The 56,320-nt window shown below is 62.6% G+C and carries 54 protein-coding genes and 1 pseudogene; 26 read left to right on the forward strand and 29 right to left on the reverse strand.

Features of this window, described 5'->3' with window-relative positions; translation table 11 throughout:
* On the reverse strand, positions 1 to 977 hold a 977-nt coding region (gene hppD / locus B3B04_RS07920), incomplete at its 3' end, for a 4-hydroxyphenylpyruvate dioxygenase (protein WP_292041702.1).
* Positions 978 to 1,037: 60 nt separating this feature from the next.
* Positions 1,038 to 1,883 carry a phenylalanine 4-monooxygenase gene (gene phhA / locus B3B04_RS07925; RefSeq protein WP_292041812.1) on the reverse strand — a complete coding sequence of 282 codons (846 nt, stop codon included), beginning with the start codon at positions 1,881 to 1,883 and terminating at the stop codon, positions 1,038 to 1,040.
* A gap of 179 nt (positions 1,884 to 2,062) precedes the next feature.
* Here phhA and B3B04_RS07930 point away from each other — a divergent pair, with 179 nt between their 5' ends.
* The 3 genes from B3B04_RS07930 (at position 2,063) to B3B04_RS07940 (ending at position 3,364) form a co-directional block, all read left to right on the forward strand.
* On the forward strand, positions 2,063 to 2,530 hold the full coding sequence (locus tag B3B04_RS07930; RefSeq protein WP_292041704.1) for an Lrp/AsnC family transcriptional regulator: 468 nt from the start codon (positions 2,063 to 2,065) through the stop codon (positions 2,528 to 2,530).
* Positions 2,531 to 2,721: 191 nt separating this feature from the next.
* A complete protein-coding gene (locus tag B3B04_RS07935; protein ID WP_292041706.1) occupies positions 2,722 to 3,150 on the forward strand; it encodes a DUF2178 domain-containing protein in 429 nt (142 codons plus the stop codon).
* Positions 3,143 to 3,364: a helix-turn-helix transcriptional regulator gene (locus tag B3B04_RS07940; protein ID WP_292041708.1), complete on the forward strand. Its 222-nt coding sequence runs from the start codon at positions 3,143 to 3,145 to the stop codon at positions 3,362 to 3,364. The genes B3B04_RS07935 and B3B04_RS07940 overlap by 8 nt, the downstream gene beginning before the upstream one ends.
* Here the strand turns inward: B3B04_RS07940 and B3B04_RS07945 are convergent.
* The 4 genes from B3B04_RS07945 to B3B04_RS07960 form a co-directional block, all read right to left on the reverse strand.
* A complete protein-coding gene (locus B3B04_RS07945) occupies positions 3,336 to 4,976 on the reverse strand; it encodes an FMN-binding glutamate synthase family protein (RefSeq protein WP_292041710.1) in 1,641 nt (546 codons plus the stop codon). The two genes, B3B04_RS07940 and B3B04_RS07945, sit on opposite strands and share 29 nt — an antisense overlap.
* A gap of 93 nt (positions 4,977 to 5,069) precedes the next feature.
* The gene (locus B3B04_RS07950; protein WP_292041712.1) at positions 5,070 to 6,089 is read right to left on the reverse strand and encodes an ABC transporter ATP-binding protein; all 1,020 of its coding nucleotides are present in this window, start codon (positions 6,087 to 6,089) and stop codon (positions 5,070 to 5,072) included.
* Complete coding sequence (locus B3B04_RS07955; protein ID WP_292041713.1) at positions 6,086 to 7,651, reverse strand: ABC transporter permease; 1,566 nt, start codon at positions 7,649 to 7,651, stop codon at positions 6,086 to 6,088. Before B3B04_RS07955 ends, B3B04_RS07950 begins: the two co-directional genes overlap by 4 nt.
* Positions 7,652 to 7,713: 62 nt before the next feature.
* Complete coding sequence (locus B3B04_RS07960; RefSeq protein ID WP_292041715.1) at positions 7,714 to 8,760, reverse strand: extracellular solute-binding protein; 1,047 nt, start codon at positions 8,758 to 8,760, stop codon at positions 7,714 to 7,716.
* A gap of 177 nt (positions 8,761 to 8,937) precedes the next feature.
* Between B3B04_RS07960 and B3B04_RS07965 the strand changes: the two genes are divergently transcribed.
* Positions 8,938 to 9,291 (forward strand): ArsC family reductase, encoded by a 354-nt coding sequence (locus B3B04_RS07965; RefSeq protein WP_292041718.1) that lies wholly within the window; start codon positions 8,938 to 8,940, stop codon positions 9,289 to 9,291.
* 3 nt (positions 9,292 to 9,294) lie between these two features.
* Here B3B04_RS07965 and B3B04_RS07970 read toward each other — a convergent pair whose 3' ends face one another.
* Complete coding sequence (locus B3B04_RS07970) at positions 9,295 to 9,642, reverse strand: DUF2188 domain-containing protein (RefSeq protein WP_313442599.1); 348 nt, start codon at positions 9,640 to 9,642, stop codon at positions 9,295 to 9,297.
* Positions 9,643 to 9,713: 71 nt separating this feature from the next.
* Here B3B04_RS07970 and B3B04_RS07975 point away from each other — a divergent pair, with 71 nt between their 5' ends.
* The 7 genes from B3B04_RS07975 to B3B04_RS08005 all read left to right on the forward strand — a co-directional run bounded on the left by B3B04_RS07975 (position 9,714) and on the right by B3B04_RS08005 (position 15,726).
* Positions 9,714 to 10,115 carry a DUF6249 domain-containing protein gene (locus tag B3B04_RS07975; RefSeq protein WP_292041720.1) on the forward strand — a complete coding sequence of 134 codons (402 nt, stop codon included), beginning with the start codon at positions 9,714 to 9,716 and terminating at the stop codon, positions 10,113 to 10,115.
* A gap of 20 nt (positions 10,116 to 10,135) precedes the next feature.
* On the forward strand, positions 10,136 to 10,708 hold the full coding sequence (locus B3B04_RS07980; RefSeq protein WP_292041721.1) for an RNA polymerase sigma factor: 573 nt from the start codon (positions 10,136 to 10,138) through the stop codon (positions 10,706 to 10,708).
* Positions 10,698 to 11,102 carry a hypothetical protein gene (locus B3B04_RS07985; protein WP_292041723.1) on the forward strand — a complete coding sequence of 135 codons (405 nt, stop codon included), beginning with the start codon at positions 10,698 to 10,700 and terminating at the stop codon, positions 11,100 to 11,102. The genes B3B04_RS07980 and B3B04_RS07985 overlap by 11 nt, the downstream gene beginning before the upstream one ends.
* Before the next feature lie 147 nt (positions 11,103 to 11,249).
* Positions 11,250 to 12,041 carry a tetratricopeptide repeat protein gene (locus B3B04_RS07990; RefSeq protein ID WP_292041725.1) on the forward strand — a complete coding sequence of 264 codons (792 nt, stop codon included), beginning with the start codon at positions 11,250 to 11,252 and terminating at the stop codon, positions 12,039 to 12,041.
* Positions 12,042 to 12,061: 20 nt separating this feature from the next.
* Entirely contained in the window at positions 12,062 to 13,483 is a 1,422-nt protein-coding gene (locus B3B04_RS07995) for a PQQ-like beta-propeller repeat protein (protein WP_292041727.1), read from the forward strand.
* Positions 13,484 to 13,514: 31 nt separating this feature from the next.
* A complete protein-coding gene (gene der / locus B3B04_RS08000) occupies positions 13,515 to 15,140 on the forward strand; it encodes a ribosome biogenesis GTPase Der (protein ID WP_292041730.1) in 1,626 nt (541 codons plus the stop codon).
* 127 nt (positions 15,141 to 15,267) lie between these two features.
* Positions 15,268 to 15,726: a lysozyme inhibitor LprI family protein gene (locus tag B3B04_RS08005; RefSeq protein ID WP_292041732.1), complete on the forward strand. Its 459-nt coding sequence runs from the start codon at positions 15,268 to 15,270 to the stop codon at positions 15,724 to 15,726.
* A gap of 43 nt (positions 15,727 to 15,769) precedes the next feature.
* Here B3B04_RS08005 and B3B04_RS08010 read toward each other — a convergent pair whose 3' ends face one another.
* The 4 genes from B3B04_RS08010 to radA all read right to left on the reverse strand — a co-directional run bounded on the left by B3B04_RS08010 (position 15,770) and on the right by radA (position 20,149).
* Complete coding sequence (locus tag B3B04_RS08010; RefSeq protein ID WP_292041734.1) at positions 15,770 to 16,519, reverse strand: SDR family NAD(P)-dependent oxidoreductase; 750 nt, start codon at positions 16,517 to 16,519, stop codon at positions 15,770 to 15,772.
* Between the two features lie 66 nt (positions 16,520 to 16,585).
* On the reverse strand, positions 16,586 to 18,097 hold the full coding sequence (gene purF, locus B3B04_RS08015; RefSeq protein WP_292041737.1) for an amidophosphoribosyltransferase: 1,512 nt from the start codon (positions 18,095 to 18,097) through the stop codon (positions 16,586 to 16,588).
* 64 nt (positions 18,098 to 18,161) lie between these two features.
* Positions 18,162 to 18,725, reverse strand: coding sequence for a CvpA family protein (locus tag B3B04_RS08020; RefSeq protein ID WP_292041738.1), 564 nt, complete (start codon positions 18,723 to 18,725; stop codon positions 18,162 to 18,164).
* A 56-nt stretch (positions 18,726 to 18,781) separates the two neighbouring features.
* The gene (gene radA, locus B3B04_RS08025) at positions 18,782 to 20,149 is read right to left on the reverse strand and encodes a DNA repair protein RadA (RefSeq protein WP_292041740.1); all 1,368 of its coding nucleotides are present in this window, start codon (positions 20,147 to 20,149) and stop codon (positions 18,782 to 18,784) included.
* Positions 20,150 to 20,311: 162 nt separating this feature from the next.
* Here radA and B3B04_RS08030 point away from each other — a divergent pair, with 162 nt between their 5' ends.
* Both B3B04_RS08030 and B3B04_RS08035 read left to right on the forward strand, forming a co-directional pair.
* The gene (locus B3B04_RS08030; protein ID WP_292041741.1) at positions 20,312 to 20,920 is read left to right on the forward strand and encodes a Yip1 family protein; all 609 of its coding nucleotides are present in this window, start codon (positions 20,312 to 20,314) and stop codon (positions 20,918 to 20,920) included.
* A gap of 117 nt (positions 20,921 to 21,037) precedes the next feature.
* Complete coding sequence (locus B3B04_RS08035; RefSeq protein ID WP_292041743.1) at positions 21,038 to 21,652, forward strand: Yip1 family protein; 615 nt, start codon at positions 21,038 to 21,040, stop codon at positions 21,650 to 21,652.
* 57 nt (positions 21,653 to 21,709) lie between these two features.
* On the opposite strand, the gene alr is transcribed toward B3B04_RS08035, so the two are convergent.
* The 7 genes from alr to rpsF all read right to left on the reverse strand — a co-directional run bounded on the left by alr (position 21,710) and on the right by rpsF (position 29,231).
* Positions 21,710 to 22,762 carry an alanine racemase gene (gene alr / locus B3B04_RS08040; RefSeq protein WP_292041744.1) on the reverse strand — a complete coding sequence of 351 codons (1,053 nt, stop codon included), beginning with the start codon at positions 22,760 to 22,762 and terminating at the stop codon, positions 21,710 to 21,712.
* Between the two features lie 61 nt (positions 22,763 to 22,823).
* Entirely contained in the window at positions 22,824 to 24,308 is a 1,485-nt protein-coding gene (locus B3B04_RS08045) for a replicative DNA helicase (RefSeq protein WP_292041745.1), read from the reverse strand.
* Between the two features lie 111 nt (positions 24,309 to 24,419).
* Entirely contained in the window at positions 24,420 to 24,815 is a 396-nt protein-coding gene (locus B3B04_RS08050) for a hypothetical protein (RefSeq protein WP_292041746.1), read from the reverse strand.
* 166 nt (positions 24,816 to 24,981) lie between these two features.
* Positions 24,982 to 27,423, reverse strand: a complete 2,442-nt coding sequence (locus B3B04_RS08055) for a TonB-dependent receptor plug domain-containing protein (protein WP_292041747.1) — start codon at positions 27,421 to 27,423, stop codon at positions 24,982 to 24,984.
* Between the two features lie 557 nt (positions 27,424 to 27,980).
* Entirely contained in the window at positions 27,981 to 28,565 is a 585-nt protein-coding gene (rplI, locus tag B3B04_RS08060; RefSeq protein ID WP_292041748.1) for a 50S ribosomal protein L9, read from the reverse strand.
* Between the two features lies 1 nt (position 28,566).
* On the reverse strand, positions 28,567 to 28,842 hold the full coding sequence (gene rpsR / locus B3B04_RS08065; RefSeq protein WP_003167100.1) for a 30S ribosomal protein S18: 276 nt from the start codon (positions 28,840 to 28,842) through the stop codon (positions 28,567 to 28,569).
* 11 nt (positions 28,843 to 28,853) lie between these two features.
* Positions 28,854 to 29,231, reverse strand: coding sequence for a 30S ribosomal protein S6 (rpsF, locus tag B3B04_RS08070; RefSeq protein WP_292041750.1), 378 nt, complete (start codon positions 29,229 to 29,231; stop codon positions 28,854 to 28,856).
* A gap of 316 nt (positions 29,232 to 29,547) precedes the next feature.
* Here rpsF and B3B04_RS08075 point away from each other — a divergent pair, with 316 nt between their 5' ends.
* The 3 genes and pseudogenes from B3B04_RS08075 to fabD all read left to right on the forward strand — a co-directional run bounded on the left by B3B04_RS08075 (position 29,548) and on the right by fabD (position 33,453).
* Entirely contained in the window at positions 29,548 to 30,864 is a 1,317-nt protein-coding gene (locus B3B04_RS08075) for an Nramp family divalent metal transporter (RefSeq protein ID WP_292041752.1), read from the forward strand.
* A gap of 119 nt (positions 30,865 to 30,983) precedes the next feature.
* Complete coding sequence (locus B3B04_RS08080; protein WP_292041754.1) at positions 30,984 to 32,414, forward strand: purple acid phosphatase family protein; 1,431 nt, start codon at positions 30,984 to 30,986, stop codon at positions 32,412 to 32,414.
* 84 nt (positions 32,415 to 32,498) lie between these two features.
* A pseudogene (gene fabD, locus B3B04_RS08085) lies at positions 32,499 to 33,453 on the forward strand (ACP S-malonyltransferase).
* Positions 33,454 to 33,510: 57 nt separating this feature from the next.
* Here the strand turns inward: fabD and B3B04_RS08090 are convergent.
* Positions 33,511 to 34,794 (reverse strand): serine hydrolase domain-containing protein, encoded by a 1,284-nt coding sequence (locus B3B04_RS08090; protein WP_292041755.1) that lies wholly within the window; start codon positions 34,792 to 34,794, stop codon positions 33,511 to 33,513.
* An 87-nt stretch (positions 34,795 to 34,881) separates the two neighbouring features.
* Between B3B04_RS08090 and fabG the strand changes: the two genes are divergently transcribed.
* The 6 genes from fabG to gmk all read left to right on the forward strand — a co-directional run bounded on the left by fabG (position 34,882) and on the right by gmk (position 40,371).
* Positions 34,882 to 35,622 (forward strand): 3-oxoacyl-[acyl-carrier-protein] reductase, encoded by a 741-nt coding sequence (gene fabG / locus B3B04_RS08095; protein WP_292041818.1) that lies wholly within the window; start codon positions 34,882 to 34,884, stop codon positions 35,620 to 35,622.
* Positions 35,623 to 35,815: 193 nt separating this feature from the next.
* On the forward strand, positions 35,816 to 36,055 hold the full coding sequence (locus tag B3B04_RS08100) for an acyl carrier protein (protein WP_292041756.1): 240 nt from the start codon (positions 35,816 to 35,818) through the stop codon (positions 36,053 to 36,055).
* Positions 36,056 to 36,248: 193 nt separating this feature from the next.
* Positions 36,249 to 37,529 carry a beta-ketoacyl-ACP synthase II gene (gene fabF / locus B3B04_RS08105; RefSeq protein ID WP_292041757.1) on the forward strand — a complete coding sequence of 427 codons (1,281 nt, stop codon included), beginning with the start codon at positions 36,249 to 36,251 and terminating at the stop codon, positions 37,527 to 37,529.
* 1 nt (position 37,530) lies between these two features.
* The gene (gene mltG, locus B3B04_RS08110; protein ID WP_409516040.1) at positions 37,531 to 38,721 is read left to right on the forward strand and encodes an endolytic transglycosylase MltG; all 1,191 of its coding nucleotides are present in this window, start codon (positions 37,531 to 37,533) and stop codon (positions 38,719 to 38,721) included.
* Positions 38,718 to 39,623: a YicC/YloC family endoribonuclease gene (locus B3B04_RS08115; protein WP_292041759.1), complete on the forward strand. Its 906-nt coding sequence runs from the start codon at positions 38,718 to 38,720 to the stop codon at positions 39,621 to 39,623. The genes mltG and B3B04_RS08115 overlap by 4 nt, the downstream gene beginning before the upstream one ends.
* A 106-nt stretch (positions 39,624 to 39,729) precedes the next feature.
* Positions 39,730 to 40,371, forward strand: a complete 642-nt coding sequence (gmk, locus tag B3B04_RS08120; RefSeq protein ID WP_292041760.1) for a guanylate kinase — start codon at positions 39,730 to 39,732, stop codon at positions 40,369 to 40,371.
* 12 nt (positions 40,372 to 40,383) lie between these two features.
* Here gmk and B3B04_RS08125 read toward each other — a convergent pair whose 3' ends face one another.
* From B3B04_RS08125 to B3B04_RS08160, 8 genes are all read right to left on the reverse strand, one after another.
* Entirely contained in the window at positions 40,384 to 42,066 is a 1,683-nt protein-coding gene (locus B3B04_RS08125) for an MHYT domain-containing protein (RefSeq protein ID WP_292041761.1), read from the reverse strand.
* Between the two features lie 45 nt (positions 42,067 to 42,111).
* Entirely contained in the window at positions 42,112 to 43,245 is a 1,134-nt protein-coding gene (locus tag B3B04_RS08130) for a pyridoxal phosphate-dependent aminotransferase (RefSeq protein ID WP_292041762.1), read from the reverse strand.
* Positions 43,245 to 44,054, reverse strand: coding sequence for a 16S rRNA (adenine(1518)-N(6)/adenine(1519)-N(6))-dimethyltransferase RsmA (rsmA, locus tag B3B04_RS08135; protein ID WP_292041764.1), 810 nt, complete (start codon positions 44,052 to 44,054; stop codon positions 43,245 to 43,247). The genes B3B04_RS08130 and rsmA overlap by 1 nt, the downstream gene beginning before the upstream one ends.
* A 10-nt stretch (positions 44,055 to 44,064) precedes the next feature.
* The gene (gene pdxA / locus B3B04_RS08140; protein ID WP_292041822.1) at positions 44,065 to 45,111 is read right to left on the reverse strand and encodes a 4-hydroxythreonine-4-phosphate dehydrogenase PdxA; all 1,047 of its coding nucleotides are present in this window, start codon (positions 45,109 to 45,111) and stop codon (positions 44,065 to 44,067) included.
* On the reverse strand, positions 45,111 to 46,466 hold the full coding sequence (locus B3B04_RS08145) for a peptidylprolyl isomerase (RefSeq protein WP_292041765.1): 1,356 nt from the start codon (positions 46,464 to 46,466) through the stop codon (positions 45,111 to 45,113). The genes pdxA and B3B04_RS08145 overlap by 1 nt, the downstream gene beginning before the upstream one ends.
* 95 nt (positions 46,467 to 46,561) lie before the next feature.
* On the reverse strand, positions 46,562 to 48,991 hold the full coding sequence (locus B3B04_RS08150) for an LPS-assembly protein LptD (RefSeq protein ID WP_292041766.1): 2,430 nt from the start codon (positions 48,989 to 48,991) through the stop codon (positions 46,562 to 46,564).
* Positions 48,992 to 49,049: 58 nt separating this feature from the next.
* Complete coding sequence (gene lptG / locus B3B04_RS08155) at positions 49,050 to 50,153, reverse strand: LPS export ABC transporter permease LptG (protein ID WP_292041767.1); 1,104 nt, start codon at positions 50,151 to 50,153, stop codon at positions 49,050 to 49,052.
* Positions 50,150 to 51,280, reverse strand: coding sequence for an LptF/LptG family permease (locus B3B04_RS08160; protein ID WP_292041770.1), 1,131 nt, complete (start codon positions 51,278 to 51,280; stop codon positions 50,150 to 50,152). Before B3B04_RS08160 ends, lptG begins: the two co-directional genes overlap by 4 nt.
* Before the next feature lie 157 nt (positions 51,281 to 51,437).
* Here B3B04_RS08160 and B3B04_RS08165 point away from each other — a divergent pair, with 157 nt between their 5' ends.
* The 4 genes from B3B04_RS08165 to B3B04_RS08180 are packed head-to-tail and all read left to right on the forward strand — an operon-like array spanning position 51,438 to position 54,061.
* A complete protein-coding gene (locus B3B04_RS08165) occupies positions 51,438 to 52,913 on the forward strand; it encodes a leucyl aminopeptidase (protein ID WP_292041771.1) in 1,476 nt (491 codons plus the stop codon).
* 28 nt (positions 52,914 to 52,941) lie between these two features.
* A complete protein-coding gene (locus B3B04_RS08170; RefSeq protein WP_292041773.1) occupies positions 52,942 to 53,403 on the forward strand; it encodes a DNA polymerase III subunit chi in 462 nt (153 codons plus the stop codon).
* Between the two features lie 8 nt (positions 53,404 to 53,411).
* A complete protein-coding gene (locus tag B3B04_RS08175; protein ID WP_292041774.1) occupies positions 53,412 to 53,738 on the forward strand; it encodes a hypothetical protein in 327 nt (108 codons plus the stop codon).
* Between the two features lie 26 nt (positions 53,739 to 53,764).
* Positions 53,765 to 54,061 (forward strand): I78 family peptidase inhibitor, encoded by a 297-nt coding sequence (locus tag B3B04_RS08180; RefSeq protein ID WP_292041775.1) that lies wholly within the window; start codon positions 53,765 to 53,767, stop codon positions 54,059 to 54,061.
* A 45-nt stretch (positions 54,062 to 54,106) separates the two neighbouring features.
* Here B3B04_RS08180 and B3B04_RS08185 read toward each other — a convergent pair whose 3' ends face one another.
* Positions 54,107 to 54,349, reverse strand: a complete 243-nt coding sequence (locus B3B04_RS08185; protein ID WP_292041778.1) for a DUF2164 domain-containing protein — start codon at positions 54,347 to 54,349, stop codon at positions 54,107 to 54,109.
* On the reverse strand, positions 54,349 to 56,244 hold the full coding sequence (locus B3B04_RS08190; protein WP_292041780.1) for an ABC-F family ATP-binding cassette domain-containing protein: 1,896 nt from the start codon (positions 56,242 to 56,244) through the stop codon (positions 54,349 to 54,351). Before B3B04_RS08190 ends, B3B04_RS08185 begins: the two co-directional genes overlap by 1 nt.
* Positions 56,245 to 56,320: the final 76 nt, after the last annotated feature.

Consider the following 56,320-nt stretch of genomic DNA (forward strand, 5'->3'; position numbering starts at 1 on the left):
CCCTTGCGCTGGATGATCTCGAAGAAGATCGGGCCGAACAGGTTTTCGGTGAAGATCTGCAGCAGCAGGCCCTCTTCGCCAACGTTGCCGTCGATCAGGATGCGGTTCTTCTTCAGGCGCTCGAGGTCCTCGCCGTGGCCGGGGACGCGCTTGTCCACCAGCTCATAGTAGGTCTCGATCGTGTCCTGCAGCTTCACGCCACGGGCGCGCAGCTTCTCGACGGTCTCGTAGATGTTGTCGGTGGTCATGGCGAGGTGCTGGATGCCTTCGCCGTTGTACTGACGGATGAACTCTTCGATCTGCGAGTTCTCGTCCTGCGACTCGTTCAGCGGGATGCGGATCGCCTTGTCCGGCGCGATCATCGCCTGCGAGAACAGGCCGGTCGCCTTGCCCTTGATGTCGAAATACTTCTGCTCTTCAAAGCCGAAGATCTGGTTGTAGAAGGTCGACCAGGTACGCATCTGGCCGCGCTTCACGTTGTGGGTCAGGTGGTCGAGGATATCGAGGCCGACCGAGTTTGCAGCTTCGGCTTCCTGCCAGCCTTCGATCTCGGTCCAGCTGTCATAGATGCTGCCTTTTTCGCCGTACTGGTCGATCAGGTACAGGTACGAACCGCCAATGCCTTGCAACACCTTGGCGTCGGCACCCAGAGCACCCACCGAAGCGTCAACGGCGTGTGCGCCACGCGAGATGGCGAGGTCGAAAGCCTGTTGGGCGTCTGCCACGCGGAAGGCCATGCCCGAGGCTGACGGGCCGTGCTCGGCGCGGAAGTCGGCGGCCTGACCGGTCGGCTCGTCGTTGACCAGCAGGTTGGTCTGGCCCTGCTTGTAGCGGGTGATCTTCTTGGTCGGGTGGGTGTGCGTCGGCACAAAGCCCAGTTGTTCGATCAGGGCCTTCATGGCGGCCGGATCGGGGCTGGTGAACTCTACGAACTCGAAGCCGTCGAGGCCGATGGGGTTTTCAGCGGTAATGGCCATGGGAATGGTCTCCGTTGCTGTGTCAGCTTCCGCATACAAGATACGGAAAAACTTGTGAAATCAGTTATCCGTGACGCGGTTGGCCCAGGCTTGGGTGCCTTGGGTATAGACGCGGTCTGTGGGCAAAATGTCGGCGGGTTCGTACTCGGCTTCGGTGGCCAGTTCGGCATAGATCGGCGCGAAGTCCGTCTCGACCGTCTGGGTCAACAGGTCCTCGAAACTGTCGATGACAAAATAGGTCTGTTGGAAGTCGTCGATGCGATAGCGGGTCTGCATCACGCGCTTCATGTCGAAACCGATGCGGTTGGGCGAGGCGTCATCCAACGCAAAGATCGATTCTGTACGGCTAGAAACAATACCCGCCCCATACAGCTTCATATCGTCGCCGTCTTTTATCAGGCCGAACTCGACCGTGTACCAGTACAGGCGCGACAGATTGTGGATGGCGTTGTGTTTCATCGCCTTCAGTCCGCCCTGACCGTAGGCCTGCATATAGTCAGCAAAGACAGGGTGGGCGAGCAGGGGAACGTGACCGAACACATCGTGGAACACATCTGGTTCCTGAAGATAATCAATCTGTTCCGGCGTTCTTATGAAGTTTCCTGCGACGAAGCGGCGATTGGCCAGATGATCGAAGAATACCTCGTCCGGCACCAGACCCGGCACCGCCACCACCTGCCAGCCCGTCAGCTTGTGCAGGCGTTCGGACAGGTCCTCAAAGTTCGGAATGCCGCTGTCGGACAACTTTAGAATGTCCAGCCCTTCCATGAAGGCGGGCGTGACACGCGACGGCAGAAGCTTGCACTGGCGCTCGAACAGCACGTCCCACAGGGCATGTTCTTCGGGCGTATAGGCCGACCAGTTCTGCGGGATCGTCCAGTCGGACGAGGCCCCTTCCGGCGGCATCTGATGCACATGGCTGGCCAAGGCGTGTCCTCCCGTAGGCTATGAGGCGGTCCTCTTGCCGAGGATCTTGCGCCTGAATCTGCATGACAACAGTTTGCCATCAGAACTTGCGCGTTGCCTTTCAAAACAGGCCATGAAATGACGGCTGATGACTAAAATCGTTCAGGATTGTCGAAATAATGAAACAGTACGATCTTGATGACGTGGATCGCCGCCTGCTGCGCTTGCTGCAGGCCGATGCCTCGCTCAGCCATGCCGCGCTGGCCGAACAGGCGGGCTCGTCTCCGGCCTCATGCTGGCGGCGGATCAAGGCCATGGAGGAGGCGGGCGTGCTGCGGGCCCAAGTGCGGCTGGTGGATGCCGAGAAAGTCGGGCGCGGCGTGAACGTCATGTGTCAGGTGCGGATGAAGTCGCACTCGCCGAATGAGCGGCAGGCGTTCGAGAACTTTCTCCACACCAAGCCCGAGGTGATGGAGGCCCATTCCATGTCCGGTGAGTGGGACTATCTGCTGCGCATCGTGGCCGAGGATGTGGCGGGCTATGAGCGGTTCCTCATGCGCGACCTGTTGAACCATGCCAACGTGGCCACCGCCGCCTCCCACTTCGCTCTCAGTCAGGTGAAATACACGACAGCGCTGCCGGTCTAGCGGGTAGTGGAGCACTATGCGTGGTTAGGCCGTCATGGCGGACTTGCCCGTGGGGAGTCGAGGAGGCGAGGCAAGGCGGTTGACTGCGTGCCACCTTGCCACATGTTAAGCAGGCTTGCCTCTATGTTAAATAAATTTGACATCATGTTCGATTTGGTATTCCTGTTATCTCAACAGGGAAGGAAACGATCATGGCTTTTCGCGAGAAACTGGCTTGGCTGACCCTGTTGGGGTCTGGTGTCGCATACGGGGTGTATTTTTTGGCAATCGGCCCGTCGGTGGATTTCGGGCGGGACAATATGGTCGCCATCATCGGGACATTCGGTCCGGTGGCGGTTTTCCACGCTTTGATTATGGCCGTAGGGGCGGGTGCGCTGGCCCTAGCGGCGCATCGTGACGCCAATCAAAAGGCCGACGAGCGGGACCGCGCCATAGACCGCAGAGCCTCTTCAGTGGCTTATCTGGCCATGATGTGCGGGATCATCCTGGTGGGTGTTGTCGCTCCGTTCAGCGCACCGGCCTACAAGATCGTCAACGCCGCGCTGGCGGTGATCGTGATCTGTGAAATCATCCGCCAAATCATGATCATCCTCGGCTATCGTCGTGGCTTCCATGGCTAAGTCGCTTCACAACACCATTCGTACCCTGCGTTTTCACGCGTCGGAAATGACGCAGGCTGAGCTGGGTGAGCGGGTGGGGGTCACCCGCCAGACCATCGCCGCTATCGAACAGGGTAAATATTCGCCCTCGCTGGAAACGGCTTTCCGCATCGCCGATGTGTTTGGCGTGCCGCTGGATCAGGTCTTCAGTTGGGCCGAAGCTCAAGATCGTTGAAGGCCGAATAGCCCTTTTCGGCGGTGAAGTTGTGCGCATCGGCCAGCTTCCATGACAGGCCATAGAAGGGGTGTTGCTCACCCTGTTCCAGAAGTTCGCCGGGCTTGAGGAAGGTATGGATCTGCGAATAGAGGCGGATTTCGTGTTGGCTGACACGGCGCACCAGATGCTGTGGGCCGAGGTCGGCGGGCTTTTCTATACCGGCAGCGGCCAACATTTCCGCAAGGGCGTGCATGGTGCTGTTGTGATAGGTGGCCACGCGTTCGGCCTTGTCCGGCACCACCAGCGCGCGTTGGCGTGACGGGTCCTGGGTGGCCACACCGACAGGGCATTTATTAGTGTTGCATGACAGGGACTGGATGCAGCCCAGCGCGAACATGAAGCCGCGACCGGCGTTGGTATAGTCCGCGCCCATAGCCAGCAGACTGGCGATGTCGAAGGCGCTGATGACCTTGCCCGCCGCGCCGATCTTGATGTGCTGGCGCAGGTTTGCCCCCACCAGCGTGTTGTGCACCAGCAGCAGACCTTCGCGCAGAGGCGTGCCGATGTGGTTGGTGAACTCCAGCGGGGCTGCTCCGGTACCGCCCTCGGCACCGTCTACCACGATGAAGTCGGGCAGAATGCCGGTCTCCAGCATGGCCTTGACGATGCCCATGAACTCCCACGGATGGCCAATGCACAGTTTAAAGCCGACAGGCTTGCCGCCGGACAGGTCGCGCAGTTGCGCAATGAACTGCATCATCTCGACGGGCGTGCTGAATGCGGAATGGGAAGGCGGCGAGATGCAGTCTACTCCGACGGCTACACCGCGAATCTCGGCAATCTCAGGCGTGACCTTGGGGCCAGGCAGAATGCCACCGTGGCCGGGCTTGGCCCCTTGGCTGATCTTGATCTCGATCATCTTCACTTGAGGCAGGGTGGCGTTCTGGACAAACCGCTCGGGATCGAACTGGCCGTCCAGCGTGCGACAGCCGAAATAGCCGCTGCCGATTTCCCAGACGATGTCGCCGTCACCCTCGCGGTGATAGGGGCTGAGGCCACCTTCGCCGGTGTCGTGATAGAAGCCGCCGGCTTTTGCCCCCTTGTTCAGGGCGCGGATGGCATTGGCGCTGAGCGAGCCAAAGCTCATGGCCGAAATGTTGAACAGGGAGGCCGAATAGGGCTGGGAGCACTGGGGCCCGCCGATGGTCACGCGCAGGGTGCTCAGGTCGGCCACTGGCGCGGGACGGATCGACGGGGCGATGAACTCATAGCGGTCGCCATAGACGTCTTGCAGGGTGCCGAACGGGCGCTCGCTGCTTTCGCCCTTGGCGCGGGCATAGACCAGCGAGCGCTGACTGCGGGAAAAGGGCGTGGCCTCGCTGTCGGATTCAAACAAATATTGGCGCAGTTCGGGCCGCAGGGCCTCGAACAGCCAGCGGAGATTGCCGATCACAGGATAGTTGCGGCGCACCGAGTGGCGCGTCTGCATCAGGTCATATAGGCCCAGCAGCGACAGGGCACCGAATACCAGTACCAGCGGCCACAGAGCAGGCTCCCACGCCAGTCCGACAAGGAAGGCAACTGTCGCCACAAGACAGATGGCCAGAACCGTAAATCGGCTGATGTGCATGGTGCGCCCCCGTTGAATGACCACAAAGATCATGTGGTAACGGAGGAGTTAGCCCTTAAGCTCCCCAAAAGGCGAGAGATCGCAGTTCGGAAATCAGGCCGCGTAGAGGCAAGTACTGGCGGGATCGAAACGCACAGCCGCCTTATCGCCCGCGCGCAGCATCGTCTGGGGTGCGCGCAGACGTAAGGACTGGCCGTCCTTTTCCAGCAGGATTTCGTAGAAGGTGCCGCCGAACGCCACAGCGCATACGGTGGCTCCGTCAATGGCAGGCTCGGCCTTCAGGCCTTCGGGCCGCGCCATCAGCCAGACCTCGCCATCGGCATGCTCGCAAGCCATGGTGCCGAAGACGGTGGTCGCGACGCCATTTTGCACGGTGGCCTTCAGCACCTCGGCCTCGCCCAACAGACGGGCGGCGGCGATGGAGGCGGGGCGCGTATAGCAGTCCTGCGGGGTGCCGGATTGCAGGATTTCGCCCTTGTCCATCAGCACCAGATCGTCGGCCATCATCAGCGCCTCTTCGGCGTCATGGGTGACGACGAGGACGGCGGTGCCGCTGGCGCGCAGGGTGTCGATCAGGCTGCGGCGGACTTCGCTTTTCAAGTGACGGTCCAAGCCGCTGAACGGTTCGTCCAGCAGGATGGCGCGCGGCTGGCGGGCGAGGGCGCGCACCAGGGCCACGCGCTGTTGCTCGCCGCCCGACAGCATGTGCGGCCAGCTGTCGGCGCGGTCGGCCAGTTTGACCTGCGCCAGCCAGTCCACTGCCTGTTGGCGACGGGCGCTCTTGGGGCCTTTCAGACCGAAAGCGACATTGTCCGCCACACTGAGGTGCGGGAACAGGGCGTAGTCCTGAAACACCAGACCGATGTCGCGGTGCTCGGGCGGGATCGCGGATTTGGCGTCTGCCAGCAGGGTGTCACCCATGTGCAGCGTGCCACCATCCAGTGGCTCCAGCCCCGCAATCATGCGCAGGATGGTGGACTTGCCGCTGCCGGACGGTCCGAGCAGGGCAGTGATCCGACCAGCGGACAGGCTGAGGGACGCCTCGCGGACAGCCACGCGCGTGCCGTACCGGCGGCTGGCTTGGGTCAGGCGAATGGTGGCGTCGGTCGTCAAAGTGATGTCTCGCGGGAGGTGCGGCGGCGGCCGGTGGCGGTCACTTGGCGGGTCAGCCAGATCACGCCCGGCAGGGCTAGTCCGATGATCAGCAGCGATGGCCAGCCTGCCTGTGACAGGCGTTCGTCCAGCGCATAGTTGGAGGCCAAGACCGCCAAGGTGTCAAAGTCGAACGGGCGCAGGATCAGGGTGGCGGGCAGTTCCTTCAGCACATCCACCATGACGATCAGGCCCGCCGTCAGCAGCGCGCCCTTGGCGATGGGCAGCTGCACGCGGCCCGCGCTGGACAGCTCGCTGTGGCCAAGGCTGCGCGCGGCATGGATCATGGAGGGCGTGACCTTGGACAGGCCCGCCTCGATCGGCTCGACCGCAGCGGCCATCAGGCGTGCGGCATAGGCATAGATCAAAAGGGCGACGCCCATCCCGATACCGCTGACGGTACCGGGGAACAGGGTCCAGATGACGGCGGCAGGGGCCAGCAAACCGATAGCCATCACGGCCCCCGGGGTGGCGTAGCCAAGGCTGGCAAGGCGGGCGACGACCGGCATGCGGCTGGCCCCCAGCGCTAGCAGGGTGGCCAGGCCAACGGTCACGACAGCTCCGGTCAGGCCCATGCCCAAGGTGCGCGCCGTGGCGGCCCACAGGCGCGGCCAGTCCGGCGTTACTTCCAGAGAGCGCCACAGCAGATAGCCCACCGGCAGCAATAGCCCCAGCGTCAGCAGCAGCAGGCAGAACAGGGTGGCTCCCCACGCCTTGAAACCACGCAGACGGGTGGCCTCCAGCGTGCGTTGCTGGCCGCGTGTCGTCTCATAGCGACGGCCCTGTCGGCCCCAGCGCTCCAGTGCCAGCAGGGCCGCTGCGGTCACTAACAAGGGCAGGGCAAAGCGCGCGGCAGAGGCGGGCGATCCATAGACGGACCATGCCCGCACCACGCCAGTGGTCAGGGTCTGCACGCTGAGAAACTGTACCGCGCCATAGTCGGCCAACGTCTCCATCACGGCCAAGGCCATGCCTGCGGCCAGTGCCGGACGGGCCAAGGGCAGGGCCGTGCGACGGAAGGCCTCGCCCACGGAACAGCCCAGCATCCGTGCAGCCTCTACCGGATGGACCGACTGGTTCACAAAGGCGGCCCGCATGGCGAGGAAGACGTAAGGATAAAACGCGCACGAAAGCACAAAGATGGCTCCGGGGATGGAGCGCATCTGGATCGGCACATCAAAGCCCAGCGTGGGCCTTAGCCACATGCGGAACAGGCCGCCGACGTCGAAAATCTGGGAATAGGAATAGGCTAGCGCAAAGGCCGGAACGGCAAGCGGCAGCGCCAGCGCCCATGCAAACACGCTGCGCAGTGGAAACCGGTGCATGGCCACCAGCCACGCGGCCAATGTGCCTACCACGCCCGTGACCACGGCCACGCCCAGAGCCACGACGCCCGATGTGGCGGCATAGCGGGCCACGTCCTTGAAGGCGATGTCGGCGCGGCCAGGCTGTAGGGCCGCAAACACCACGCCGATCAGCGGCAACAGGGCGATGATGGCCGCGGCCCAGCCCAAGACATGCAAAGGCGAAAGCCCGCCGCGTTTCCTGCGGCGGGCCTCACGGACCTGTGCTGTCGGCTGAAGGCTTATCGCCAGCCAGCCGCGCTGATGATCGACTGTGCCTTCGGCTGGTTGATGCCGTAGCGCGAGACGTTCATTGGGTGGGCGGTGAAGTCGGCATAGGGGGCAACCGCCGCCGACGGGGCTGCACCATTGGCTGCCGGATATTCATAGTTCAGGTCAGTGACGATCTGTTGGGCTTCCGGCGTAGCCAGAAACTCGAGGAATTTAATCGCATTGTCCTTGTTCGGTGCATTCAGCGCCACGCCGCCGCCCGAGATGTTGACGTGCGGGCCCTTGCCATCCAGCGACGGGAAGCCGAGGCGCAGCTTGGCCGCGATGTCGCGATCGGCGGCGTCTTCGCCATTGGCCATACGGATGAAGTAGTAGGAGTTGGTCAGGGCCACTTCACAGACACCGGCAGCCACGGCGCGGATCTGGTCACGGTCGCCACCTTCCGGCGGACGGGCAAAGTTGGACACCACGCCCTCGACCCACTGCTTGGTCTTCTCTTCGCCCCAAGCTTCGATCATCGCGCCGACCAGCGACAGGTTGTAGACGTTATCGCCCGAGCGAGCGCAGATCTTACCCTTGAAGCGCGGGGTAGCCAGCGCGGCATAGTCGGCGATCTCTGCCGGCTGAACCTTGGCCGGATCATAGGCCACGATGCGGGCACGGCGCGAGAAGCCATAGTATTGGCCGGACGGCTCGCGCAGGTTTTCCGGAATGGCGCTGTTAAGGGCGTCGGAGTTGACCGACTGCAGCAGGCCTTCGTTCTGTGCGCGCCACAGGGCACCGGCGTCGGCCGCCACAAACACGTCGGCAGGGCTGTTGGCACCCTCGGCCTTCATGCGGGCGATCAGCTCATCAGGGCGACCCTCGATGCGCTTCACCTCGATGCCGGTCTTTTCCTGAAACAGATCGTACAGCTTCTGGTCCGCGTCATAGTGACGGGCGGTGTAGAGGTTCAGCACATTGGACGCCGCGCCATCGGCGGTCTTTTCCTGCGACTGGCCGCACGCGGCGAGGGTCAGGGCAGCAGCGGTTGCAACAAGGGCAGTAAGACGACGCATGCATCAATCTCCGGATAGGGCTGTGATGAACACTGCCTAATGCGAACCGCTCGCAAAAGCGTTGAGGCATTCTGACGCACACTGGGTCGCGTTGAAAGCTCGCCCTGTTTGACCTGCCCGGTGTTCAATGCGACAGCCGCCTCCGATAAGAATTCGGTACCCGTTCAGGAGCGCACCATGTCCATCTCGATTTACGGCATCAAAGCCTGTGACACGATGAAGAAGGCCCGCGTCTGGCTGGATGACAACGGCGTGGCCTATGATTTTCACGACTATAAGGTGAAGGGCGCGCCCAAGGCAGAGCTGGAAAAATGGGTGGCCGAGCATGGATGGGAAAAGGTGCTGAACCGTGCAGGCACCACCTTCCGCAAGCTGCCGGATGAGGCCAAGGCCGATCTGGATGCAGAAAAGGCCATCGCCCTGATGATCGAGCAGCCGTCGATGATCAAACGTCCGGTGCTCGATCTGGGCAATGGCCAGACCCTGCTGGGGTTCAAGCCGGAGACCTATCAGGCGGCCCTGAAAGGCTGAGCCTTATTCCTCGACGGCGGTCGAGGGGCGGTCCTGCCCGTCGGCGCGCTCGGTAACCCACTCGCCGTGACTGTTTTGGTATTCAATACAGGCGTCCGCGTCTGGCACCTTTTGCTCGCCCGCGGCGCGGCGGGCGGCGGCGGTGGCGCTGTCGTGATCCGGATAGGTCTCGGAGTAGGTGCTGCCCAGCTGATAGGCCCAGCCGCCGTCGTGCTCCACGATGCGATAGGTGATTTGCGCCATGTCGAAGCCCTTGTCTGTGAGTGGTGACAGGGTAACGCGCGGGGTCGGGATAAGGCTTCGTCGCGACCTTACGAAGATTTCATCCGAAAAGACGCATCTATAGGCCATGCTGGTGGCCTCTCAAGGACATAACAGGCCATCGTCAGGCGGTGGCTATCCCTGAGACAAGGAATTGCGTCATGGAAGAAATGGTCGCCATTATCGCCATTGTAGCGGTGTTCGGCAGCTTTGCGGCTGTGTTCATCATGCCGAGCTATTTCACGCACCGCTCCCAGAAGGAGATGCAGAAAACGGTCCGCTCGGCGATTGCCGAAGGCCAGAACCTGCCAGCCGAACTGATTGATGTGCTGACGCGCGATGTGCGGAAAGGTTTGCCGTCGCGCAGCCGCGATATCCGTCGTGGCGTTCTGTGTGTGGCGGGTGCTATCGGCTTGGCTCTGTTGGGCCAGTTCACCACTCTGAGCTTTGGCTTCGGCGAAGGTCAACGCATCTCCAACGGCCTGCTGGGCGTGGCGTGTCTGCCGCTGATGTTCGGCATTGCCTATCTGGTGCTGGCACGGTTCAACAAGGACCGCGACTAGAGCACGGCGGGGAGGGCGATATGGCAGGCGCGCAGTCCCGTCCTTTGACGGACATGCATGACGTGGAACTGGCGGGGCTGGCAGCCCTGGGCGGGCGGCGCGAGTTCGGTGAACTGGTGCGCCGTCACTCATCCATGGTGCGTGGTCTGTTGCGCCGAATGGGGGCCCAGCCCGCACTGGCCGACGATCTGGCGCAGGACGCCTTTATGATCGCCTATGAAAAATGCGGGGCCTATCGCAACGAAGGGCATTTCGGAGCGTGGGTCGGGCGGATCGCGGCGCGGCTTTATTTGCGCCAGATGCGCAAAGAGGCCCGCTATGTGGAGGCCTTGCCCGACGATGTGCTGGAAACACTCGAGATCGACAGCATCGGGCGCGTCGATCTGGATACGGCGCTGAAAGCGCTGAGCGAGCCGGAGCGCCTGTGTGTGTCGCTGTGCCACGGGGCAGGGCTGACGCACGAGGAGATCGGTGTGTCGCTGGATCTTCCACTGGGGACTGTGAAATCACATGTCAAACGTGGTCTGGATAAACTTCGCGCGCGGCTGCTGCCGGCGCATGAGGACAGCCGGAGGGTTTGGAATGTCGGTTGATGATTTTGACCCCGCTATCGAGCGTGAATATCGCGTGCTGCCGTCGATGCCTGATTCGTCCTTGTTTCAGGCCGATATGGAAATGCGGATCCATAAACGTTCGCTGCGGCGTCGTCTTTTTATCGGTCTGGCGGGCCTTGTCGGCCTTTTCTTCTTTGTTCGCGAGATCATTGGCCTGCGCTTTATCTTCGCCCTTCAGGACAAGCCGGAGGCCGAGCTGGTGCGCCGTCAGGTGGGCGAGGCTATGAGAATGTTACGCCAGACGGCCACGAATCTGGGGCTGGACGACGTAGGTTTGGGGGCTCTGGACGGGCCGCAACTGTTGATTTTGATCAGTATAGCCCTGACGGCTCTATTGGCCGGAGCGGCAATCCGATTGTCGCAATCGCTGTAAGATCGCCGTTTTCCCGCCGCCTTCGACCATTATTCGATAAAAAACGATGGCTAAGGAATAACGCCTGCGTTGCGGGCGGCGACGGGACACTTTAGGGTCGCGTCGAATTTGCCACCCGTGTTTTCAACGGCTTTTGGGGCGACTGTCTTGGTTGATGTCTTCGAACAGGTCGAAGAGGAGCTTCGCTCCGAACGTTATAAGCGTCTGGCACGCACTTGGCTGCCGATCGGTGCCGGTGTGGGTGCGGTCGCGCTGATTGGTGCTCTGGGCTGGTGGGGCTATCAGTCCTGGCAGACCAATGAGGCCGACAAGGCTTCGGCGGCTTATGAGCGTGGGCTCGAGGCCTTGCAGGCTGGTAATGCCGAGGGCGCGAACACCGCCTTCGAGGAAGCCGCAGGTTCGGCTTCCAAGGGCTATAAGGTTCTGGCTCTGATGCAACAGGCTGGCATTGCGGTCGACCAGAACAAGATCAAAGAGGCTGTGGCCCTGTTTGACGAAGCGGCCAAGGCCAGCGGCGACCCCGTCCTGTCCGATCCGGCCGCTCTGAAGGCAGCCTATCTGCTGATCGACACCGCGCCGCTCGAAGAGGTCCAAAAGCGTCTTGAGCCGCTGACCGGTGACAAGCGCCCGTTCCGCGCTATGGCGCAGGAAGCCTTGGCCATGGCCATGCTGCAGCACGGCAAGTCTGCCGAAGCGCGTGAAGTCTTCGTGCAACTGCAACTGGGTCAGGATGCGCCGGAAGCGGTGCGCCAACGCGCCCAGCTGGCTGTGCAGACGATTGACGCCGGTACCTTTGGTGTGCTGCCGAAGATCGTGACTGAAGCGGCCAAATTGCCTGCTGTCGCCCCGCAGGCTGCACCGCAGGCTCAGGTGCCTCAAGCCGCTGCTCCGGGAGCCGCCGAGGCTGCTGCCCCGACCGCCCAGCCCCAAGCCCAGTGATTCTGACCGGAAGTTTGTCCATGAACCGAACGCTGAAAATCGCCCTGATGTGCGGTCTGGCCGCGACTGTCGCCTCGTGCGGCACCGTGAAAAAGGTCCTGCCTTTCGGTCTTGGCAACGACGAAGGCCCGACCGCTGTGGCCACCGAGGGCGAGCGTATCTCGATCCTCGAGTTCGAGCAGCAGCTGGCTCCGTCGCCAGCCCTGTCGGGTCGTGACTTCTTCATCCCCGGTCCCACCGCCGTTACCGCCTGGCAGCAGCCGGGTGGCAATGCCGAAAACGAAGTCGGTCACGTGATCGCGGCCCCTGACTTCACCATCGCCTGGCGTCGTGACATCGGCACCAAGTCGGACCGTATGAAGCAGGTCACCTCTCCGGTGGTGGCTGCCGATGGCCGCATCTATGCCATGGACGGGGAGGCGACCGTTTCGGCGGTGGATGCCAACACGGGCCAAGTGGTCTGGAAAGCAGATCTGAAGTCCTCCGAGAATGACAGCGGTCGCCGCGTTCTGGGCGTGTCGCTGGGCGGCGGCGGTTCGGGTGGTGGCTTCGGCGGCGGCGTGGCCGTGTCGGGTGGCAAGGTTTTCGTCGCCTCGGGCTATCGCCATGTGACGGCGCTGGATGCGGCGAACGGCAATGTGCTGTGGCAGCAGGAAACCGACCTGCCGGTGCACGGTGCGCCGACTGTGGCCGGTAACCGCGTCTATGTCGTGGACGTGGACAACCAGCTGCTGGCGCTGGACATGAACACCGGCTCGCAGCTGTGGTCATATCGCGGCATCACCGAACCGGCTCGCATTCTGCGTGCCTCCAGTCCGGCTGTATCGGGCGAGACGGTGATCGCGCCCTTCTCCTCGGGCCAGCTGGTGGCGCTGCAAGCGACCAACGGCCAGCCGGTGTGGGAAGAGGTGCTGTCGCGTACCAGCCGCACCAACGCCCTGTCGGAACTGCGCGACATCGCCGGTCGTCCGGTGATCAGCCGTGGCTTCGTCTATGCCGTCAGCCAGTCGGGCGTGCTCCAGTCGATGGATGTTCGTACCGGTGCGGCGCGCTGGGAACTGCCGATCGCGGGTGTGAACGCCCCGCTGGTGGTGGGTGATGTGGTCTATGTGGTGTCCAAATCGGGCGAGCTGACCGTCATCAACCGCGATTCCGGTCAGGTTTACTGGACCCGTGACCTGAACGAAGGTCGCGTGCGTCGCGAGGGCGGTTTCCTTGGTTTTGGCAAGCGTACCGTGCGTCCGGTGTGGTCTGGCCCTATTCTGGCCAGCAATCGTCTGGTATTGGTCAACTCCGATGGCGAGCTCATTGGTCTTGATCCCAAGACCGGTACGCAGACCGCCCAACTGAAACTGGGGGCTCCGGCCTATATTGCGCCTGCCGCTTATAACGGCGCGCTTTATGTACTGACCGACGACGCCCGCCTCATCAGCATCCGCTGACCTTGTACAAAAATTGCGTTAGAAGGCCGACATGGCTCTGAAGATCGCCATCGTCGGCCGCCCCAATGTGGGCAAGTCGACACTGTTCAACCGCCTCGTCGGCAAGCGCCTTGCGCTGGTCGATGATCGCCCCGGTGTGACCCGTGACCGTCGCTATGCCGACGGCAACATCGGCGACATGGACCTGACCCTGATCGACACGGCAGGTTATGAGGACGTCACCGACGAAAGCCTTGAAGCCCGCATGCGCGAGCAGACCGAGGCCGCCATCGACGACGCCGATGTCATCCTGTTCACCATGGATGCCCGCGAGGGCGTGACCCAGTTGGACCGCATCTTTGCGGACCGTCTGCGCGGTGTGCACAAGCCGGTCATCCTGCTGGCCAACAAGTCCGAAAGCCGCGAAAGCTCGGGTGGTGTGGGCGAAGCCTACAGCCTCGGCTTTGGAGAGCCGGTGGCCATCTCTGCCGAGCACGGCGAGGGTATGGCCGACCTGTATCAGGCGCTGGTGCGCGCGTCCGAGGACGTATTCATCGAAGAAGTGGACGAGCCTGAAAAGCCGATCCGCATCGCCGTGATCGGTCGCCCGAATGCCGGTAAATCGACCCTGATCAACCGTCTGATCGGCGATGATCGTCTGCTGACCGGCCCGGAGGCCGGCATCACGCGTGATTCGATCTCGGTGGACTGGCAGTATGAAGGCCAGAACATCCGTCTGATCGACACCGCCGGTATGCGCCGTAAGGCCCGCGTGCAGGAAAAGCTGGAAAAGCTGTCGGTCGCCGACACCATCCGCGCCATCACCTTTGCCGAGGTGGTCGTACTGGTGATGGACAAGGACGACGCCTTTGACACGCAGGACCTGCAGCTGGCCGATCTGGTCGAGCGGGAAGGGCGTGCGCTGGTTTACGTGGCCTCCAAGTGGGACCTCGAGGAAGAACCGCAGGCGCGTCTCACCAAGCTGAAACAGATGGCTGACGACAAGCTGCCGCAGCTGAAAGGCTCGGAGTTTGTCGCTCTGTCCTCGTTCAACGGCCGTGGTGTCGACCGCCTGATGCCGGCGATCCTCAAGGCCTATGAGACGTGGTCCGTGAAGGTCAAAACCAAGGACCTTAACGACTGGCTGGCGATGGCGACTCAACGCCACCCGCCGCCCGCCGTGGATGGCAAGCGTATCAAGCCGAAATACATCGCCCAGATCAAAGCCCGCCCGCCGACGTTTGTTCTGATGGCGACGCGCGCGGCCTCGATGCCAGATCACTACAAGCGTTATCTGGTGAATTCGATCCGCGAGTCCTTCGATCTGAAGGGCGTACCGATGCGGTTGAACGTCAAGTCCTCGGGGGCTAACCCCTATGCCGAGGGCGGCGCCAAGTCGGGTCCGGAACGCTTCAAGGGCGCGGCCAAGACCGCCCCGCGCAAGGTGCTGAAGGCTGAGAAGGAAGAGAAGCTCTCGAACCTGCCGGGCAAGGCGCTGGAGCAGAAGTCCAAGGCCGGTATCAAACCCAAGGTCAAACCGCTGGGCGGACTGAAAGCCTCTTCGTCCAAAAAGTCGGGCACCAATGTCTTTGTGGGCAAGGGTGCACGGGGCGGGGCCCGTCAGGTGTCGCGTTCGGGCCGTGTCCGTACCGGCCAAAAGGGCGGCGCAAAGCGTTAAGCTGCGGCCTGAATGGCAAGAAAGCAGGGCGATCCACTATCGGGTCGCCCTTTTTCATGCCTGTATCGTGATTGGCGTCCGCTCCGGTCAACTGCCAGCGTCTGGTGGAAGAGATACGGAGACAATCATGACGGTCATGGCGGCTTTGTTGAGCGCACTGGCTCTGGGGGCGACGCCCGCTCAGGACGCGGATGTTGTGGTCGATTGCGACACCGCCGGATCGACGATGGAGCTGAACATCTGCGCTGCCAGAGAGGTTGAGGCGCTGAAGGGGACCTTGGCAGTCTACACCGAGGCGGCCTATGCGCTGATCCGCGAGATGGACGACGGCGATCCCGAGGCCCTAGTCTCCGAGATCACAGACGATGAAAAGCTCTGGAGGGCCTATGTCGAGGCGGCCTGCGGCGCGGTCTATACCCAATGGTCGTCAGGCACGATCCGAAATGTGATGGCCGCCAGCTGCGAGATGGATTTGATCCGCGAGCGCACCCATCACATCTGGCGCGAATATCTGGTCACTATGGAGGGTCTGGCAAAACTGCCGGAGCCAGAACTGAGGGGTCACGCCTTCATATCCGAGGACTGACAGCAAAAAGGCCGCCTCTCGGAGAGAAGCGGCCCTTTGACATTTAGTGGGCCTGTGCGGCCTTCCAGTCCTTGAAGCGGGTGAACAGCGGCGGTTCCTTGTCGCCGCGGGCCAGTTCCACCATCAGGGGGGTGATCTCCTGCGGATGCGGCAGGATCAACGGGTCTTCGCCCGGGAAGGCCTGGGCGCGCAGGCCGGTGCGCATCCGGCCCGGATCGACGATGGCAATGCGGATCGGCATGGATTCGACCTCGTCGGCCCAGCAGCGCATCAGGTTCTCGGCACCGGCCTTGGTAGCCGCATAGGCCCCCCAGAAGGCGCGAGGCTCGGACGCGACGCTGGTGGTCAGATGGATCACGCGTGCCGCCGTCGAGGCCTTCAAAAGAGGCTCCAGCGAGCGGATCAGGCGATAGACGCCGGTGAAGTTGACCTTCTCGATCTTGGCAAAGCCGCGCGGGTCGGCGTGGCTGACCGGCGTCAGGCCCTCTGCGCCCATGGTGGCGGCGGCCTGAACCCAGATGTCCAGCTTGCCAAAACGCTCATACAGGGCACCGCCCAGACGGTCGATCGCTCCGCCGTCAATGATGTCGAACGGGATAAGGGTGGCGTGCTTGCCAGTGGCGGCAAAGATTTCGTCGTCCAGCTCTTCCAGCCCGCCTTGGGTGCGGGCGGCGGCGATGACGTGGGCCCCCGCCTTGGCCAGTGCCAGAGCGGTTTCGCGGCCAATGCCACGCGAAGCCCCGACAACCAGGGCAATACGATCTGCGAGAGGAAGGGTAGCGGTATCGGACATAGCCCGCTGATAGCGCGGTGCGGCCCTATAAGAAAGGGTCGCCGGATGATCCGGCGGCCCTTTTGATCAGGCATTCACGGTCAGAATGGAAACCTTCTTCCCGCCCAGTTCGCGACCGCCTTCTTCGGCTTCGCGATCCAGCAGGCGGGTGGGGTAGTCGCCAGTGAAATAGTGATCGGTGAACTGCGGGCAGTCGTTGTTGCGCGGACCGACGCCGGTGGCTTCATACAGGCCGTCGATCGACAGGAAGCCGAGCGAATCCACTTCCAGAATGGCGCGCATCTCTTCCATGGAGTGGGTGGCGGCCATCAGTTGCGAACGCTCCGGCATGTCGATGCCATAGAAGTCCGGATACAGGATTTGCGGGCTGGCCGAGCGCAGGTGGACCTCGGCGGCACCGGCGGCGCGCACGGCACGCACCAGTTTCAGCGAGGTGGTGCCGCGTACAATGGAATCATCGATCAGCACCACGCGCTTGCCAGCCAGAACGGCACGGTTGGGGCTGTGCTTCATACGCACGCCCTTCTGGCGCGAGGCCTGCGACGGCTGGATGAAGGTGCGGCCGAGATAGTGGCTGCGGATGATGCCCATTTCGAAGGGGATGCCCGCTTCCTGCGCATAGCCCAGAGCCGCAGGCACGCCCGAGTCGGGCACCGGCACCACGATGTCGGCGTCGATCTGGAATTCGCGTGCAAGGCGGCGGCCCATTTCCTTGCGGACTTCGTAGACCGAGCGGCCATTCACGATGGAATCCGGACGAGCGAAGTAGACGTATTCGAACAGGCAAGGACGGGCCGGACGATCAGCGAACGGCTTGATCGAGGTCAGGCCCTCGTCATCGATGACGACGACTTCGCCGTGTTCCACATCGCGGATGAAGGTCGCGCCCATGGTGTCGAGTGCGCAGGTCTCTGACGCCATCACCCAGGCTTCACCCAGCTTGCCCAGCACCAGCGGGCGGATGCCCAGCGGGTCACGCGCGCCGATCATCTTGAAGCGGGTCTGCGCCACCAGAGCATAGCCGCCTTCGATGCGGCCCAGCGCGTCGATGAAGCGGTCGATGATCTTGGCCTTACGGCTGCGGGCGATCAGGTGAAGGATGGCCTCGGAGTCCGAGGTGGACTGGAAGATTGCACCTTCCGCCACAAGTTGTGCGTGGATGTGCTTGAAATTGGTCAGGTTGCCGTTGTGGGCAATGGCGATGCCGCCCTGATCCAGATCGGCAAACATCGGCTGGATGTTACGGATGAAGCTGCCGCCTGCGGTCGAATAGCGGGTGTGGCCCACCGCCGCCGATCCCGGCAGGCGGCTGGTCAGATCCGCATTGCCAAAGGCCTCGCCGATCAGACCCATGTGGCGCTCGGTGAAAAAGCTCTGGGCTTCCAGCACGCTGGCGATACCGCAAGCTTCCTGACCGCGATGCTGAAGCGTATGCAGGCCCAGAGCCACGATAGAGGATGCCTCGTTGTCGGGAGCGCCCCACACCCCGCAGACGCCACATTCAAGGCGCAGCTGCTCATCGTCCGGTTCGCGCCAGTGTTCGCGGTGAACGACGGGATCGGAGATATGGTGGCGCATCGTGGAACTCCGATGACCGAGGGTAAGTAGGATGGCCCGCACCTAGTCCTGACGGCGGTCAAGTTCAAGGCTCAATGTTCGGTTTCGGCCCGGATTGGTCCGAAAAACCCTCGCGTACGGACTGATTTACCACGGGGGTCAGGGCATCGGCCCCCTTGCTGATGACGGGCAGGGCGATCTGGATGGTGCGCGCGGCGGTGATGCTGACGGGCAGGGTCTTGGCCTCGACGAACCAGCGCGGTGGATTGTCGGCCATGATCCCCATCAGAGTCAGATGCACCCCGCCGATGATGACAAGGGCGCGGATCAGACCGATGCCGACGCCGATCAACTGATCCAGCGTGCCCAGTACATGGCCGCGGCTGCCCCTGGAAATGGCATGGGTCATCAGGCGCAGGCCAAAATAGGTCAGCACAAACACCACGCCGACCGCGAGAATGGAGCCCGCCCAGTCCGGATCAACCAGCTGACGCCCGAAAGGGGCCGTCCATGGCAGGGTGATCAGGGCGACCAGAGCCGCAAAGGCGAGGCTGAATAGAGAGGTTAGCTCGCGCAGGCCTCCGCGAAACCATCCGGCAGCACAGGAAAACAACAGGGCGAGGATGACGAACACGTCGAAGCCGGTCATGCCGCCATCCTATCGCGCCCGTAAGCGGAAACCGTAGTGAAAAATCGTCCAGAATCTCAGAAGCGGTTTTGGGCGATGCGATCCACGGCCTCGGCCAGTTTGTCGACCACGGTGAGGGTGACGTCGCTCTTCTTGCCCTTGCCCAAGGCGGGCGCGATGGCACGTTCAAAGCCCAGTTTGGCGGCTTCTCTCAAGCGCGCCTCGGCGCGGCCTACGGCGCGGACCTCGCCCGAGAGGCCGATTTCGCCAAACACCACGCAGCCCTTGGGCAGCGGCTTGTCCAGTGCCGAGGAAATCAGCGCGGCGGCGGCCGCCAAGTCAGCAGCGGGCTCATTGATTCGCATGCCGCCCGCGACGTTCAGATAGACGTCCTTGTCGCCAAAGGTGATGCCACAGCGCGCCTCCAGCACGGCCAGAAGCATGGCAAGGCGGCCTGAATCCCAGCCCACGACCGCACGACGCGGCGTGCCATAGGCGGACGGGGCGACCAGCGCCTGAATCTCCACCAGCACGGGACGAGAGCCTTCGATACCGGCAAAGACGGCGGCCCCCGGCGCGCCCTCCTTGCCTTCGCCGAGGAAGAGGGCAGACGGATTGGCTACTTCGCGCAGGCCGCTGTCGCCCATTTCGAACACGCCGATCTCGTCGGTCGCGCCAAAGCGGTTCTTGCCCGCGCGCAGGATACGGAAGGGATAGCCGCGCTCGCCCTCGAAGCTGAGGACGGCGTCGACCATGTGTTCGACCACGCGGGGCCCTGCGATCTGGCCATCCTTGGTCACGTGGCCGACGAGGATGATGGCGGGGCCGTCATTCTTGGCCATGCGTACCAGCTCGGCGGCGCAGGCCCGAACCTGTGTGATCGAGCCGGGGCCCGCCTCGTGCGCATCCGACCACAGGGTCTGGATGGAATCGATGATGACGATGTCGAACTTGTCGCGTTTCAACGTCGTCAGAATGTCTCGCAGCGAGGTGGCCGAGGCCAACGCTACGGGCGCATCGGCCACGCCCATGCGCTTGGCCCGCGCGCGAATCTGCTCGATGGCTTCTTCGCCCGAGATATAGGCGACCTTGGCCCCGCCGCGCGCGGCCTTGGCGGTCACCTCCAGCAGCAGGGTGGATTTGCCCACGCCCGGATCACCGCCCAGCAGAATGGCCGAGGAGGGCACCACGCCGCCGCCGCACACGCGGTCGAACTCGGCCACGCCGGTGATGATGCGGGGCGGGTCGGGCGTGTCGGACGCCAGTGTCTCGAACGTCAGGCCGCGACCACGCGCCGTGGCGGTGGGCTTCATCGCACCGGGAGGGGCCGCTTTCGACTCCTCCACCAGCGTGTTCCATTCCCCGCAGCCGGAGCATTGCCCAGACCATTTGCCGTGCACGGCACCACAGGATTTGCAGACGAAGAGAGACGAGTCACGAGCCATGGCCGGACCTTAGCAGAGCCCGCGATTGACGACAGGGCTTAGCTGAGACGGTACGTCCGGATTTGACGCACAGCCGTTAGTCACAAAGTGGTGTTCTGAAAATGGCAGTTTTTGCTCTATGGGATGAAGTCAGCCCGACTTTCATCCCCAACGGAGCCCCCGATGACTGCTGATAATGCGCCTTTGCTAAAGCCCTCTCTGATCGAACGCGTCAAATCGATCCTGCTTCAACCCAAGGCCGAATGGCCGATCATCGGTGCGGAACCCGCCACCGTGAAGGGGCTCTTCACCGGCTATGCCATGATATTGGCCGCCATCGGGCCAATCGCCGGACTTATCGGCGGACTGGTTTTTGGTGGAGCCGGCGCAGTGGGCGCTTTGGCACTGATCGTGGGAGCTGTTGTCTCCTATGTGCTGACGTTGGTCGCAGCCTTTGTTCTGGGGTTCATCATCGATGTGCTGGCTCCCTCGTTCGGTGCGCAGCGCAATCTTGAGCAATCGATGAAGGTGTCCGTCTATGGATTCACCCCCGTGTGGATTCTGGGCATTCTCAACATCGTGCCGATGCTGAGCATTCTGGCCTTCATTGGCGTGCTTTATTCGTTCTATCTGATCTTCCTCGGCATCAAGACCGTGAAGACACCGCTGGAAGACAAGGCCGTCCTTTATGCTGTGGTGGCCATTATTGCGGCTCTGATTGCCAACCTTTTTGTCAGCATGATCGGCGGTCTGATCATCGCGCCTTTTGCCATCGCATCTGCAATGGTCTGATTTTTTGTCCGGTCGAAGAGAAGGGGGCGTCGTCCATCGGGCGGCGCTCTCTTTTTATCCGGTGGATGGAGGCGCAGGTCCCTTTGGCCTATGATGGTGCCAATATGGAGGGCCTTTATGACCGCTGAAAATACACCGGCGCTGGATCCGAATCTGGTGGACCGGGTGAAGGGAATCCTGCGCGCGCCTAAGCTGGAATGGCCGATTGTCGCCGCAGAACAGACCACGGTGAAGGCGCTATTTACGCGCTATGCCATGGTGTTGGCGGCTATTCCGGCTCTGTCGTCCCTTGCCAACGATCTGCTTTTTGGCGATCGCGGCGTGGGCAGCGCCTTGCTGGCCGCCATCGTGGGCTACGGTCTTGCGCTACTGGCCACCTATGTGGTGGGCATTGTGATTGACGGTCTGGCCCAGAATTTCGGGTCGGAAAAGAATGTCGTCCAGTCGATGAAGCTGGCCGTCTATTCCATGACGCCCGCTTGGATCGCAGGCGTTCTGAATATTATCGGTCTGGACTGGCTGGCTGGCCTGCTGGGGCTGTACGGCATCTATCTACTGTATCTGGGGCTGGCCCCGCTGAAGAAGACGCCCGCGGACAAACAGGTCCTGTACACAGTGGTGCTGGTGCTGGTGGCGATGTTGCTGAATATCGTGATCTTCAGCCTGATCGGGGCGGTTCTGGCCGCCTTTGCCATCGTGGGTTTCGGGGCGGCAACGTTTGCTATGGGTTGAGGCAAGCCGTCGCCGTTTAAGACAAAGGGCACCCGCGAGGTGCCCTTTTTTGTGTCCCTAGCCGACGTAGAGGCGCGGCACGCGCGGGGTAATCGAGGTCAGCAGTTCATAGCTGATGGTGCCCGCGGCAGTGGCGGCATCGTCGATCATCCGGTTGGCCCCGAAAAGTTCGACCGTGTCACCGGCCTTGACGTCCAGACCGGTGACATTGACGGCCAGTACGTCCATGGACACGCGGCCCACGATGGGGCGCATTTCGCCCGCAACCCAGACCTGACCCTTGGGCGAGTACGACCGCAGTACGCCATCGGCATAGCCCGCGCCGCAGGTGGCGATAGTGACCGGCTTTTCAGGGCGGAAACCTTGGGAATAGCCCACGGTCTCGCCCACCGGCACGTCACGCACCTGCATGATCTGGGCGTTCAGGGTCGCTACGGGGGCGATATTCTCGTGCGGCTTGCCCTCGGGGCCGCCGCCGTACAGGCAGATGCCCGGACGCACCACATCGAAGCCGAAATCCTCGCCCAGGAAGCAGCCGCCGGAATTCGCAAAGCTGCGGGTCGCGTTGGGATATTTGCGCGACACGGCGTCAAAGGCATCACGCTGTTGGCGGTTCAGCGGATTGGCAGGCTCATCGGCGCAGGCGAGGTGGGTCATCACCAGCGCCAAGCCTCCAAACGGCTCGGGCGCGTTTTCGACGCGATAGCCCAGGCGGTTCATCGCCGTGTCGATTTGCAGGCCGCAAGCCCCGCCGCCGGACGATAGCCAGTTCTGGACCTGAGCGGGCTGGTTCAGCACGGGGCGCAGATTGGCGGCGCGGATATTGGCGATGTTGTCGCCGTGGGCTCCGTCCAGCACATAGATGGTCGGCTCGGCACCCAGTCCTTCACGCAGGATCACGCCCTCGGCCGCGCGGGCCACGAAGAAGGTGCGCGCGCCCTCGGCCATCAGGCGTCTGGCCACCGCCACCGCGCCCAGCCCATAGCCATCCGCCTTGACGACCGGATTGACCGGACGGCCCGTCAGGGCACCCAGCGTGTGATAGTTACGGGCCAGTGCGCCGAGATCGACCGTAAGGCTGGCGGGCAGAGAAGCGGGCAGGGAGGACATGGGGCGAATGTTTACGCCCCGTTTTCCCATCGGGCCAGTCCATTAGGGGCAGGAAATGCCCTTATTCGTAGTCGTGGTTGTCATAGCGCCCGTCCTTGGCCAGATTGCCAAAGCGGGTGGTGTTGGCGTCGAACGCCAGCTTCACGATGCCGATGGGGCCGTGACGCTGCTTGCCGATCACGACCTCGGCCTGATGCTGCAGGCGGTCCATGTCTTCCTGCCACTTCAGGTGTTCCTCGGTGCCTTCGCGCGGTTCGGCGCGGCCGAGGTAGTAGCTCTCGCGGTACACGAACATCACGCAGTCGGCGTCCTGCTCGATCGAGCCCGATTCACGAAGGTCCGACAGCTGCGGGCGTTTATCGTCGCGCTGTTCCACCTGACGCGACAGCTGTGACAGGGCGATAATCGGAACGTTCAGTTCCTTGGCCAGCGCCTTCAGACCACCGGTGATTTCGGACACTTCCTGCACGCGGTTCTTGCCGCCGCTTTCGCCGACGGTAACCAGCTGAAGGTAGTCGACCACGATTAGGTCGAGACCGTGTTCCATACGCGCCAGACGGCGGGCACGGGCCCCCAGTTTGGAAATTGAAATACCGCCGGTGGCGTCGATATAGAGCGGGCTTTCCCCGATCTCGATGGCCGCATCGCGCAGTTTGGAGAAGTCGCTGGCGTCGATCTCGCCTTTACGCAGCTTGTCCGAGGACACGCCCGACGCATCGGCGAGGATACGCATGGCCAGCTGTTCGGCACTCATTTCCAGCGAGTAGAAGGCCACCACGCCGCCATCCACGGTCTTGCGGCTGCCGTCCGGCTGGATTTCGTATTTGTAGTTGCGGGCAACGTTGAAGGCGATGTTGGTCGCCAGCGCCGTCTTGCCCATCGACGGACGACCCGCGAGGATCAGCAAGTCGGAAGGGTGCAGGCCGCCCAGCTTCTGGTCGAGGTCGTCGAGACGGGTGGCAAGGCCCGCCAGCTTGCCTTCGCGCTGATAGGCTTCGCCCGCCATTTCCACAGCACCGGCCAGAGCGTGGGAAAAGGACACAAAGCCGGAGGACGGCTTGCCCGTCTCGGCCAGCGAATAGAGGGTTTGTTCGGCCTGTTCGATCTGGTCTTCGGCGGGGCGCTCGGGATCGGGCGCGTCCTTGGCGATCTGGCCGCCGATGCGGATCAGTTCACGGCGCAGGGCCAGATCATAGATGACGCGTGCATAGTCCGGCGCATTGGCCGCCGGCGGTGCACGGTCCACCAGATCGGCGAGATAGCGAAGGCCGCCGAACTCGGCGAAAGCCGGATCCTGTTTGAACCGCTCCATCAAAATGGTCGGCTCGGCCAGCAGGCCCTGGCGGATATGGTCTTCGATGGCCTTGAACAGGCGCTGGTGGAAAGGTTCGTAGAAATGGATGTCGCGCAGGCGGTCGCTGAGGCGCTCGAACACGGCATTGTCGAACATGAGCGCACCCAGCAGCGCCTGCTCCGCCTCGAGGTTGTGCGGCATGGCCGTCACGGTCACATCAGAGTCGAAAGGCATCGGGGTCAGGGCGTTCATGATCTTGATACAAACAGAACGGTCTCCATCACGCGAATGACGGAGACCTCAGAAAAGGGGTTGTCCCGTAAGCTGTTTTCCACAGCCTGTGAACTACGGGGAATGTCTAATTTAGCCGCGGCAGGGGTAGCGTTCGCTCATCCAGTCGCGCACGGCCTGGGTGACCGTGACGTTTCGGCGGCTGGCGGGCAGGCCCTCGAAGCGCGCCACCAGATTTTCAGGCGTGATACCTGTGCCCGAAGAAGGAATGCAGTGGTTCGGACGGCGACCGGCGCGCTGGGCCGTGGCCTGTTCGGCCTTCACCTGATTGACGGCACCGGTGACCACGCGGATCAGCTGGCGCGTATCGGAACGCATCATGGCGGCGGCACGGTTACGGGGGATATCCTCGCCCACTTCCAGAAACTGGGCCACGGTCATTTGCGACTGGGCAGCGGCGGGCGTGACAGCAAACAGGGTGGCAGCAGCCGACAGGCTGAGCGCCAAAACAGCGATGCGACGGGTCATAGGTTCGAGATGCTCCGATCACGCTCAGGATGCAAGCGCGATATAGTGTCAGTTGTCTGCCGTAAGGTCCACGGCCTGAATGCAAGCTGAACAATAGCGGGCATGGAAAAGGGCGGCCCGACTTGCGGACCGCCCTTATGTTACGCACTAGATCTCGGGCTGCGACTTACCAGCGTACGCTGAGGCGACCATACACATATCGGCCGTTGAAGCCGTACGGCGAGAAGTTCGACCACGGGAAGGCCCCCGAGGTGTTGTTGGCCGGCAGGCTTTGGCGCGGATACTGGTCGAACACATTGTCTGCACCCACCGCCAGGGTGACGCGGTCGGTGAAGCTGTAGCGGGCCTCGACATCCGCGATCAGCGCATCGCCCAGTTGCAGGTCGGTGGCCTCGGTCGCGCCAGCCGAAAGAACGTCGCCATATCCTGTCAGGCGGAAGGTGCCGCCCAGCTTTTGCGCGTCCCAGTCGGTCTGGAAGACGACCTTCCAGGGCGGGGTGCCTTCCTCGAAGCGATAGGTGGCCTGACGACCGAACAGGGTCTGCGGATTGGGCAGAATGCCCGAGCGGGTTGCCGGCGTCTTGGTGATCTCAAAGTCGTTGACGTTACCAGCCAGAGTGAAATCGAGGCGGTGCCCGTCGGCCACATCGGCACGATAGCGCGCGACGACGTCCAGACCTGTGGTTTCGGTATCGACGCCGTTGATGAAGAAGCGCGCGGCCGTTGCGCCATAGGGGACCAGTAGGTCGTAGATGGCCCGCTCATTGGTGCCCGGATCGGCCGTGGCGCTGCCCGTCAGGGTTTCGGACAGAATGATGCGGTCATTGATGTCGATGCGATAGGCGTCTGCGGTCAGTTCGAAAGGACCGTTACGCACCACAAAGCCCAGCGAGTAGTTGACCGACTCTTCCGCCTCCAGGGGCGTGCCGCCCAGAGCCAGGCCCGCCTCGCTGACCGACGGATAGGTGCCGGTCTCATACGGGACGTTCGAGATGTAGAGGATGGAGGTCTGGGTATAGTACTGCTGTTGCAGGCTCGGCGCGCGGAAGCCGGTCGAGACCGCGCCGCGGATGGCGAAGTTCGGCGTGAAGTCGTAGCGGGCAGCAATCTTGCCCGAGACGTTGTCGCCAAAGTCCGAATAGTTCTCGTATCGCACGGCACCCGACAGGGTCAGGCCTTCGACAACTTCGCCTTCCAGATCCACATAGACGCCGACATTGTTGCGGTCTTCGTCGACTTCGTTGTTGGGCGTAAAACCGGTGAAGCCGCGCGAGCCGAAGGTGAGGGTGCTGCCGCCTGCGGTCAGGACCGGACCACGGGCATAGGAGGCCTCTTCGCCGGCACCGATCTTATAGGTCTCGTTGCGGGCTTCCAGACCGACAGCAACGTTCAGCGGGCCGTGCCAGCCCAGATCGTATTCGCGACTGGCGTCGATACCCAGTACCAGCTGGCCGTATTCCAGGGAACCGGCGTAGAAGCTGGTTGGGCTATCAATGCCATAGGTCGGGTTCATGGTGTTCTCGGCACCGAACTCGATCTTGTTCGAGCCGTAGCCCAGATTGATGTCCACGCCCCATTCACCCAGATTGCCGCGCACGCCACCGGCGGCGGTCCAGTCCGTCGTATCGGTCAGGATGAAGGGCAGGTAGCCGTTCGGATATTTGCGACCCGAGCCGTAGTCGGGGTTTTGGGTGTCGTCGGTCGGGGTACGATAAAAGGCGGCTGCCGAGCCGTCGCGCTGTTGATAACCGGCCCAGCCATAGGCTTCCCAGCCGTTGGCCAGAGGCACACCAGCATTCAGATAGATGCTCAGGTCTTCGGTCTGGGCATCGCCTTGCGAGCCGGTAATGCGACCCAGCGTCGGATGGTAGTCCGAACGATTGGTGCGCTCGCGGTCGCGGTATTCCACCGAGGCGGTCAGGAAGCCTTCCTCGCCTAGCGCAAAGCCCTGCCAACCCGAAACGGTCAGGGTGTCACCATCGCGGATGTCCTCGCTGCGACCGTAATAACCGTCGAAAGAGGTGTTGTACTGGCCGAAGGTCACCGTGGCACCGCCGCCTTCGCGGGCTTCGCGCAGGCGCAGGTTCAGCACACCGGCAATAGCGTCCGAGCCGTATTGGGCGGCCGCGCCATCACGCAGGACCTCGATGCGTTCCACTGCCGAGGACGGGATGGCGTTCAGATCCACTGCCGACGAGCCACGGCCCACCGAGCCGTTCACGTTGACCAGAGCGGTCTGGTGGCGGCGCACGCCATTCACCAGCACCAGCGTCTGGTCCGGACCCTGACCGCGCAGGGTGGCCGGACGGATGGAGTCTGTACCATCGGTGGCCGACGGGCGCGGGAAATTCAGGGCCGGAACCGATGCCGCCAGCTGGGCGGCCAGTTCCGTCGAGCCCCGCTGTTCCAGAGTTTCTGCGGTGACCACGTCGACCGGAGCGACGGTGTCGAGCCGCGAACGGTTGGCCACGCGGGTGCCGGTGACGACGATGTCGTCGACGGCGGTGGTCTGGTCTTGCGTCTGCGCCTGAGCGGCACCGGCGATCAGCAAGACCGAGCCTGAGGCGGCGGCGAAGAGGGCGGTTCGGTAGGCGAGCGTTCGGATCATAGGAGGAGGACTTTCTCGATAGGGGCCCTCGCGCTGTTCAAAGCAGGCTGGGGGCCGGACGCACCTGCGGCCAGAAGCGCACAGGCGGGCAACACACGGATTTCGGAGACGGTGCGCTTAGACGCGTAGACACCCACAACAGCCCGGGCCCACAGGCGACAGGTCTGACGCTAGGTTCTGTTCAAGCATTTGTTCCCCACAAGCACGCGCCCCTTGGTCGGGCCATGCTTGATCGGGATGAAAAGCAGGCGTCCGGCCAGAAGGCTCATGGCGACACCCGCTTCGGGGGCCTCGCCACAGACTGAACCGCCACATTGCGGTGCTTTATTCTGAAGCGATATCGAGATTATCTGAACTAAGGTGAAGAAAAACTAAATTCCAAATATCGCCGGTTTGACCGGCGGCTGCGCAATAATCAGCCTTGCGTGCGTTAAACGCGGCATTGCTCGTTCCGATGCGCGTTTAGAGGGCATCTCGTCCGACAAACGGCGAGGCGCAAAGAAAAAGGGCACCTGCCAACGCAGATGCCCTTTTCCTTAAAAGTCCGAAGAGGAAGCTTAGGCTTCTTCGCCGAAACCTTCTTGCTGGCCAGCGCCGCCTTCGATGAGCTCTTGAGCGGCTTCTTCAGCTGCTGCACGCTCGTCGTCGAACTGCGAGCGAATGACGTCTTCGCCCTTGGCTTGGCGTTCAGCTTCATCAGCCGAACGAGCAATGTTGATCTTGACCGTAGCCGAGACTTCACCGTGCAGGCGAACCAGCACTTCGTGAACGCCCAAGGTCTTGATCGCGGTGTTGAGCACGACTTGCGAGCGCTCGACCTTGCCGCCTTCAGCACGGATGGCTTCAGCGACGTCGCGGCCTGCGACCGAACCGTACAGTTGGCCGGTTTCGCCAGCTTGACGGATCATGACGTAGGTCTGACCGTCGATCTTGTCGGCGATGACCTGAGCGTCAGCCTTGTTCTTCTCGTTGCGGGCTTCAATAGCAGCACGCTCGATTTCGAAGGCCTTCAGGTTGGCTTCCGTGGCGCGGCGAGCTTTGTCGCGCGGCAGAAGGAAGTTACGAGCGAAGCCGTCCTTAACAGTGACGACGTCGCCGATGGCGCCGAGGTTATCGACGCGTTCCAGCAGAACGACCTTCATCTTACTTCACCACGTACGGCAGCAGAGCCAGGTAGCGAGCGCGCTTGATGGCCTTGGCCAGTTCGCGTTGCTTCTTGGCGGAAACGGCGGTGATGCGCGAAGGCACGATCTTGCCGCGTTCGGAAACGTAACGCTGCAGCAGCTTCACGTCTTTGTAGTCGATCTTCGGCGCGTTGGCACCCGAGAACGGGCAAACCTTACGACGACGGTAGAACGGACGACGGGCCGGGCCGGAGCCAGCCGGAGCGCCCGGGATCGGAGCAGTGGTATCGGTCATCTATCCGTTCCTTATTCCGAAGCCGCAGCGTCTTCGTTGCGGTTGCTGCTGCGATCGCGTTCGCGTTCGCGGCGAGCCAGCAGCGGCGACAGTTCCAGGTCGAGCTCTTCGACGCGGATGGTCAGCCAACGCAGCACGTCTTCGTTGATCGACAGCTGACGCTCGACTTCTGCCATAGCAGCAGCCGGTGCATCGATGGCGAGCAGCGAGTAGTGAGCCTTGCGGTTCTTCTTCACGCGGTAGGTCAGGTTGCGCAGACCCCAGTACTCGATCTTGGCGACCGAGCCGCCGTTTTCTTCGATCAGAGCCTTGATGGTGTCGTTCAGCGCTTCGGCCTGTTGCGCCGAGATGTCTTGGCGCGTCATGACCGTGTGCTCATATAGAGCCATGCGGTGTTCTCCCTTGGCGGGCATCGGCGCACACGAACCGGGTAGTTCGCCTACGATGGCTCCTGCAGTGGCGGACGGGAGTTTCCCGACCCTTTGACACTCCACAACAGGACCGAAACCCTGGAAAGGTGGGGCCTATAGTGGAAAAGCGCCCAAAGGGCAAGGTTGATCGGCATTTCAGCCTAATTTGGCCCTGTCGGTGACCGCGGGTTTGTCCTCACAAAGGTGAGAACGGCTTCAGGTTAACATTGGCGGCAGCCACAAACCGTGTCAGCAAAAAGGCCAAAGTATAAGTACAGGGACGGAGCCCCCACGAATGTCCGATCTACAGCCAGACAAATCTGCCGTCATCGACGGCGGGGATGATCATATACCCAAGAATAAATGGTCCCTGATCGGGCCGGGGATTGTGGTTGCGGCCACGGGCGTGGGGGCAGGGGACCTTGTCGCCACTCTGATTGCGGGGTCCAAATTCGGCTATGCCCTGCTGTGGGCGGCCATTGTGGGCACCATTCTGAAGATTGCGCTGGCGGAGGCGACCGGTCGCTATACGCTGGCTGGCGAGAAGACGATCTTTGAGGGCTGGAGCTCGCTGGGCAAGGGCTTCTTCGGCTCGCGTATCAACTGGGCAGGCCTTTATTTCGGCATCTATGTCGTGATCTGGGGCTTTGTGTACGGTGCGGCGGCCATGACCTCGACCGCACTGCCCATGGCAGCCCTGTTTCCGGTTCTGGACCTGAAAACATGGGGCATGCTGGCCGGTATTGCGGGCCTGATCTTTGTCTGGTTCGGCGGCTACGGCCTGTTTGAAAAGGTGATGACCTTTGCGGTCGGGGTGATGTTTGTCACCGTGATCGGCCTGGCCATTATCGTGGCTCCGAACATTCCAAACCTGTTGACCGGCCTGTGGCCGACCCTGCCGCAAGGTTCGGTCTTCTATACGCTGGGCCTGATCGGTGGCGTCGGCGGCACGATTACGATGGCGGCCTACGGCTATTGGCTGAATGCCAAGGGCTGGCACGGTCCGTCGTGGATCAAGGTGATGCGTCTGGATAATCAGGTCGGCTATATCGTCACCGGCGTATTCGTGATTGCTATGCTGATCGTGGGCGCAGAGCTGCTGTATTCTGCTGGCATTGCGCTTCAGGGAGGTGATCGCGGTCTGCTGGACTTGTCGGGCGTCCTGCGTGATCGTTTCAGCCCGTTCGTGGCGACCATGTTCCTTGTCGGCTTCTGGGCCACCAGCTTCTCGTCCCTGCTGGGCGTGTGGAATGGCGTCAGCCTGATGTTCTCGGACTTCATCACCCACGTGCGCGGCAAGGAAAAGGTATCCATGGCCGTCACGCAAAAGACGTGGTCGTTCCGTTTCTTCGCGCTGTGGCTGACGTTTCCGCCGATGGCGCTGCTGTTCATGGACCGTCCGTTCGGCCTGATCGTGGCCTATGGCGTGCTGGGCAGCCTGTTCATGCCGTTCCTCGCGGGCACGCTGCTGTGGCTGCTGAACTCGGACCGCGTGCCGAAGGAATGGCGCAGTGGCTGGCTGTCGAACCTGATGCTGACCGCGGCGACCATCCTGTTCGCCTCGCTGGCCATCAATGAAATCAGCGCCCAGATCGGCAAGCTTTTTCAGTAGTCGGCCTATTTGTCATGCTGCTGTCCGCAAAGCGGGCAGGAGCTGTCGCAAAACTCACGTTCGGTCGTCGCAAACCTTCTCTAATCAGCACGGATTCCTTTCTCGTCAGGACACTGAAGATGAAATCCGCATTGGCTCTGGCAGCTATCGCAGCCTTGCTGGCCTCCACACCGGCCGCTTCGCAAATCGTGTCTCCGCCGGACCCCGATCCTCTGCCGCCGCCACTGCACGCCCCTAACGGCCGGTTTGCCGCCAAGGGATGGGCTGACCGTATTGTCCTGACGCCCGCCGCCGACGCGGCCCGCGGTGCCGCCGTCGCATGGCGCACCAACACCGAACAGACCACGGCCGAGGCCCAGATTGCCGAAGAAATTGACGGCCCTCTGCTGGACTTTGCCGCCGTTACTGTACAGGGCACCACCCACGCGATCGCGAACGAAAATGGTGCGGCCAACTATCATCAGGCCCGCTTCAATGATCTGAAGCCCGACACACGGTATGTCTATCGCGTGAAAGCCGCTGACAGCTGGAGCGAATGGATCCCGTTCCGCACGGCCAAGGAAGGCTTCGCGCCGTTCCGCTTTGTTTATCTGGGCGACACCCAGAACGACATTTTGGAGATTGGCTCGCGCGTGATCCGTTCGGCACTGAAAGAGGCCGGTCCCGCCGCCCTCGTGCTGCATGCCGGTGATCTGGTCGCCCAGCGCGAGGTCAAGGTCCATGACGACGAGTGGGGCGAGTGGACCGAGGCGGGTGGCCGCGCCTTTTCCATGACCCCGCAGATACCCGCTCCGGGTAACCACGAATACGTCGACCACATTCTGCCGGATGGCGAGGAATCCCGTCTTCTGGGCCCGCACTGGTCGCGCCAGTTCGCCCTGCCGGACAACGGTGCCGAAAAGGCCAAGGACACCACCTATTTCGTCGACTATCAGGGCGTGCGCTTTATCGTTCTGGATGGCACGGCGGCTATCGATCTGGGCGCATCTGAAAGCCAGACCGCGTGGCTGGACAACGCCTTGGCGACCAGTCCGGCCAAGTGGAACATCGCCGTGTTCCATCAGCCCATCTACACCTGTGCCCGTCCGGACGACACCGAAGTGCTGAAGGCGGCATGGAAGCCGATCTTCGACGCCCGCAATATCGATTTGGTGCTGCAAGGCCATGACCACTGCTATGGTCGCGTGTCCCATCCGGACGGTGCCGAGGCATCGCGCGCCAACAGCGACGCGGGTCTGCCGCAAGGACCCGTCTATGTGGTGTCGGTTACCGGCTCCAAAATGTACGGCCTCAATGACCGTGCAGACACCCAGCCGGTACGCGCAGCCGAAAACACCGAGCTGTACCAGTTGATCGATGTCGAGGAAGGCAAACTGGAGTTCCGCGCCTATACGGCGACGGGGCGTCTCTATGATGCCTTCACCCTGACTAAGGGCGATGACGGGCGCAATCGCTTGATAGAAAGCACGGAAAGTCTGCTGGCGCTGCGTCGTTGTGACGGCGAGCAGGGGCCTGATAACCGCCCCTGTACCGCCGAAATCAAAGACTGATCCGGCTCGTTTCTCTTGCCGCAGGGGAGGCTTTGGCCTACCCCTCGCGGCTTGAGTTCAACGAGATAAACGGACGAAACGCTGATGAGCCTCGCGCTTCTTTTCCCCGGACAGGGCAGCCAGTCGGTCGGCATGGGCGTGGCCCTGGCCGAAGCCTTTGCCAGCGCACGCGAAGTCTTTGCCGAAGTTGACGACGCCCTGAACCAGAAGCTGTCGGCCCTGATGAAGGATGGTCCGGAAGGCGACCTGACCCTGACCGAGAACGCCCAGCCCGCGCTGATGGCTGTGTCGGTCGCTACGGCCCGCGCCCTGAAGGCAGAGTTCGGCCTCGACGTGTCCAGCGCCGCCTTCGTGGCCGGCCACTCGCTGGGCGAATATTCGGCGCTGGCGGCTGCGGGTTCGATTTCGCTGGCCGATACGGCGCGCCTGCTGAAACTGCGCGGTCAGGCCATGCAGCGCGCCGTGCCGGTGGGTAAGGGCGCGATGGCTTCGCTGATTGGCCCCAAAACCGATCTGGCGCTGGCCGAAGAAGCCGCCAAGGCCGGCAGCGCAGCGGGCGTCTGTGTGGTCGCCAACGATAACAACAAGGGCAATGTCGTCATCTCGGGCGACAAGGCTGCGGTCGATCTGGCTATCGAAAAGGCCAAGGAATTGGGCGCGCGCGCCATTCCGCTGAACGTGTCCGCCCCGTTCCACTGCCCGCTGATGGCTCCGGCTGCCGAGGAAATGGCTGCTGCTCTGGCAGACGCCAAGATCNNCTAAGATCGTGGCACCTTCGGCCTCGGTGGTCGCCAACGTGACCGCCCGTCCGGAAACCGATCCTGAAACCATCCGCCGCCTGCTGGTCGAGCAGGTCACGGGCCGCGTCCGCTGGCGCGAGAGCATGGAGTGGATGGCGACCGAGGGCGGCGTGACCCGCTTCGTCGAAGTCGGCTCGGGCAAGGTTCTGACCGGCATGGCCAAGCGCATCGCCGCCGACGCCGAGGCTCTGGCCCTCAACACGCCGGAAGATTTGGAAGCTTTCGCCAAGTCGCTCTAAGCGATCGAGGCAAGACGATATGAAAGGGCGGGAGAGCTGATCTCCCGCCCTTTTATCTTAGCGGTTGATGCCCAGATCGGCATCGATGGCCGGACGAAGTTCGCTCAACACATTGACCGAGCGATAGGGCAGGGCCTGCATCATCAGGACGGCGGCGAAGTTGTGGGCGGGGTCGATCCACGCCTGCGTCGAGGCCGTGCCGCTCCAGCCGAACTCTCCGGCGCGCTTGTGGCCCTCGCGGGCGACCCAGCCGCCGAAACCGTGACCGCCGCTGGCGGCTTCGATCTCGCTGTCGAGAATATCCGAACGCATCAGCTGGGCCGTTTCCGGCGTCATGATGCGGCGACGGCCCAAAGCCCCGTCGTTCAGCAGCATGGCGAGGAAGTCCAGATAGTCCGCCGCCGTGGACAGCAGACCGGAACCGGCGAACGGCAGAGGCACTGGGCGCGAAAGAGCCTCCGCAGAGGCTGCGGCCACAGCCTGTCGGGGGCCACGGCCATTGGTGCCATAGTTGTAGATGGCGGCCAGACGCTCGGCATCGCCGTCGCGCAGGCGCCAGACGGTGTCGGACATATCCAGCGGGTTCAGGATGCGGCGCTGGACAAAGTCGGCATAGGCCATGCCGGACGCACGCTCGATCACCACAGCCAGCACGTCGATGGAGATGCCGTACTCATAGCGCGTGCCCGGCTCGAACATCAGCGGGATGTCGGCCAGACGCTTGATCAGTTCGTCATAGGTTTCCGGCTGGTCGCGACCGCTGGCGCTGGTGGCCATGAAGATGCCATTGCTGGCATAGGCGCGCTGGACCGCATTATTGCCGGTGTGGGCATAGGTGAAGCCCGCCGTATGCGTCAGCAGGTGGCGGATGGTCATGGTTTTTTGCGCCGGACGGGCATTCAGGTTGCGCGCCGGATTGCGGGCGACCTTCAGCTCGGCAAACTCGGGGATGATTTCGGCGACCGGCTGGTCGAGGCTGATCTTGCCTTCCTCGATCAAAATCGCGGCGGCAGCCCCCGTAATCAGCTTGGTCATCGAATAGATTCGGAAAATCGTGTCCCGATCCACCCTGGTGAAGCTGCCAAAATCGAGCGTTCCAGCCTGAACAAAGGCTTGCCCACCTTCGGGAAGTTGGACCCCGACGCACAAGCCGGGCAGGCGGCTTTGCGACACAAAACGGTTCAGAACGTCCTGCGTCATCGGCAGGCGGTCTATGCCGCGAACAGCAGAAAGTCCTGCATTTCCAGCGCTTTGGCACGCGCTCATGGAAAAGGGTAGCGTCAGCGCTCCAGCCCCCAACAGAAGGTGGCGGCGGTTGAAATTGGGATGTTCTGCGACCATTGAAACCTTCCGTTGCGGCACCTTCCTCTGGCGAAGCGAGCCAGGTTCAGATAGGACCAGCGCAAAGATTTGGCGGAGCAGACCGAGATGTTCAACCTCGAAGGCAAGACAGCACTGGTAACCGGCGCGACCGGCGGCATTGGCGGCGCGATTGCACGGGCCCTGCACGCACAAGGTGCAAATGTTGTGCTGTCGGGCACCCGCGAGGCCGTTCTGGCCGAACTGCAGGCCGAATTGGGCGAGCGCGCCTTCTATGCGGTGGCCAATCTGTCGTCGCCGGAATCGGTCGACGGTCTGGTGGCCGCTGCCGAGGAAGCCGCAGGCAACCCGCTGGACATTCTGGTGGCCAATGCGGGCATCACCAAGGATGGCCTGCTGATGCGTATGAAGGATGAAGACTTCCAGTCGGTCATCCAGATCAACCTTGAATCCTACTTCCGCCTGACCCGCGCGGCGGTCAAAGGCATGATGAAGCGCCGTTCGGGCCGCATCATCGGCGTGACCTCGGTGGTCGGCGTGACCGGCAACCCCGGCCAGACCAACTATTCGGCCTCCAAGGCCGGCATGATCGGCTTCTCCAAGTCGCTGGCGCAGGAAGTCGGCTCGCGCGGCATCACCGTGAACTGCATCGCGCCGGGCTTTATCGCCTCGCCGATGACCGATGTGCTGAACGACCAGCAGCGCGACGCCATTCTGGGCCGTATTCCGGCGGGCCGTCTGGGCACGGGCGATGAAATCGCCGCCGCTGCCGTCTATCTTTCGTCGAATGAAGCCGCCTACGTCACGGGTCAAACCCTGCACGTCAACGGCGGTATGGCGATGATCTAACCCCCTGCGGGCCCGATCACTTTCAGATCACGGCCCGCAACAAACTGTTTCCAAACCCTGAGGCTGTGCTAAAGGGCGGAAACGCTCGCGGTGTTGTGAGTCCTTCAGGACTTGCCTCACCAAGGCTGCCGTGACACGGCGATAACCCAACCCCGCCATCACGGCGACAACGAAACAGGCAAGAGAGACACTCATGTCCGATACCCTCGAACGCGTCCGCAAGATCGTCATCGAACAACTGGACGCCGACCCGGACAAGGTCACCGAAAAGGCTTCCTTCATCGACGACCTGGGCGCTGACTCGCTCGACACCGTCGAGCTGGTCATGGCCTTCGAAGAAGAATTCGACGTCGAAATCCCGGACGATGCTGCTGAGCACATCCAAACCGTCGGCGACGCCGTGAAGTTCATCAACGAGAAGCTGGGCGCCTAATCAGGCCCCTGCGTTTCGTCGCAGACTTCAAGCTCATGGCCGCCGTGACGGACCCCTAGCGGGACCGTCCGGCGGCCATTAGTGTTTCTGGAGCTGATTCAGCACTCAGGCTGATTCATTTGGGTCGGGCGCCGGTAGGGCGACTGACAGGCTTTTACAGCCGTTGCACTGTCTGAACTAAGGAGCGCGAACCATGCGCCGCGTCGTTATCACGGGCCTCGGCCTTGTCACTCCGCTGGGCACTGGCGTCGAGCACGTCTGGAAGAATCTGCTGGACGGTCAATCCGGCATCCGTCCGATCACCACCTTCGACACCGAAGGCTATGGCTGCACCATCGCGGGCGAAGTGCCTTCGGTCGATGGTCGTGGCGGCGGTGCGCCCGATCAGCCGGGCGTGTTCGATTTCGACAAGGTGCTGTCTCCCAAAGAGCGCAAGCGCGTCGATGACTTTATCGTCTTCGCTATGGCCGCAGCCGACGAAGCGCTGGCCGATGCCAACTGGAAGCCGGAAAGCGAAGAAGACAAGGAAGCCACCGGCGTCATGGTCGGGGCAGGCATCGGCGGCCTTGGCCCGATTGCCGACACCGCCATCATCCTGAAAGAGCAGGGCCCGCGCCGCGTCAGCCCGTTCTTTATCCCCTCGGCTCTGATCAATCTGGCGTCCGGCCAGATTTCGATCCGTCACGGTCTGAAAGGCCCGAACCACTCGGTGGTGACCGCCTGCGCCACCGGTGCCCACGCCATTGGCGATGCGGCCCGTATGATCGCGCTGGGCGATGCCGATGTGATGGTGGCCGGTGGTGCCGAAAGCTCCATCGTGCCGATCGGCATTGCAGGCTTCCTGGCCTGCAAGGCGCTTTGCACCGCCTATAACGACACGCCTGAAAAGGCTTCGCGTCCCTATGACCGTGGCCATGCCGGCTTCATCATGGGTGAGGGCGCGGGCATTATGGTTCTGGAAGAGTACGAGCACGCTGTCGCTCGCGGTGCCAAGATCTACGCCGAAGTCGTCGGCTATGGCATGAGCGGCGACGCCTACCACATTACCGCCCCGTCGGAAGACGGTGACGGTGGCCAGCGCGCCATGAAGGCGGCGCTGAAGCGTGCAGGGCTGGAGCCCTCGGACCTCGACTACGTCAATGCCCACGGCACCTCGACCATGGCTGACTGGATCGAACTGAAGGCCATCGAGCGTCTGGTCGGCGATCACGCCCAGAACCTCGCTGTGTCCTCGACCAAGTCGATGACGGGTCACCTGCTGGGCGCTGCGGGCGCTATCGAGGCGGTGTTCTCGGTTTTGGCCATTCGCGACCAGATGGTCCCGCCGACCATCAATCTGGATGATCCGGAGATGGAAACGCCGATTGATCTGGTCCCGCACAAGGGCAAGGCCAAGAAGGTGGATGTGGCCATGTCCAACTCCTTCGGCTTTGGCGGCACCAATGCCGCTGTGATCTTCAAGAAGGTCAACTAACTTGGTCAAGGCTCCGGCGCGCCGTCCGACGACGAAAAAGTCACCGCCTCGCGGCAAGGGCCCGAAAGGGTCCCGTTCGAGCCTTGGTATCGGCCTGCTGACGGCGGGCGGCACGTTGGGATTATTTCTAATGGCCGCCCTGATCGCCGTATGGGCCATCTATTGGGGGCCGGGGCCAAAGGCGCAGGGCGAGGCACAGTCCACCATCGTCACCCTGCCGTCCGGCGCGGGCGTACCCGCCATCGCTGCCAATCTGAAACAGGCGGGCGTAATCCGCTCGACTGATCTGTTCCGCGCGGCCATCAGCTTGACGGGGGCCGACCGCCGCATCCGTGCCGGCGAATACGAGGTGCCGTCCGGCGCTTCTCTGGCCACGGTGGTGAACCTGTTGGTCGAAGGGAAGGGCGTTCGCCACTATGTCACCATCCCCGAGGGCTGGTCCTCGGCGCAGGCGGTGGACATCCTGATGCGCCAGCCGGTGTTGACGGGCGAGATCGAAGGCATCCCCGAAGAGGGTAGCCTATGGCCCGACACCTACGAGGTGTCGCGCGGCGAAACCCGTCAGGCGGTGATCGACCGTATGCAGCGCGCCGCCAACACCAAGCTTGAGGCCCTGTGGGCGCAGCGTGGCCCGAACACTGTGGTTCGCACGCCCAAGGAGGCCGTCATTCTGGCTTCTATCGTCGAGAAGGAAACCGCCGTGGGGGCAGAGCGCCCGCAGGTGGCCGCTGTGTTCAGCAACCGCATCCGCATGGGCATGCGCCTCGATAGCGACCCGACCATTGTTTACGGCATCACCAAGGGCCGCCCGTTGGGTCGTGGTCTGCGCGTGTCGGAAATCCGCACGCCGACGCCGTGGAACACCTATACCTTCACGGGGCTGCCGCCGACCCCGATCGCCAACCCCGGTGAGGAGGCGATCAAGGCCGTGCTGAACCCGCCGCGTTCGGACTATCTGTTCTTTGTGGCTGACGGCACGGGCGGTCACGTCTTTGCCCGCACCTATCAGGAGCATCTTCTGAACGTCGCCCGCTGGCGCGATATCGAGCGCCGCCGCGCCGCTATTGCGCGTGGCGAGTCGGTCGAAGACATGCCCGAGTCGGTGATGAACGAGGGGCCGCGCGTGCTGACGCCGGACCAGATCCCCGCCGGTGCCCAGATCATCCGCGTGCCGGAGCAAGCGCCCCAATGAGCAAGACCGGACTAAACAAGGGCCCGCTGTCGGGCATGACCGGCTTTGGCCGTGCAGACGGTGCTCTGCATGGCTGGACGTGGTCGGTCGAGGCACGCTCGGTCAACGGGCGCTCGCTGGAGACCCGCTTTCGCGGCCCCAACGGCTTTGACTCGCTGGAGCGACTGGCCAAGGCCGCATCGCAGGCGCGGTTCCAGCGCGGTCAGGTGTCGGTTGGCGTGCAAGCCCGCAAGGAAACGGCGGGTGACGCTCTGGTCCGCATCAATCAGGAGGCGCTGGACCGCTATACGGCGCTGGCCCAACAGTTGATGGCACAAGGGGCTGCGGCCCCGACGGCAGACGGTCTGTTGGCGCTGCGCGGCGTGATCGAGGTCGCCGAGGAGGGCGAAGACACCGATCAGCGCGCCGAGGTCGAGACCGCCATGGCCGCCACCATTGAACAGGCTCTGGATGGTCTGTTAGAGGCGCGCCAGCACGAGGGCGCACAGCTGATGCCCGTCGTCAGTGAATTCGTCTCCCACATCGAAGGTCTGGTCGCCCGTGCCGAAGCCGAGGCGGGCGCACAGGTCGAAGTCATCCGCGACCGTTTTACCCGTCGCATGACCGAACTGGCCCCCGATGCGCCGGACCTGTCGGAGCGCATCTTCCTTGAAGCCGCTGCCTTGGCCGCCAAGGCCGATGTGCGTGAGGAACTGGACCGTCTGGCCGCCCACGTGGCCTCGGCGCGCGCGCTGCTGGCACAGCCGCCTGCGGGTCGCAAGCTGGATTTCCTGATGCAGGAGTTCATGCGCGAGGCGAACACCCTGTGTTCCAAATCGGCGACTACGGAACTGACCGCAGTCGGTCTGGAGCTGAAAGCTGTGATCGAACAGCTACGCGAACAGGTCCAAAACATCGAATAGGGCGGTTTAGGACTAAAGCCTGTAAGGTTTTAGGACCCGCCGCCTTGCAGGTGCTGTCCGTCAGTTTTATGCACCCTTGCTTCCACGAGTCGTTGAAAGCCAGTTCATGTCGAGCGCACGCAGCCCCCGCCGAGGCGTCCTTCTTATTGTCGCCAGCCCTTCGGGCGCAGGAAAGACCAGCTTGTGCCGCCGCCTGATGGCCGACCACAAGAATCTGGAGCTGTCGATTTCGATGACCACGCGCGGCATTCGCCCGGGCGAGGTCGATGGCCGCGACTATAATTTCGTCTCGCGTGAGGAGTTCCAGCGTCTGATCGACGCAGATGCCTTCCTTGAGTGGGCCGATGTGCACGGCAATCTGTACGGCACCCCGCGCGCGCCGGTGGAGCGTGCGCTGGCCGAGGGCCGTGACGTTCTGTTCGACATCGACTGGCAGGGCGCGCGTGACGTGGCCGAGAAATGCCCCGGCGATGCGGTTCGCGTCTTCATCCTGCCGCCGTCACTGGAAGAGCTGCGCCGTCGTCTGGTGACCCGCTCGCAGGACTCTGAAGAGGTGATCGAGCGCCGCGTGGGCAATGCCAAGGGCGAGATCGAGCACTGCGACGAGTTCGACTATGTGCTGGTGAACGAGGACTTTGACGGGTCCTATGCCGAACTGGCCCACATCTATCACGCCGAGCGTAGTTGCCGCCGACGCAATCTGTGGATCGCGAACTACAAGCAGGCGCTGCTGAACGAAGTGGTTTGAGCCAAAGTGCTATCAGGAACGAGGGGTCGGTTTTCCGGCCCCTTTTTTCGTGGTGGCCAGTGGCATGTCCTGGGTCGTGAAGTTCAAGGTAACGCGCAGTCCGGTGGGCAGGTAGTCGATCTGCGCCGTGCCGCCCAGCGGGCCTTCGATGCTTGACTGGATCAGGCGCGACCCGAAGCCCTTGCCTTTGGGGGCCTGAACCACAGGGCCGCCCGTTTCCAGCCATTCCAACCGCACCAACCCTTCCGGCGACGGATGGGTCCAGCGCACGTGGATACTGCCCTCTGATTGCTTGAGCGCGCCATGCTTGGCGGCATTGGTGGTCAGTTCGTGGGCGATCAGCCCCATAGACAGGGCGCGCTTGGGATCCAGTAGCAGCGTAGGGCCCTGAATGACGGCGCGCTCTGTATAGGGGTGCAGTTCCTGCTGGAAGATGGCGGCAATGTCGGCGCTCTCCCAACCGGTGTTGGTCAGCAGCGTTTGCGTGTTCGACAAAGCCAGCAGGCGCGACTGGAAGGTCTCGATAAAGGTCGGCAGATCGGGGCTACCGCGCGCGGTCAGGGCGGCGATGGACTGGATGCTGGCGAAATTGTTCTTCAGACGGTGGTTCAGCTCGTTCAGCAGCAGTTTTTGGCGCTGGTCGCTGACTTCGAGGGCGGTGCGGACCTTGTGACCCTCGGTGATGTCCAGCAGCACACCGGCCATTTTTATGTGGTGTTCGCGGCGGTGGTGGACCATGCGGCCGCGCACCGACAGCCAGCGCTGGCCGACCTGAATCTCGGTCTCGCGGCGCACAGTCGACTGTGGTTCGCGCAACGACTTCTTGGCCATGGCGATGGCGACTTCGGTCAGAGGGCGGGCTGCCTCGTCGATCTGGTCGTTATCGTCGATCTGCAACAGCTTTCGGGCATAGTCCGATAGCCAGACCTGACGACCAGGCAGTTGCACCTCCCAGTAGCCGATGTCGCCTGCGTTCAGAACGGACAGGAAGCGCAAGCGGCGATCCAGATGGGCCGTCGCCAATGTTGTACCGAGCAGCACCACCGCCACGACCGTGGTGGCGATGGCAAGAAACAGGGGCTGGTGAGGCGGGCTGTGCACCGCATCGACGGGAATAGAGACGGTCAGTCCCGCCATGCCGGTGTAGTGCATAGCCGTGACGGCTAATCCCAGCAGGATAGCGGCCATCAGTCTCTGCATGGGCTCCAACTGCTTGCGGACCAGCAGAAGGGCCACCAGCGAGGCCAGAATGGCCACCAATACAGATAGGGCCACATACACAGGATTATAGGTGAGGCGTGCCTCGGTCTGGACGGCAGCCATACCGACGTAGTGCATCAGGGCGATGGACGCCCCCATGGCGGCACCGGCGATCAGCAGGTTGCGACGCGACAGCTCGGAGTTGGCCGCTGCCCAGAAGGCACCGCACGTTCCTGCGGCAGCGAGCAAGAAGGACAGGATCGTCAGGGCCATGTCATAGGTGACCGCTACGCCGGGCTGAAACCCGAGCATGGCGACAAAATGCATGGTCCAGATGCCGCCGCCCATGCAGAGGCCGGTGGCTACCAGCCAAAACAGGCGACGGATTTGAAGGCTTTCGCGGACCCGCTCCAGCAGGCCCAGTGAGGTCCAGGATGCAAGGATTGCCACGCCCACCGACATTGCGATGAAAATGACGTCGTGGCTGTGATGCACGCCTTACCCCCGCGAACGAAAATCCTGAGAAACCTCCGTTTCAGATCAATCGCTTAAGCCATTGAAAAACGGTGTTATCCGAATTATAGCGTCTTCAACTTCTTTCGTCGACACAGCAAAACTGAAACGGATAAAGCGCTTTCCGTTGACCGGATCGAAGTCCACACCGGGAGCGGTGGCCACACCCGTGGCGCGCAGCAGACGTTCGCAGAAATCGATGCTGTTGTCGGTCAGATGGCTGATGTCGGCATAGATGTAGAAGGCACCATCCGGCGGCGCGATAGTGGCCAGCCCCAACTGCGGCAGGGCGTCCAGCATCAGCTTGCGATTTTGGCGATACACGTCGACATAGGATTCCAGCACGTCGATGCAGTCCATGGCCACCAGGGCGGCGCGCTGGCTGAGCGTCGCGGGCGTCAGGAACATATTGCCCATGCGGGCGCGGGCCTGTTCAACCATATGCGGCGGCAGGATCACCCAGCCCAGACGCCAGCCCGGCATAGACCAGTATTTGGAGAAGCTGTTCACCACAGTGGCTTGCGGCGCGTATTCCAGCATGGACGGGGCGCGACCTTCATAGATCAGGCCGTGGTAGATCTCGTCCGAGATGATCTGGATGTTTTTGCGGGCGCACACCTCGGCGATGGCCTTCAGCTCGGCCTCGGGGATCAGCGAACCGGTCGGATTGGCGGGGCTGGCCAGAATGACACCTTGCGGCGCGGGCTCGATGGCAGCCAGTGCCGCGCCGGTCATCTGGTAGCTGACCTCGGGACCGCAGCCGATCTCGATACACTCCATGTGCATGGCTTTGAGCGTATTGCGATAGGCGACATAGCCGGGGCGCGCCGTAACGATCCGGTCGCCCGGATTGAACATCACCGACAGGGCCACCACCAGAGCGGGGGAGGCCCCCGCCGTCAGGATCACGCAATCCGGATCGACCGTGACGCCATAGCGCTCGTCATAAAGGCGGGCGATACGCTCACGCAGTTTGGGGTCTTCCCAATAGCCGCCGGCCTCGGAATCCAGACGCGCATGGGCCTCGGCAATTGCCTTGGGAGGGGCACCCGTAGACGGTTGGCCGAACTCCATATGGATCACCGAACGGCCTTCAGCTTTCAGCTGATGGGCAATGCGGGAGATGTTGATGGCGCGGAAAGGATCAATCTGAACGGTCATTACAGGGCATCAGCCAAACGTAGGAAACCGGCAACGTCGATGGTCTCGGCGCGGGCTTCGGGAGAGATTCCGGCGGCTTCGCACAAGGTGGCACCGCCGAGTTGTTTCAGCGAGGAACGCAGCATCTTGCGACGCTGGCCAAAGGCCGCCGCCGTGACGCGTTCCAACTTCTTCAGCCGCTCTGGGCTTGGGCGCACTTCCAGCGGCACCAGATGCACCACAGCCGAAGCCACCTTGGGCGGCGGTGTAAAGGCGGCGGCGGGCAGGTGCATGACGATGCGCGCCTCGCAGACGGCCTGGGAAATGACGGCCAGACGGCCATAGGCATCGTCGTCCGGTTGGGCGACCACGCGCTCGGCAACTTCCTTCTGGAACATCAGCGTCAGAGCATGCGGCAGCCACGGGCCGGTCAGCCATTTGATCAGAAGCGGCGTGCCGACATTATAGGGCAGGTTCGACACCAGATGGGTCGGGCCTTCGGACAGTTCGGCTTCCTTGACCTTGAGGGCGTCGGCCTCATGGATGGTCAGACGGCCGGAGCCGTCGTCCAGTTCGGACAGCAGCGGGATGAAGCGCGGATCTTTCTCGACCAGAATGACCTTGCCCGCATCGCTTTCAATCAAGGCGCGGGTCAGGCCACCGGGGCCGGGTCCGACCTCGATGACATTGCGGCCTTCGAACGGGCCGGCATAGCGCACGATCTTGCGGGTAACATTCAGGTCCAGCAGGAAATGCTGGCCAAAGCTCTTCTTGGCCGAAAGGCCATGGGCGTCGAGCGTTTCGCGGAGGGAGGGCAGGTGGTCGGTCACGACGCAGGTGTTAGCGCGTCGCGCGCTTGGCCGCCATCTCGGAAGCCAGTTTTACTGCCGCAATAAAGCTGTCGGCGCGGGCGATGCCCTTTCCGGCGATATCGAACCCCGTGCCGTGATCGGGCGAGGTGCGCACAATCGGCAGGCCCAAGGTGGCATTTACGCCGCCCCAAAAGTCCAGCGTTTTCACAGGGATGAGCGCCTGATCATGGTACAGGCAGATATGCGCATCGTACCGTTTGCGGGCGTCCTCGTGAAACAGGGTGTCGGCAGGCAGCGGGTCGGTGATGTCGATACCTTCGCCGCGCAGCTGGGCCGCTGCGGGATACAGGATTTCGACCTCCTGCAGACCTATGGAGCCGCCTTCGCCCGCATGCGGGTTCAACCCCGCCAGCGCGAGGCGCGGTTTGGCAATGCCAAAGTCACGCTTCATCGCCTCATGCACCACACGGGTGATGCGGGTGACGCGCTCGAAGGTCACCAGCTCGGGCAGTTGGTCGATCGGCACGTGGATCGTCACCAGACAGGCACGCAGGTCTTGGGCCGTAAGCATCATGACCGGACCACGCGTACCGACGAACGGCATTTCGGCGGTCAGTTCGGCGATGAACTCGGTATGGCCCGGAAAGCGGAAGCCCGCCGCATACATGGGCGCCTTGGCGATAGGGGCCGTGACCACGCCCGAACCTTCGCCCGACATGCACATGTCCACAGCGCGCTCGATCCAGTCGGCGACGGCGGGGGCATTTCGAGGGTCGGGTTGTCCGGCCACCACGGGGGCGGGCGCGGGCAGGTCCATCACTGGAATGGCACGGTTGAAGACTGAAAAGGCGTCAGACGGCGCAATAACCGATTCCACCGGCAGGCCCTGACGCGCCAGAATGGTCGCATCGCCCAGAACCACGAAGGGCAGGGGGGCTGGCTTGAGCACCGATTGGCGCTCGGTACGCAGCACGTCCCAGCCCTTGGCGATCACTTCGGGGCCGACGCCTGCGGGGTCGCCCATCGTCACAATGAGGGGACCGCCTTTGCGCGCCCCCATCATTGGCTCGTCCATCATTGCTTGATTTCGATCAGGGCATCTTCGCGCAGGTCACGCAGATAGCGGCGACCCAGCATGGCGAAGTTCTGGCCTTGCAGGCGGTTTTCGATTTGCTGACGCGACGGGGCCTCTGGGCCGCCCAGACGACGGTCGCAGACGGCCAGCAGGTGCAGACCCAGCGGCGAGCGGACGGGATCGGACACAGTGCCGATCTGGGCCGAGCGCGCCACTTGCTGGAACTGCGGCAGCAGGTCCGACACGTCGGCTTCGCCCAGGTCGGCACCCAGCAGGCCGTCTTGGCCACGGGCAACGGTCAGAATGTTGTCGCAGGTCAGCTGGCTACGCACAGCGTTCAGGCGGGCGGAGGCGGCGCTGACCTCGGCTTCGGTGGCCGTTTCGGGCAGTTCGACCATGACCTGTTTCATCGAAACGAGGCTGGTGGCGGCACCGGCGCGCTTGTCACGCATGTAAATGATGTAGACGCCGCCCTCGACCGGAATCGGGCTCGACAACTGGCCGACTTCGAGAACGTCGAGCGCCGATTGCAGGGCCGGCTGTACCGTGCCTTGAACCACCCAGCCGGCATCGCCGTTACGGGCGGCTGACGGGGCCGAGGAGAACTGGCGGGCCACGGCCTGGAACGGTGCACCCTGAACCATTTGCTGCACCAGCTGGCGGGCACCGTTCATGGCTTCCTGCATGCCGCCGACGCGGGCTGCGTCCAGATAGATCTCGCCGATCAGATATTGCGGCTTGGTGGCCGACTCTGTCAGCTGACGCATGGCCTGATCGACCTGGCTGCGGCTGACGCGGGCGCGGTCACGGAAGCGGCCGACGGTCAGGTCCGACCAGCCCAGACGGGTGCGGATGCTTTCGCGGAAAGCCGGAATCTGGATGCCGCCCTGGGCGAGGAACTGCATATAGGCTTCGGGCGTGGCACCGACTTCGCGGGCCATGCTGGCGATTTCGCGGTCGACCTCCTCGTCCGAGATGCGCAGTTGCTCGAACTTGGCGATTTCCTGCGCCTGCAGGCGCTCGTCGATCAGGTCGTTCAGGGCCTGTTGTTGCAGAGCCGGAAAGGTTTCCGGCGTCGGCTGAACCTGCGTCATCGCGATGGTCATCAGGATGCGCTGGCGCAGGTCGAAACCGGTGATGATTCGGTCATTGACCGAAGCCACCACGCCATCGGCCATCTGGAACTGGGATTGTGGGGCCGCGCGCACCGGTGCGGCTTCCGCAGCCGGGTTCAGGGTCCCTGCGGCCTGTTCCGAGGAGGGCGGCGGTGCCGATTGTGCAATGGCTTGGCCCAGAGTGGCGGCTGCCAGCAGGGCAGCCACTGCTGCACCGGTAGTGAAACGCTTGAAACCCATCGTCAGTCCTGATTCCCTAGAACGGTCTGTACCCGGCCCTTACAGGGGCCCGATGCAGGCGGAAGCGGCGTATGATCAATGATCATGCGACCTCCTTACCGAAATTCGCTGCGATCATAGCCTGTCCCGCCAAAAGTGGCGAGGTTTAGGCGGAAGAAGATACCTTCGGACGGACCGGTGGGGCGAACACGCGTGTTATCGCGGCGCCAGCCGATCTCGAACCGGAAGCAGTCGTCGTCAAACAACACACCGACCTCGGAGCGCGTGATTTCATTACGCTCCAGATCGGCGATGCCGCGCACTGTCATGCCCCAGTTGCGATAGACGAACTGCTGGGCGGCCAGTTGGACAAATTCATAGTTGCGGTTGAACTCGCCCGGCACGGGGTTGGAGCGGTCCAGAATATAGCTCAGCGCACCCGAGTTGCGGCGGCCCCAATCACCACTGATAGTGGCCTCGGCACGACGGAAATTGCCGTCCTTGTCCGCGACGGCGTGGAACCAGCCGCGCATGCGGTCGGACGGATCGAAGGTGCCCTGAACCACCCAATCGGAAGCCCGGCCCGCCAAGCCCGACGGATCGTAGAGTTGGCTGACATCGTCTGGAACGGGGGTCAGGAAGTCGTCGTTGTCCGTGTCGCGTACGCTGCGACCCACGAACAGACTGGCCGAGCGGTTGCCGTCCCAGTTGTAGGTTACGCGGCCGCCCGCCGTGAAGCGAAGACCGCCTTCCATCAGGTCATAGCCCGGGAAACGGTCGGTGCGGAACAGGGTGATGTGGTCCAGTTCCAGCGTCTGGCTGTCTTCGTTGGGGATGAAGCGGCTGGTGCGGACCTGATTGGACACCGACAACTGGGCCATCGGTTCAAGGATCAGGCTCCCGTTGGTGCCAACCGGACGGAAAAGCGGATAGGACACATCGACCCCGGCCAATGCGCGACCCCGGGAGATAAAGTCATCCTCCGCACCGAGCAGGACATTGACGTCACTGACCGAGTAGAAGTCTGCGCGCAGGTCCACGAAAGGCTCATAACGGATGCCGATTGCCGAGGTCATAACCCGGCGCCACTCCAGCTGGCCGGTGATGCGGCGGCTGTCGACGCCCAGCAGTTCCTCGACGCCGACGGCTTCGGGGCGTTGTGCGGGGTTGCCGGAGTATTCTCCGCGCGTCAGGGCCACGGCGCTGCCCATCAGGCGGAGGCGTCCTCCCAGAACTGAACCTTCCGGCTCCCAGCGCGCATCGACGATCGGCGCGACCAGCGGCAGGCTGTTGTCGGATTCAAAGATGTTCAGCGCAGGCGTGATGTCGTTGAACTGAGCGACGCGCAGGCTCTGGATGCTGAAGGCGGCAACCGAAAGGTATGAACGCTCCGTTTGGCGTTCGGTGTACAGCTGGCTGATCAGGCGACGGCGATCGCCATAGTAGAGGCCGTTGTCCTGATAGGGGTCTTCGACATCGTATCGGTCAAACAGGGTCTTGTCCGACACCCGCTCGGCGGTAAAGCCCCAGCGCCATGGTCCGGGCAGGTCAAACTCGCCGTGGGCCAAGATATAGGATCTGTGGGTGCGATCCCCGAAGGCCACGTTTGATTCAGCCTTGCCGTCGCCGTCCTGGTCAAAGTCGCCGAAGTTGCGGGCATAGGTATAGCCACCGCGCGCCACCACCGTGCCGTCATTGAATCGACGACGCCATTGCAGGTTCAAAAACGGCGGGACTTTGGAGTTAAATCGCGGATTGAAGAGCCAGTCTTCCGATGGCGATACCACGTGCAGATAGGGCACTTCGGCTGAGATGCCGCGAGCGCGGTCATAGTCGACGCGCGGGATCAGGAAACCCGAGGCACGATCTACTGACGGGTCGGGGTGGGCTAGTACGGGCGTGTAGAACACCGGCACCCCGCCAAGACGGATCACCACATTGCGATAAAGGATGGCCCGCAGTTCCTCATCCTGCACGGCCTTCTCGGCTTGGAAGCTGAGGGCAGGCTTGCGGTCCGGATCGTCTTCACAGACGGGGCAGGGGATGAACAGTACGCGGTTCAGCTCGGACACGTTTTCCGAACGTCGCACGGCGGTGGCGGCCATCAGGGTGGCACCGTCCGGCGTGCGGGTAGCGAGATCGACCGCGATGCCGGTGCGCAGCTGGTTGTCCAGTTCCAGCTGGCTGGCGTTGACCACCACGCCATCGGGCGAGATCAGCTCGACCTGACCGGAGGCGGTAGCAATGCCCGTCTTCAGGTCATAGGTGAAGGCTTCGGCGCGCAGATTGTGCTGGCGGAAACGGGCAAAGACGCGGGAATCAGCCGCGCCCTGTGCGGTCACCAGATCGGCGTCGCGTTGAGCTGCATCGGCTTCCACATAGACGGCTTCAGGCGTCAGCCCGTCATCTTCCTGCACCGTGACGCGGGGCGCGTCCTGCGCAGAGGCCACGCCTGCCGACAAGATAAGGGGCAGACCCACCAGGGCAGCACCGGCCATCAGCTTCAGGCGCAGGGCTCCTGCTTTGGGGCTATGGCGGTCACGCATACAGTTTTCCCGTGTGGATCGGATCATTTTCGCCTCAACAAGAGGGTCAGTGTCCGGATTACCCGTCTTCGGTATAGATCAGCAAGGTGATGGCGGCGAGCGCGGTCAAAATCGCAGGCAACCACGCGGCCACAAACGGCGGAACCACCTCTGCCGATCCCATGGCGGCAGAAAATTGATTCACAAAATAAAAGGCAAAGCCCAAAACCACGGCTGAGACCGCCATACGGGCCATGTCTCCCAAACGCATCAGACGAAGCGAAAATGCTGCCGCCAGAATGGACATGGCTGCGAACATCAGTGGCGTGGCCAACAGTTGTTGCAGACGCAGGTCATAGGATGTCGAGGCAAAGCCCGCGCTGTTGATGCGGCTGATCTGCTGCGGCAGTTGCCAGATGGACAGCGACTGGGGGCGGGCGAACTGCTGGAAGGCCTCTTCATTGGCCAGGTTAGACGGCAGATCCATGGTCGCGTACTGCATCGCGCGCTGGCCGCTCTGCCCGCCGACCGCATTGGTCAGGCGCCAGCGTCCGGCGTTCAGGGTTGCGGTCTCGGCATCGATCCGCTCGCTGAAACGGCGCTTGCCGTCTTCAGACGTGGTGTAGATGAAGAAACTGGCCCCCAGCAGTTGACCATTGGCGCGGTTCTGGCTGGCACCGCGAATGATCATCTGGCGCGCATCGTCGCCTTCGCGCAGCCAGACGGGAGCCTGGGCGGTATTATCCTTGCCGAAGTTGTTGATGCGGCTGCGCTCGGACTGCCAGTGGGCGTCACCGGCGGCGGCCAGCGGGCCGATCACGGTAACCGAGGCGATACCCAGCGCAAAGGCACAGGCGGCGGCTGGCAGCACGAACCGCCACGCCGAAATGCCCGCGGCCCGCATAGCGATCAGCTCGCTGCGGCGGTTCAGGCTGACATAGGCCCCAAGCGTGCCGAACAGGAAGACAAACGGCAGCAGTTGGACAATCACCGCCGGAGACTTCACCCCGACAAGGCCCAGCACCTTGAAGCCCGACAGTTCCCCGTCAGAGTTCAATCCGCGAGAGACCTCGACAAAGTCGATCAGCATGACCAGGGCCGCGATCACGGCCAGAGCCACACCCAACGCTTTCAGCTGCTGGGTCAGAACATAGCGTTCGATACGTCCGAGGCGCAGGGTCATGCCACGGCCTCCTTACGCATCAGGGGCAGGGCGCGGCGCTTTTTGGGCTTCAACGCGCGGAACAGGACCCGCAGAGCAATCGCCGTCGCGGCCAGCGGCACCAGATATTGAAGTATGTTCAGCGCAGGGACGGAGGCGGCACCGGCCACCAGTCCATAGCCAATCACCCGCACCACCAAGAACAGGCCCGCAGCCTTGGCGATACGCGCGCCATAGCCGGTGCGGCTGAAAGCCCCGCCCAGAATGGCCGCCAGCGCAAAGGCCATGCCGGTCAGGGCATAGAGCGGAGAGGACAGGCGCGAATGGCCTTCTGCGGCCAGTTCACCGCGCGTGCCCGCCATTTTCAGGGTTGCCGCGTCCGGCATGAACAACTGGTGCATCCACAGGTCCGATGCCTTGTAGCGGATGCTCTGATCCGTGCCGCGCGCATATGGCGTGAGGTCGATGGCATAGTTGTCGAATGACAGGTAGTTCAGCACCTGTTGCGAGGAATAGCGCTGCATCGAGCCGTCCTGCATGGTCAGCACCGGAATACCGTCGATGCGACCAAAGCGGGCGGTTTCGGCATCCCACGTGGTAACGCTGGTGCCATTGTCCAGATAGACGAACAGGTTCCGCATCAGGCCGTTCTGCTCGATGTTCTGGACGTAGACGGCCAACCCGTCCGGCCCCTGAACAAACTGTCCTTCCTGCACCAGAAGCGCCGCCAGATCAGTGCGGATGGCGAAGGTCTGGCGACGGCCCTCGCGCTGGCCCCACGGTTGCAGCAAGGTGGTGGTCAACAGGCCGACCACCACCGTGATCACCGCAATGGTCAGGGCCGGCTTGATGAGCGCCCAGCGACTCATCCCCGCCGCATAGGCTGCGGTCAGCTCTTGTTCGCGTTGCAGGCGAGTCAGTGCCACCAGCGCACCCACGAACAGGCCGATGGGCAGGATCACCGCCAGCAACTGGGGCAGGGCCAGCAGGGTCAGCTTGATCATCACCCAGATGCTCTGGCCGCGCTCGACGATTACCTCAAGTTGTTCAAGGCTTTGGCTGAGCAGCCCGATTCCGGCCAGCGCGCCGAGGGCCGCCAGAACTGGCAGGCCGATCTGGCGAAACAGGTAGCGTTGGATGATCGTCATAGGGGAAGGATGAACGCTTTTAAATGTACGCCTGTGTTGCAGGCGCGGGCGATGCGGGCCATGTAATACACGTCCGAACGCACCGACGGAACTGTTGGCGCGTTCCTGTCGAAATTCAAACGCCACCAGAGAAGATTTTTCTGGCCGGAGAAGTTTTATGCAGATTCAGTTCGTCGCTTCCGCGGAACAGTCGCAGTACCTCGCTGTGATGGTTCAGGAAGAACGTCAGTTGGCGGGTCTTGGTTCGAAGCTGGATGCAGCCGCCTCGGGCGCGCTGACCAAGGCCATGGGTTCGGGCCGTTTCAAGGGGGCGTCGAACACGACGCTGTCGGTTCTGGCACCCGCAGGCGTCGACGCTGACGCCGTGCTGCTGGTGGGTACCGGCGCTGCCGAAAAGTTCGATGATCTGGCCGCCGAAGCCTATGCCGCCTCGGCCTATGCTGCGGTCAAAATGTCGGGTGCAGAAATCCTGACCATCGACACCACGTCTCTGTCGCCGGAACAGGCTGCCCGCGCCGCCTTCGGTGTGCGTCTGGCCTCGTACCGCTTTGACAAATATCACACCAAGCAAAAGCCGGAGAAGGTGCCGTCCATCAAGACGGTCCGCATCCTGACGGAAAATCCGGTCGCTGCCGAAGCCGCTTTCGAGCCTCTGTCGGCTGTGGCTGACGCTGTGTTCTTCTCGCGCGATCTGGTGTCGGAACCGGCTAACATCCTTTATCCGGCAGAGTTCGCACGTCGCGTGAAGGAACTGGAATCGCTGGGTGCCAAGGTGGAAATCCTGGGCGAAGCGGAGATGGAAAAGCTGGGCATGGGCTCGCTGCTGGGCGTCGGCCAAGGCTCGCGTCGTGAAAGCCAGCTGGCCGTGATCCAGTGGAACGGCGGCAAGGCCGGCGAGCAGCCGATTGCCTTCGTCGGCAAGGGCGTCTGCTTCGACACCGGCGGCATCAGCCTGAAGCCTGCTGACGGCATGGAAGAAATGAAGTGGGACATGGGCGGCGCTGCTGCCGTGGCCGGCCTCATGCATGCTCTGGCCGGTCGTAAGGCCAAGGTGAACGCTGTCGGCGTTCTGGGTCTTGTCGAGAACATGCCTGACGGTAACGCCCAGCGTCCGGGTGATGTGGTCACCTCCATGTCCGGTCAGACCATCGAAGTGCTGAACACAGACGCCGAAGGCCGCCTCGTTCTGGCCGATGCGCTCTGGTACACCCAAGACCGCTTCAAGCCGAAGTTCATGATCGATCTGGCAACCCTGACCGGTGCGATCATCATTTCGTTGGGTAACGAATACGCTGGCGTGTTCACTAACTCGGATGAAATCGCCGAAGGTCTGGCTGCTGCCGGTCCGAAGGTTGGCGAGAAGTCGTGGCGTATGCCGATCCCGCCGGAATACGAGCGTCACATCGACAGCCCGATCGCCGATGTGAAGAACATGGGCAATGGCCGCGCCGGTGGTTCGATCACCGCGGCTCTGTTCCTGCAACGCTTCACCAACGGCGTGCCGTGGGCGCACATCGACATCGCCTCGACTGCGTGGGTCAAGGACTCCAAGAACCCGACCGTGCCGGACGGCGCTGCGGGTTATGGCGTACGCCTGCTCGACCAACTGGTCGCTGACAAGTACGAAGCCTAAATCGCTTCAAATCGGGGGTAGGGCCTAGGTGTCCGACACGAAAACGGAAATCTGGTTCTACCACCTCGAGCGGTCATCGCTCGATCAGGTGTTGCCGGGCCTGCTGGAGAAAACCCTCCAGCGGGGCTGGCGCGCCTTGGTGCGCGTGAAAGATGCTGCCAGCATCGACGATATCGATGAGAAACTGTGGACCTATCGACCCGCCAGCTTCCTTCCCCATGGAAGATCGGGCGGAGAGTTCGATGCCGTTCAACCGATACTGATTTCCGACACAGGCGAGAATTTGAATTCCGCTCAGGCCCTGTTCATCGTTGATGACTCAGAACTGGGTTCTACGACGGAGTTTTCTCGGTGTTTCATCATATTCGACGGTCGGGACGAGCAGTCACTTCAGCATGCACGCGGACGCTGGAAAGCGCTGAGGGGTGCGGACGCCGATCTGGCTTACTGGCGCCAGTCCGAGGAAGGGCGCTGGGAGCGGGCAGCCTGATCCTGGCTGTGGCCCTTGCGGCCTGTGGTCCCACGACGCGGGCCCCCACATATGCGACGACGTCTGCGCCGATCGGCCCGCAAGGTGTGGCCGAAGTGCGTGCCCAGCAACCCATCGGCACCCAGATGCCACAGACCAATGCCGACATGTGCAAGGCGGGCGAGTTGCAATGGCTGGTAGGGCGTCAGCGCAGCGAAATTCCTGTTCCGGTCGATGTGGTCAACCGTCGCGTGACCTGCACCGCATGTCCGGTGACCGAGGATTACTCCCCCTACAGATTGAACATCTTTTATGATCGTGAATCGGGTCGCATCGAGCGGATTAGCTGTGGCTGATCAGCAAAAACAAAGGGATAGGCCTTATGTTTAAGATAATTCTACAAGGCGCAGCGGTGGCGCTGGGTGTCTCGGCCCTGGCGGCCTGCGCGCCGGTGCAGCAGGGCGATGGGCATGACTCTACTGTCGATGCCACCCAATGCCGGATCGAGGACTGGCAGTCGTGGGTAGGCAAGCCGCGTAGCGAACTGCCGGCTGCCGCGCCCAACCTCGTCTTCCGCGTCCTGTGTGAAGAGTGCATGGCGACCATGGACTATCGCAGCGACCGGGTGACATTTACCTATGACGACAAGGGCATCATCAGCCGCGTCAGCTGCGGCTAAGACCTGAAAAAAGGCCGCTCCGTATCGGGGCGGCCTTTTTTGCGTTCAACGTTCCATGCCGTACAGGGCGTCGGCTGTATCTTCGACCTTGGCGCGGATCAGGGTCTCGGCATCGCGCAGCCCGCGATTGTAATACAGACGCCCTATGTGCTGCTCGATAAAGCCCACCAGCATTTCAGCCGGTAGACGACCCAGCTCCACATCCTGCTCATCGCGGAGCCAGACCCGCAGACGGTTGGCGGCTTCGTCGCGTTCGTCGGCGGTCAGGATGGGAGCGGGTTTCGACATCAGCTAACCTCGGCCAGTTCTTCTTCGGCAGCGACCCAAGCCGCTTCTGCATTTTCCAGTTCGGTCTGAAGCTGGGCACGCTTGCGGCTAAGGGTTTCGAACTTCTTCGGATCCTTGGCGGCAGCAGCTACGAGCTCATCGTCGACCTTGGCGATATCGGCCGAGATGGCGTTCATGGCCTCTTCGGCCTTTTTCACAGCGTGACGCAGGGTCGAAGGCGACTTGGTTTTCTTTTTGGCTTGGCCACTACCGTTCGCGCCGCGGGCGCTCTCTGCTTGAGTGGCCTGCGCCTTTTCTTCCTTCTTCACCTGCGAGGGCTTCATGCCCTGTTTGGCGCGTTCCAGAACGAATTTGGTGTAGTCGTCCATGTCGCCTTCGAACGGCTTCACCGTGCCGTCGGCGGCCAGCCACAGGCGGTCGGCCACCAGCTCCATCAGCGAGCGGTCGTGGGTGATCAGGATGACCGCGCCGGTATATTCGTTCAGCGCATCCAGCAGGGCGCGGCGGCTGTCGATATCCAGGTGGTTGGTCGGTTCATCGAGGATGAGGATGTGCGGCGCATCCATGGCCACAAGGTTCAGCAGCAGGCGCGCACGCTCGCCACCCGACAGGGCGGCCACCTTGGTGTCCTGCTTCTCGAACGGCAGGCCCCATTGGGCCAGACGTGAGCGGCGGCTGTTCTCGGAGGCTTCGGGCATGGCGCGCAGAATGATCTGAAGCGGCGTGTCTTCGGGGTCCATCGCCTCGATCTGGTGCTGGTGGAACCAGCCCACGCGCATCTTGCCGTCACGGTGGAACTCGCCGGTCTGAACGTCCAGCGCCTTGGCGATCAGCTTGGCAAAGGTTGATTTACCGGCACCGTTCACGCCCAGCAGACCGATACGGTCATCAAGGTCCATGCGCAGGTTGAGGTTGCGCAGGATGGGTTTGCCTTCCTCATAGCCCACGTTCGCGCCTTCCAGACGGATGAGCGGCGGCGGCAACGGGCGTTCCGGCGACGGCAGGATGAACGGAGCCACGCGCTCTTCGGGCGGCAGCTCGATCCGTTCCAGCTTCTCCAGCTTTTTGACGCGCGACTGGGCCTGTGTGGCTTTGGAGGCCTTGGCCTTGAAGCGGTCGATGAACTTTTGCAGGTGGGCGCGCTCGGCGTCCTGCTTGGCCTGATTGGCCTGCATGAGACGCAGCTTCTCGGAGCGCGTCTTCTCGAACGTGTCGTAGTTGCCGGTGTACAGGTCCAGCTTACGGTTCGACAGGTGCAGGATGTGCGTACAGACCGAGTTCAGCAGGTCGCGGTCGTGCGAAATCATCAGGGCGGTGTGCGGATAGCGCTTCAAACGCTGCTCCAGCCAGACCACGCCTTCAAGGTCGAGGTAGTTGGTCGGTTCGTCCAGCAGCAACAGGTCCGGCTCTGCGAACAGGGCCGCCGCCAGTGCCACACGCATGCGCCAGCCGCCCGAGAAGTGGGCCATCGGGCGCTGGATGTCTTCTTGAGAGAAGCCCAGACCGACAAGGATTTCAGAGGCGCGGGCCGGAGCGCTGTCGGCGTCGATCTCGATCAGACGCATCCAGATTTCGCCCATCTCTTCCGGCTCGGCGGTCTCGAGGCGCGTCAGAAGCTCGTGGCGCTCCTTGTCCGCTTCCAGAATCGTTTCCAGCACGCTGACGGGCGTGGCGGGGTGTTCCTGATCGACCGAGGCCACGCGGGCGTTCTTCGGAATCGATACCTCGTCGCCATTGGCGGCCAGACCGCCAAGGATGATCTTGAACAGAGTCGACTTGCCGATTCCATTACGGCCCACCAGACCCACCTTGGAGCCCGGTGGCAGGGCGACAGAGGCATTGTCCAGAAACTGGCGGCCCCAGGCGCTGAAGGTCAGGTTGGAAATCTGTAGCATATTGACCGGAACTGTTCGTGTCGCACGCGGCGGTCCACAGGGGAGGAATGCGGCGCGAAATCGTTGAGGTTGGAAA

Origin of the sequence: Brevundimonas sp. UBA5713 (genome assembly GCF_002419815.1) — a bacterium.
Lineage (GTDB): Bacteria > Pseudomonadota > Alphaproteobacteria > Caulobacterales > Caulobacteraceae > Brevundimonas.

Bases quoted from the DNA above. Each gene is read 5' to 3' on its own strand.
- B3B04_RS08130 (WP_292041762.1), bottom strand. From the start codon at position 43,245: ATGACCGTTCAGATTGATCCTTTCCGCGCCATCAACATCTCCCGCATT.
- B3B04_RS07940 (WP_292041708.1), top strand. From the start codon at position 3,143: ATGGCTAAGTCGCTTCACAACACCATTCGTACCCTGCGTTTTCACGCG.
- B3B04_RS08180 (WP_292041775.1), top strand. From the start codon at position 53,765: ATGTTTAAGATAATTCTACAAGGCGCAGCGGTGGCGCTGGGTGTCTCG.
- B3B04_RS08115 (WP_292041759.1), top strand. From the start codon at position 38,718: ATGAGCAAGACCGGACTAAACAAGGGCCCGCTGTCGGGCATGACCGGC.
- B3B04_RS07930 (WP_292041704.1), top strand. From the start codon at position 2,063: ATGAAACAGTACGATCTTGATGACGTGGATCGCCGCCTGCTGCGCTTG.
- B3B04_RS08005 (WP_292041732.1), top strand. From the start codon at position 15,268: ATGACGGTCATGGCGGCTTTGTTGAGCGCACTGGCTCTGGGGGCGACG.
- fabF (WP_292041757.1), top strand. From the start codon at position 36,249: ATGCGCCGCGTCGTTATCACGGGCCTCGGCCTTGTCACTCCGCTGGGC.
- B3B04_RS07985 (WP_292041723.1), top strand. From the start codon at position 10,698: ATGTCGGTTGATGATTTTGACCCCGCTATCGAGCGTGAATATCGCGTG.
- B3B04_RS08100 (WP_292041756.1), top strand. From the start codon at position 35,816: ATGTCCGATACCCTCGAACGCGTCCGCAAGATCGTCATCGAACAACTG.
- B3B04_RS08045 (WP_292041745.1), bottom strand. From the start codon at position 24,308: ATGAACGCCCTGACCCCGATGCCTTTCGACTCTGATGTGACCGTGACG.
- B3B04_RS08075 (WP_292041752.1), top strand. From the start codon at position 29,548: ATGTCCGATCTACAGCCAGACAAATCTGCCGTCATCGACGGCGGGGAT.
- B3B04_RS08055 (WP_292041747.1), bottom strand. From the start codon at position 27,423: ATGATCCGAACGCTCGCCTACCGAACCGCCCTCTTCGCCGCCGCCTCA.
- fabG (WP_292041818.1), top strand. From the start codon at position 34,882: ATGTTCAACCTCGAAGGCAAGACAGCACTGGTAACCGGCGCGACCGGC.
- B3B04_RS07970 (WP_313442599.1), bottom strand. From the start codon at position 9,642: ATGGCCTATAGATGCGTCTTTTCGGATGAAATCTTCGTAAGGTCGCGA.
- B3B04_RS08145 (WP_292041765.1), bottom strand. From the start codon at position 46,466: ATGGGTTTCAAGCGTTTCACTACCGGTGCAGCAGTGGCTGCCCTGCTG.
- B3B04_RS08190 (WP_292041780.1), bottom strand. From the start codon at position 56,244: ATGCTACAGATTTCCAACCTGACCTTCAGCGCCTGGGGCCGCCAGTTT.
- B3B04_RS07975 (WP_292041720.1), top strand. From the start codon at position 9,714: ATGGAAGAAATGGTCGCCATTATCGCCATTGTAGCGGTGTTCGGCAGC.
- B3B04_RS08010 (WP_292041734.1), bottom strand. From the start codon at position 16,519: ATGTCCGATACCGCTACCCTTCCTCTCGCAGATCGTATTGCCCTGGTT.
- rpsF (WP_292041750.1), bottom strand. From the start codon at position 29,231: ATGGCTCTATATGAGCACACGGTCATGACGCGCCAAGACATCTCGGCG.
- radA (WP_292041740.1), bottom strand. From the start codon at position 20,149: ATGGCTCGTGACTCGTCTCTCTTCGTCTGCAAATCCTGTGGTGCCGTG.
- B3B04_RS08020 (WP_292041738.1), bottom strand. From the start codon at position 18,725: ATGACCGGCTTCGACGTGTTCGTCATCCTCGCCCTGTTGTTTTCCTGT.
- B3B04_RS08185 (WP_292041778.1), bottom strand. From the start codon at position 54,349: ATGTCGAAACCCGCTCCCATCCTGACCGCCGACGAACGCGACGAAGCC.
- B3B04_RS08035 (WP_292041743.1), top strand. From the start codon at position 21,038: ATGACCGCTGAAAATACACCGGCGCTGGATCCGAATCTGGTGGACCGG.
- rplI (WP_292041748.1), bottom strand. From the start codon at position 28,565: ATGAAGGTCGTTCTGCTGGAACGCGTCGATAACCTCGGCGCCATCGGC.
- B3B04_RS07965 (WP_292041718.1), top strand. From the start codon at position 8,938: ATGTCCATCTCGATTTACGGCATCAAAGCCTGTGACACGATGAAGAAG.
- B3B04_RS08050 (WP_292041746.1), bottom strand. From the start codon at position 24,815: ATGACCCGTCGCATCGCTGTTTTGGCGCTCAGCCTGTCGGCTGCTGCC.
- der (WP_292041730.1), top strand. From the start codon at position 13,515: ATGGCTCTGAAGATCGCCATCGTCGGCCGCCCCAATGTGGGCAAGTCG.
- rpsR (WP_003167100.1), bottom strand. From the start codon at position 28,842: ATGACCGATACCACTGCTCCGATCCCGGGCGCTCCGGCTGGCTCCGGC.
- lptG (WP_292041767.1), bottom strand. From the start codon at position 50,153: ATGACCCTGCGCCTCGGACGTATCGAACGCTATGTTCTGACCCAGCAG.
- alr (WP_292041744.1), bottom strand. From the start codon at position 22,762: ATGTCCTCCCTGCCCGCTTCTCTGCCCGCCAGCCTTACGGTCGATCTC.
- B3B04_RS08160 (WP_292041770.1), bottom strand. From the start codon at position 51,280: ATGACGATCATCCAACGCTACCTGTTTCGCCAGATCGGCCTGCCAGTT.
- B3B04_RS08150 (WP_292041766.1), bottom strand. From the start codon at position 48,991: ATGCGTGACCGCCATAGCCCCAAAGCAGGAGCCCTGCGCCTGAAGCTG.
- B3B04_RS08080 (WP_292041754.1), top strand. From the start codon at position 30,984: ATGAAATCCGCATTGGCTCTGGCAGCTATCGCAGCCTTGCTGGCCTCC.
- B3B04_RS07945 (WP_292041710.1), bottom strand. From the start codon at position 4,976: ATGCACATCAGCCGATTTACGGTTCTGGCCATCTGTCTTGTGGCGACA.
- purF (WP_292041737.1), bottom strand. From the start codon at position 18,097: ATGCGCCACCATATCTCCGATCCCGTCGTTCACCGCGAACACTGGCGC.
- gmk (WP_292041760.1), top strand. From the start codon at position 39,730: ATGTCGAGCGCACGCAGCCCCCGCCGAGGCGTCCTTCTTATTGTCGCC.
- B3B04_RS08090 (WP_292041755.1), bottom strand. From the start codon at position 34,794: ATGGTCGCAGAACATCCCAATTTCAACCGCCGCCACCTTCTGTTGGGG.
- phhA (WP_292041812.1), bottom strand. From the start codon at position 1,883: ATGCCGCCGGAAGGGGCCTCGTCCGACTGGACGATCCCGCAGAACTGG.
- B3B04_RS08165 (WP_292041771.1), top strand. From the start codon at position 51,438: ATGCAGATTCAGTTCGTCGCTTCCGCGGAACAGTCGCAGTACCTCGCT.
- B3B04_RS07995 (WP_292041727.1), top strand. From the start codon at position 12,062: ATGAACCGAACGCTGAAAATCGCCCTGATGTGCGGTCTGGCCGCGACT.
- B3B04_RS07980 (WP_292041721.1), top strand. From the start codon at position 10,136: ATGGCAGGCGCGCAGTCCCGTCCTTTGACGGACATGCATGACGTGGAA.
- B3B04_RS07960 (WP_292041715.1), bottom strand. From the start codon at position 8,760: ATGCGTCGTCTTACTGCCCTTGTTGCAACCGCTGCTGCCCTGACCCTC.
- B3B04_RS07935 (WP_292041706.1), top strand. From the start codon at position 2,722: ATGGCTTTTCGCGAGAAACTGGCTTGGCTGACCCTGTTGGGGTCTGGT.
- B3B04_RS08030 (WP_292041741.1), top strand. From the start codon at position 20,312: ATGACTGCTGATAATGCGCCTTTGCTAAAGCCCTCTCTGATCGAACGC.
- pdxA (WP_292041822.1), bottom strand. From the start codon at position 45,111: ATGGACGAGCCAATGATGGGGGCGCGCAAAGGCGGTCCCCTCATTGTG.